The organism is Burkholderiales bacterium (genome assembly GCA_015075645.1).
Taxonomy (GTDB): Bacteria; Pseudomonadota; Gammaproteobacteria; order Burkholderiales; family Casimicrobiaceae; genus VBCG01.
Genome location: JABTUF010000001.1, coordinates 682,268 through 739,409 on the forward strand (window position 1 = coordinate 682,268; position 57,142 = coordinate 739,409).

Genomic DNA, 57,142 nt, shown 5'->3' on the forward strand with positions numbered 1-57,142 from the left:
GTCTCGATGCGCCAGCTCCTCGACCACGCGGCCGACCACGGCTACGGACTGCCCGCGTTCAACGTCAACAATCTCGAGCAGGTGCAGGCGATCATGGCCGCCGCCGCCGAGACCGACAGCCCGGTGATCATGCAGGCGTCCGCCGGCGCGCGGAAGTACGCGGGCGAGATCTTCCTGCGGCACCTGATCGAAGCCGCGGTCGAGAGCTATCCGCGGATCCCGGTCGTGATGCACCAGGACCACGGCCAGTCGCCGGAGGTCTGCGCCTCCGCGATCAAGCTGGGCTTCACCAGCGTGATGATGGACGGCTCGCTGCAGGCCGACGGCAAGACGATCGCGAGCTACGACTACAACCTCGACGTCACGCGCAAAGTCGTCGACATGGCGCACGCGATCGGCGTCACCGTCGAGGGCGAACTGGGCTGCCTCGGGTCGCTCGAGACGATGCGCGGCGACAAGGAAGACGGCCACGGCGCGGAAGGCACGATGACGCGCGAGATGCTCTTGACCGACCCGGACCAGGCCGCCGATTTCGTGAAGCGCACGCAACTCGACGCGCTCGCGATCGCGATCGGCACCTCGCACGGCGCCTACAAGTTCTCGCGCAAGCCGACCGGCGACATCCTCGCGATCGACCGCATCAAGGCGATCCACGCGCGCATCCCCAACACGCACCTCGTCATGCACGGCAGTTCCTCGGTGCCGCAGGATCTCCTCGCGATCATCCGCGAGAACGGCGGCGAGATGAAGGAGACCTACGGCGTGCCGGTCGAGGAGATCCAGGAAGGAATCAGGCACGGCGTGCGCAAGGTGAACATCGACACCGACATCCGGCTCGCGATGACCGCCGCGATCCGCAAGTTCCTCCGCGACAAGCCCTCGGCGTTCGACCCGCGCGACTACCTCAAGCCCGCGCGCGAGGCGGCGAAGGCGATCTGCAAGGCACGCTACGAGCAGTTCGGCTGCGCCGGCATGGGCTCGAAGATCGTGCCGGTGCCGCTCGAGAAGATCGCGAGCCGCTACAAGTCGGGCGAACTGCGCCAGATCGTGAACTGATCGTCCGCACCGGACGATTCAGGCGCGCCTGCAGCGGATCGCGACGTCCCGCCGGTCGCCGCCCGTCCGCGGCAGCACTCTTCGTCCGGGAACCCGACCCTCGACGCGCCGCATCGGCGGATTGCGGCCCCGCCGATGTCCGTCGTCCCGAGGCGCGGCGCGTTCACCGACCGGCACGGGAACGCCTATTGAACGGTGCCCCAGGCAGGCATAGAGTGCGCGAATGCCGCGCGGCGCGCGCCGCGAAGGAGGGGCGATGGATTTCAGGGTCGAACAGCGGGGCGATGGACTCCTGGTGCGGATCGTGACCGCCGAGCGGGACGAGCAGGCTATCTTCGACCGGATCTGCGCCTGCCGCCGCACGAGCTGGTGGTCGTGTCCCTCCGGCGAATGCGCGAAGATTGACGCGTGCGAGACGCGGCTCGACGGCGATGCAACGGTGCTTGCGCTGACGCCGCGACCGGGCGAAGCGCTGTCGGCGGTCGGCGTCAAGGAGTGCCTGCGCTACATGCTCGACGACGCGGCCGCCGCTGCGACCGGCGGGGCCGCGCCGCCCGAGCGGTAGCGCTCGCGGCGACGGAGCTTCGATCGCGCGCGTCCGCGCGGACGGTTGCGCACGAAGCGAGCAGGACCGCGCCGACCGATCGACCGGCGTCGATGGCGATCGATCGCAACCGCCGTGCCGCGCGAGCGCGCCCTGGTCGCCGCCGCGTGCTAGCATCGGCGAACAGCGCGGTGGTCGCCGCCGTCGCATTTCGAAACGTTCGGAGAGGCCGTCATGGGCATCATGAGCATCGTGTGGATGATCATCGTCGGATTCATCGTGGGCCTCATCGCCCGTTTCTTCTATCCGGGAGCGATCAACCTCGGCTTCTGGATGACCACGCTGCTCGGCATCGGCGGCTCGGTGGTCGGGGGCATCATCGGCGGCCTCTTCTCGAAGTCGCCCGACGGCAAGTTCCGCACGGCCGGATTCATCATGTCGGTGATCGGCTCGCTGCTCCTCCTGTGGGTCTACCTCACGTTCCTCGCGAAGTGACCCCAGTCGGGGGTCGGCGACCGCGCGCCCTCCTCGAGCGCATGACGTAATGCCTGGCGAATCGAGCCGGCCGCCGGCGGCGATCGCCACCCCTCGCCGTCGATCCCCGGCTCGCGGGGCCCCTCGCCGGCGAAGCGACGCTGCCTCGCCTTCCCTCGCGGAGATCGAGGCCGCCGCCCGCCGCGTCTACGCGGCGATGGCGCCCACGCCGCAGATCGCATGGCCGCTCGTCCGCCGGCGCGCGAACGCGGAGGTCTGGGTCAAGCACGAGAACCACACGCCGACCGGCGCGTTCAAGGTGCGCGGCGGGCTCAACCTGCTCGCGCAGCTCGCGTCGGCGTCCCCGCGCCCGGCGGGCGTGTGCAGCGCCACGCGCGGCAACCACGGCCAGAGCCTCGCCTACGCGGCCGCGAGGCACGGCTTCGCATGCACGATCGTCGTGCCGCACGGCAATTCGGCGTCGAAGAACGCCGCGATGCGCGCCTTCGGCGCCGAACTGGTCGAGCACGGGCGCGATTTCGACGAGGCCCGCGTGCATGCGCACGCGCTCGCGAAGGACCGCGGCTACGTGTTCGTCGGCCCCTTCGACCGGCCGCTCGTCGCCGGCGTCGCCACCTACGCGCTCGAACTCTTCCGCGCGGTCGAGCGGCTCGACCGCGTCTACGTGCCGATCGGCTGCGGCTCGGGCGCCTGCGGCCTGATCGCGGCGCGCGACGCGCTCGGACTCGCCACGAAGATCATCGGCGTCGTGTCGACACGGGCGAACGCCTACGCGCAGTCGTTTCGCGCGCGGCGCGCGATCGAGACGCCGAGCGCCGACACGATGGCCGACGGCATGGCGGTGCGCGTTCCGGTGGCCGCGGCGCTCGACATCCTGTGGCGCGGCGCGCACGACGTGGTCGAGGTCGACGACGAAGCGGTCGCCGGCGCGATGCGCGCGCTGTTCGACGACACGCACCAGGTCGCCGAAGGAGCGGGCGCGGCGGCGCTCGCGGCGCTACTCGCCGACCCGGAGCGCGAGGGCAGGCGCTGCGCGGTCGTGCTGTCCGGGGGCAACGTCGATCGCGCGGCCTACGCGCGGATCCTGGGCGGCTGAGGAGCCGCCGTCCGGCGCAGCGACGCGCGCGTCAGACGAGGTCGGCCGCCGGTCCGAGGACCTGTTCGCGCAGCTCCCGGTAACGCGGGAGCTGCGGCGGATAGATCGCGATGTACTTGACCTGCGCGGCCTGCAGGCAGCGCTGCTTGATAAACTCGAGCTTCTGGTCGCGCGGGTTGGTGACCTGCTCGGGTTCCTTCGCGTCGACGATCGCGACGATCGTCATGTCCTTGTCGCACACGACGAAGCCGACGTGCTGGTTCGCGATCTTGCGGAAGGCGCGCAGGCGTTCCATTCCCTGCGGCCCGATCTTCACCTGCAGCACGTCGGCGAGCCGGATCTTCGCGAAGATCTCGTGGCGCGGAAACGCCGCCCGGAGCAGCAGGAACACGACGTTCTCGGCCTTCGACAGGAAGCGCGGGCGCAGCAGGTAGAGACCCGGCAGTTCGGCCGAGGACAAAAGGCGCGTGGTCTCGCCTTCGGTCCACTGCGCGACCGTGTTCGGCGAGTCGAGCCCGCCGCGCGTGGCGGGGCCCTCGCCGCGGCTGCGCCGCACGAGCCCGACGATCACCGCCACCGACAGCGCGGCGATCGCGAGGGCGAACAGGATGCCCGAGGTCATGTTGTCGACGCGCGCTTGTGACAGCGATCGTGCCCTGCGCGAAGTCTCCCTTCTACGTCCTTGTTTTCCCGTCCTTTCGGGCCGGACGGCGAAGTCTAACCCAACCGGGGAGACGGCGGGGAAAGTAGCGAAATGCAGGGTCAGACTCGACTTTCCGCCGACGCCAGCGCCCCGTTCCCAGGGCACCCGGAACGTCGAGTCTGACCCTGCTTCCCCCAAGGGATGCGGACGGGGGTGCGGAGGACGCCTCCGCACCCCTTCCTGCCCCTCTACTCCTTGATGTCGACGCCGTAGAACGTGTGCCGGCCGAACGGCGAGAGCTTGAAGTCGATCACTTCCTTGCGGACCGGCTTCAACTGCACCGCGTGCGCGATCGTGAACCAGGGCGCCTGCTCCTTGAAGATCACCTGAGCCTTCTCGTAGAGCGGGGTGCGCTCCTTCTGGCTCGAGACCGTCTTCGCCTTCAGCACGAGTTCCTCGAACGGCTGGTAGCAGAACTTCGCCACGTTGCTGCCGTTGGTCTTCGCGGCGTCGCAGCCCAGGAGCGTGTGCAGGAAGTTGTCCGGATCGCCGTTGTCGCCGGTCCAGCCGAGCATCCCCATCTGGTGCTCGCCCGCCTGCATGCGCTTGCGGTACTCGCCCCACTCGAAGCTCTTGATCTCGGCCTTGATGCCGACCTTGGCGAGGTCCGCCTGCATCAGTTCGGCGATGCGGCGCGCGTTCGGGTTGTACGGACGCTGCACCGGCATCGCCCACAGATCGGTCGTGAAGCCGTTCGGGAATCCGGCTTCGGCGAGCAGCTTCTTCGCCGCGGCCGGATCGTACGGATCGTCCTTGATCGACTTGTTGTACGACCACATCGTCGGCGGAATCGGATTGGTCGCCGGGATGCCGGCCGACAGGTACACCGCGTCGATGATCGCCTTCTTGTTGATCGCCATGTTGACGGCCTTGCGCACGCGCACGTCGTCGAACGGCTTCTTCTGGGTGTTGTAGGCGAGGTAGCCGACGTTCAGCCCCGGCTGTTCGAGCACCTTGACGTTCGGATCCTTCCGCATCGCCTCGAGGTCGGCCGGATTCGGATAGGGCATCACGTGGCACTCGCCCTTCTGGAGCTTCGCCCAGCGGACCGACGCGTCGGGCGTGATCGCGAAGATCAGGTCGTCGATCTTCGCCTTGCCGCCCCAGAACTGCGGGAACGCCTTGTAGCGGATGATCGCGTCCTTGATGTAGCGCACCAGGTAGTACGGCCCGGTGCCGATCGGTTCCTGGTCGATCTTCTCGGGCGTGCCGGCCTTCAGCATCGCATCGGCGTACTCCTTCGACTGGATCCCGGCGTACTCCATCGCGAGATCGGAGAGGAACGGCGCCTCGGGGCGGTTGAGCGTGATGCGCACCGTGTAGTCGTCGACCTTCTCCACCGACTTCAGGAGCTTGGGCAGGCCCATGTCGTTGAAGTAGGAGTGGTTCGAACTCGTCACCTTGAAGTACGGGTTCGACTCCTTCCACTGGCGCTCGATGCTGAAGATGATGTCGTCGGCGTTCAGGTCGCGCGTGGGCTTCCAGTCGCGGTGGTTGTGCCACTTGACGCCCTTGCGCAGGTGGAACGTGTACACGGTGCCGTCGGGCGAGATCTCCCACTTCTGCGCGAGGCCCGGGACGACGCTCGTGCCGCCGCGCTCGAAATCGACGATGCGGCTGTAGATCTGGCTGTTCGCGTCGAACGACGTCCCGGTCGTGTTGACCGCCGGGTAGAAGTTCTCGGGGCTCCCTTCCGAGCAGTAGACGAGTGTCTTGGCCGCGAGGGGGCCCGCCGCGAAGAGCGCGGGGATCGCGAGGGTGGCGAGGACGGCGCCGGCGAGGCGGGCTCGGCGGGCCGGGCGGACTGGCTTCATTGCTACCTCCAGGGATGAGGCCCTCGGGACGCGCGGATCGGTCGGTTGCCGTCCGTCAGGTCCGGGCCAGGGTGAATCGTTCGGCGAAGTGGCAGGCCACCCGCCGATCGTCGATCGGCCGCGCGGCGGGGCGCTCGGCATGGCAGCGCGCCTCGGCGTGCGGGCAGCGCGTGGAGAATACACAACCTGCGGGCGGGTTCAATGGGGAGGGCAACTCGCCGGCCAGCGGCGCCCGCCGGGTCCGGGCGGCTCCGGCCATCGCCGGGACGGACGCGAGCAGCGCCTGCGTGTACGGGTGCAGCGAGCGCTCGAAGATCGCCGCGACCGGCCCCTGCTCCATCGCGAGCCCGAGGTACATCACCAGGACGTCGTCGGCGATGTGCCGCACGACGCCGAGATCGTGCGAGATGAACAGGTAGGCGAGTCCGAGTTCGTCCTGCAGGTCGGCCATCAGGTTCAGCACCTGCGCCTGCACCGACACGTCGAGCGCGGAGACAGGCTCGTCGGCGACGACGAGCGAAGGCGAGAGCATCAGCGCGCGGGCGATCGCGATGCGCTGCCGCTGGCCGCCGGAGAACATGTGCGGATAGCGGACGTAGTGCTCGGGGCGCAGCCCCACGCGCGCGAGCATCGCCTTCGCGCGTTCCGCGCGCTCGGCCGGGGCGAGCGTCGTGTTGATCTCGAGCGGCGCCTCGAGGATCGCGCCGATCTTCTTGCGCGGGTTGAGCGAGCCGTAGGGATTCTGGAACACCATCTGCACCGACGTGCGCAACGCCCGCCGCTCGTCCGGACCCGCCCGGACGGCATCGACGCCGTTCAGGACGAATTCGCCGGAGGTCGGCGACTCGATCAGCGAGATCACGCGCGCGAGGGTCGACTTGCCGCACCCCGATTCGCCGACGACCGCGAGCGTGCGGCCGGCCTCGACGGTGAACGTGACGCCGCCGACCGCCTGCAGGCGCGCGCGTTCGCGCAACGCGCCGCGTCGGATCTCGTAGACACGCGTGATGTCGCGCGCGGCCACGGCCGGCGCACGCGCCGCGGCTGCCGACGATGGCGCCGGCGCGCTCATGCGTCCGCCTCCTCGATCCCGACCACCCCGTCGCGTGCGATGGCGCCGTCGCGGCCGGCCTCGCCCATCGGGTAATGGCAGCGCACGCGGCCCGCGCGCCAATCGCGGAGCGACGGGCGCTCGCCGACGCAGCGCTTCGTCGCGAACGCGCAGCGCGGCGCGAACAGGCAGCCGGACGGCCGATCGTAGAGCCCCGGCACGACGCCGGGGATCGTCGCGAGCCGCGCGTGGCCGGTGCTGCGCTCCGGCATCGCGGCGAGCAGCGCCGCCGTGTACGGATGCTGCGGCTCCGTGAAGAGGTCGTCGGCGGTGCGCTCCTCGAGCACCTGTCCCGCGTACATCACGGCGACCCGTCGCGCCATGTCGGCGACCACGCCCATGTTGTGCGTGACGAGCACGAGCGACATGCCGCGCGAGCGCTGCAGTTCGCGCAGGAGGTCGAGGATCTGCGCCTGGATCGTGACGTCGAGCGCGGTCGTCGGCTCGTCGGCGATCAGGAGTCGCGGATTGCAGGCGATCGCCATCGCGATCATCACGCGCTGGTTCATGCCGCCGGACATCTGGTGCGGGAAGTCCTTCAGGCGCGAGCCCGCCGCCGGAATGCCGACCTGCTCCAGCAACTCGACCGCGCGATGGCGCGCCGCGCGGCCGTCCATGCCGAGGTGCAGGCGCAAGGTCTCGGTCAACTGGAAGCCGACGGTGAAGCAGGGATTGAGACTCGTCGTCGGCTCCTGGAAGATCATCGCGACCTCCTTGCCGACGATCGCGCGCCGCTCGCGCTCGCTGGCGCGGAGCAGGTCGCGCCCGGCGAAGGCGAGCCGCTTCGCGCGCACGCGGCCCGGCGCGGCGACGAGCCCCATCAGCGCGAGCATCGTCACGCTCTTGCCGGAGCCCGACTCGCCGACGATGCCCAGCACCTCGCCTTCGTCGAGCGAGAGGCTCACGCCCTCGACCGCACGCATCACCCCCGCGTGCGACGGGAACTCGACGTGCAGGTCCTCGATCTCGACCAGGGCCATGGGCTCAGCGCTTGAGCTTCGGGTCGAGCGCGTCGCGCAACCCGTCGCCCAGCAGGTTGAACGCGAGCACGGTCACGAGAATCATCACGCCCGGGAAGGTCACGACCCACCAGGCGCGCAGCACGAACTCGCGCGCGTCGGCGAGCATCGTGCCCCATTCGGGCGACGGCGGCTGCGCCCCCAGCCCGAGGAACCCGAGCGCCGCGGCGTCGAGGATCGCCGTCGACACGCCGAGCGTCGCCTGCACGATCAGCGGCGCCGCGCAGTTCGGCAGCACCTCGCTCATCATCAGGCGCACGCGTCCCGCGCCGGTCGCGCGGGCGGCGGTCACGTAGTCACGCGACATCTCGGCGATCACCGAGGCGCGCGTGATGCGCACGTAGTGCGGCAGCACGACGACCGCGACCGCGAGCATCGCGTTCATCAGCCCCGGGCCCAGGATCGCGACGATGACGATCGCGAGCAGCAGCGAGGGCAGCGTCAGGATGATGTCCATCAGCCGCATGATCGCGATCTCGGTGACGCCGCGCGCGTAGCCGGCGACGAGCCCGAGCACGATGCCGGTCACGATCGAGATCGCGACGACCGCCATGCCGATCAGGAGCGACAGGCGCGCGCCGTGGATGAGCCGCGAGAGCATGTCCCGCCCGATCGCGTCGGTGCCGAGCGGGTAGGCCCAGCTCCCGCCCTCCTGCCACGCCGGCGGTTTCAGGAACATCGCATTGTTCGTGAGGTCGGGCGGGTACGGCGCGAGCAGGTTCGCGAACGCCGCCATCAGCAGCACGGCGACGACGATCGCGAGCCCCGCGAGCGCGCCGCGGTTGGCGCTGAAGTAGCCCCAGAACTCGGAGAGCGGCCCGGGCGGCGCGCCGACCCCGGCGGAAGCCCGTCCTGCGCCGACCTCGTCGTGCGCGATGCTTGCGGGGGTCATTTCGCGTGCCGGATGCGCGGATTGATGACGCCGTAGGCGACATCGACCGCCAGATTGACGAGCATGACGACCACGCCCAGCAGCAGCAGTCCGCCCTGCAGCACCGGGTAGTCGCGGCGGTTGATCGCCTCGATCAGCCATTTGCCCACGCCCGGCCACGAGAAGATCGTCTCGGTGAGGATCGCGCCGGTGAACAGCACGCCGACCTGCAATCCGATCACCGTGATGACGGGGATCAGCGCATTGCGGAACGCGTGCAGCGCGATGACGCGACGCGCGGGCAGGCCCTTCGCGCGCGCGGTTCGGATGTAGTCCTCGCCCAGCACCTCGAGCATCGAGCTGCGCGTCATGCGCGCGATGACCGCGAGCGGATTGGTGCCGAGCACGATCGCCGGCAGGACGAGGTGCATGACGGTCGAGCGGAACGCGCCCTGCTCGTCGGACAGGAGCGAGTCGATCGTGAGGAATCCGGTGACCGGCTCGACGAAGTACCGGACGTCGATGCGGCCCGACACCGGGGTCCAGCCGAGCTGCACCGAGAACAGCAGGATCAGCAGGAGCCCCCACCAGAAGATCGGCATCGAGTAGCCCGTGAGGGAGGCGCCCATCACGCCGTGGTCGAAGATCGAGTTTCGCCGCACCGCGGCGACCATGCCTGCGGGAATGCCGATTGCGAGCGCGAACGCGATCGCGCAGAGCGCGAGTTCGATCGTCGCCGGGAAGAGCGCCACGAACTCCTTGACCACCGGCTCGTGCGTGATCATCGAACGCCCGAGGTCGCCGCGCAGCACTCGCCCGACGTAGATGCCGTACTGGACGAGCACCGGCCGGTCGAGTCCGTATTCCTCGAGCAGCGCCGCGTGTCGCGCCTCGTCGATGCCGCGCTCGCCGGCCATCGTCTCGATCGGATCGCCGGGCACGAGCCGGATCAGGAAGAACGCGAGCAGCGTCATCCCGATGAAGGTCGGGATGACGAGGGAGGCGCGGGTGAGGATGAAGCGCAGCACGTCGGGCAAAAGTAGGGTCAGACTCGATTTTCGGGACGCGTACCCAGCGGCGCATGCCGTTCGCGAAAAGTCGAGTCTGACCCTACTTTTGCACTGGGGGGCGCCGGAGGCGCATGGTGCCACAACAGGAGACAGGAGTCAGAGGACAGGGGACAGATGCGGCGGTGTTTCCGGTGGCGGCGCATTGAGCGCCGATGGAGGGGCGCGGTTGGGCCCCCTTGGGATCGACCCAGGTCCATCCGCGACCAAGGCACATTGAGCGCCGATGGAGGGGCACGGTTGGGCCACCGTCCGGATGGCGAGCGTCGATGGCCGGTGGCGAATGCCGTCCGGCGGAAGATCGTCCGCCGGGAAAGCGGGTGATCCGCGCCAGGGTCGCCAGCGGCAACAGGATCGTGCCGGTCGTGCCCGACGGCTTGCCCTGTCGACGGGTGCATACTTGCAGCCTGCCCCCGATCTTCACGGAGCAAGCAATGTTCGATGCCCTTTCGGTCCCGTTCGGGGCCAGGATGCTGTTCAACACCGTCAAGCTCAAGCCCGGCGTCGCGATGGAGGACGTGGAACTCGCGGTCGGCGAGATGTGCCACGTCGTCAAGGAAACCTACCGCGGCGACAAGGGCGGCTTCTGCGGCGGCCAGGTGTTCAGGTTCTCGGGCTTCGCCTCGCCGGAAGGCTCGCTCGGCGGCGTGAAGCCGGCCGAAGCGCACCTCGCGATCGTCACCTACTGGCGATCGTTCGAGGAGCACGAGCGCTCGCACGCCGACCGGATCTTCAAGGAGAAGTTCGCGGCGCTGGCGTCGATGTGCACCGAAAGCCGGGAGCTGGGCTACGAGATGCTCTGGCAGGGCGCGTAACGGGCGCAGGCCGCCGGTCGCGAGACCGATGGCCGCCCGCCAGATGGACGAAGCCCGGCTCATCGCCGGGCTTCGCATCCTACCTGGAGCTGCGGACAGGGAGTCTTTGCTGACTCCTGTCAACTGTCAACTGACAACTGAACTACATGTCCATGTCGCCCATGCCGCCCATGCCGCCCATGCCTCCGCCGCCCATCGGCTTCTCGTCCTTGGGCAGTTCGGCGACCATCGCGTCGGTCGTCAGCATCAGCGAGGCGACCGAGGCCGCGTTCTGCAGCGCGTAGCGGGTGACCTTGGTCGGATCGAGCACGCCCATCTCGACCAGGTCGCCGTACGCGCCGGTGGCTGCGTTGAAGCCGAAGTTGCCCTTGCCCTCGACGATCTTGTTCACGACGACCGACGGCTCCTCGCCGGCGTTCGCCACGATCATGCGCAACGGCTCCTCGACCGCGCGGAGCACGATCTTGATGCCGGCGTCCTGGTCCGGATTCGCGCCCTTCAGGCTCTTGAGGTGCTGCCGCGCGCGGATGTACGCCACGCCGCCGCCGGGGACGATGCCTTCCTCGACCGCCGCGCGGGTCGCGTGCAGCGCGTCCTCGACCCGGGCCTTCTTCTCCTTCATCTCGACTTCGGTGGCCGCGCCGACCTTGATGACCGCGACGCCGCCGGCGAGCTTCGCCACGCGCTCCTGCAGCTTCTCCTTGTCGTAGTCGGAGGTCGCTTCCTCGATCTGCTTGCGGATGTTCTTGACGCGGGCCTCGATCGACGCCTTCTCGCCGGCGCCGTCGATGATCGTGGTGTCTTCCTTCGCGACTTCGATGCGCTTCGCGCGGCCGAGATCCTTGATCGTCGCGTTCTCGAGCTTGAGGCCGAGTTCTTCCGCGATCACGGTCCCGTTGGTCAGGATCGCGATGTCTTCCAGCATCGCCTTGCGGCGGTCGCCGAAGCCCGGTGCCTTGACCGCGACGGTCTTGAGGATCCCGCGGATGTTGTTCACGACCAGCGTCGCGAGCGCCTCGCCGTCGACGTCCTCGGCGATGATGAGGAGCGGCTTGCCCGCCTTCGCGACCTGCTCGAGCACCGGCAGCAGTTCGCGGATGTTGCTGACCTTCTTGTCGTGCAGCAGGATGTACGGGTCTTCGAGGACCGCGGTCTGCTTGTCGGGATTGTTGATGAAGTAGGGCGAGATGTAGCCGCGGTCGAACTGCATCCCCTCGACCAGGTCCAGTTCGTTCTCGAGGCCCTTGCCGTCCTCGACGGTGATCACGCCTTCCTTGCCGACCTTGTCCATCGCCTCGGCGATCGTCTTGCCGATCGACTCGTCGGCGTTCGCCGAGATCGAGCCGACCTGCGCGATCTCCTTCGACGTCGAGCAGGGCTTGCTGATCTTCTTCAGCTCGTCGACGACCGAGACGACGGCCTTGTCGATGCCGCGCTTCAGGTCCATCGGGTTCATGCCGGCGGCGACGAACTTCATGCCTTCGGCGACGATCGACTGCGCGAGCACCGTCGCGGTCGTCGTGCCGTCACCGGCGACATCCGAGGTCTTGGACGCGACTTCCTTCACCATCTGCGCGCCCATGTTCTCGAACTTGTCCTTGAGTTCGATCTCCTTCGCGACCGAGACGCCGTCCTTCGTGATCGTCGGCGCGCCGAAGCTGCGCTCGAGCACGACGTTGCGGCCCTTCGGGCCGAGCGTCACCTTGACGGCGTTCGCGAGGACGTTGACGCCGTTGACCATCTTGTTCCGGACGTTTTCGCCGAAACGGACATCCTTGGCTGCCATGTTCTAGCTCTCCTGGGATTCGTGTGGGGGGCGATCAGGCGACGACGCCGATGACGTCGTCTTCGCGCATGTGGAGGTAGTCGTGGCCGTCCATCTTGAATTCCTGGCCCGAGTACTTGCCGAAGAGGATCTTCTCGCCGACCTTGACGCCCATCGGGACCAGCTTGCCGTGGTCGTCGAGCTTGCCGGGGCCCGCCGCGACGACTTCACCCATCGAGGGCTTCTCGGCCGCGGTGTCGGGAATCACGATGCCGCCGGCGGATTTCCTTTCCTCTTCCAGCCGCTTGACGATGATCCGGTCATGCAAGGGACGAAGCTTCATGGTAAGCGCTCACTCCTGATAGTTTCGATTGACAATCAGTAATTTGAGGCGCGCCCAGCGGGTTTCCCCGGGACGCTCGCCAGCGAAACGATCGATGTTGTTAGCACTCGACCGCAACGAGTGCCAATTATATGGGTGAGTGCGGGGAAATATCAACCGTTGGAGCAGCCGGTTCGTACGGCGCCGCCGGCGCCGCTCAACCGGCGATACGAAAATCCCCATGTGGGAACGGCGGCGAAACTCGCATGCCGATCCGGTCCTCCGGCGATGCCGCGCCAACCGTCCATCCGCCCCGGCTGGCATTCCGTAAGCCCGAAGCCCCGATTCCCCCGGGCGCACGTTAGCGTGCGTATCGCCCGACGGATGCCCGCATCATGCTTCGACCCGCCCACATCGGCCACCTCGCGATGCTGCGTTCGCTGATCCGCGACGCCGCCCGCGACGGCGCGTTCGACCCGGCGCTCGCCTGGGACTCCCCGGCCGCGACGCGCTTCTTCGCGGAACTCCGCCAGGCGCTGAAGACGGGCTATTTCGTCGTCGAGGACGCCTCGACACGCACGGTACGGACCGTCGCGGTTCCGGGCTACGTCTACTGGGCGGACGAGACCGCCGGAAGCGAACCGCCGGTGGGCTTCGGTCTCTTCCGCGCGATCGACGACGGCTACGAACTCTGGCTCACCGGCCTCGAGGCGCACCTGCGCGGCAAGGGCCACGGCCGAGCGATGCTGAAGGCGCTCTTCTCGACCTCCACCGGGCGCAAGACCCGTCAGATGCGCGTACGCCGGGCCGCCCGCTCGGCCGCTGCTCTCGCGCACCTGCTCGCCGAACACGGCTTCACCGCGACCGTCGAATCGGAGCGCGAGACGCGCTTCGTGCGCGTCGCGACGCCGCCGGATCCGCCTCGCCCGCCGGCCGCGCGCCGTCCGTTGCACTGATGTCGAAGGTCGAAGGGGTCAGACTCGATTGCTCGTCAAAGGGGTCAGACTCGATTGCTCGTCAAAGGGGTCAGACTCGATTGCTCGTCAAAGGGGTCAGACTCGATTGCTCACTTGAGCAATCGAGTCTGACCCCTTTGAATCCTGACCCCTTCGATTAGGCTGCGCGCTTCGGGCGTTCGACGACGATCGCCGCGGCGGGCTCCTCCACCTTTCGACCCGACGCGATCCACGCATCGAGTCCGCCCGCGAGCGGCCGTGCGCGCCTGAATCCGCGTGCATGAAGGATCTGCGCGGCGCGGCGCGCGGATTCCTCGTTCGGACAGGCGCAATACAGGACGATGTCGCGGTCGGATGGAAAGTCTCCCGCCGCGCGATCGATCTCGTCGAGGTCGAGCAGCACGGCTCCCGGAATGCGCGGCCGATGGTCATGCGCGAGCTTCGAACCGACGTCGACCAGATGCACCGGGCGCCGGGTGTCGAGGATGGTCGCGAGTTCGTCCACCGTGATGCGCGACGCGAGCACGAAACGCGCGAGTCGCCAGCGCTGCCAGGCCCGGTACAGGATGTAGAGCGCGAGGAGCGCGCCGACGAGCGCTGCCGCCAACGGAGCGTTGTCCGCCATCCACCGGAGCAGCGCATCGACCTGACGCGAGAACAGCCAGCCCGCCCCCATCGCCGCGCCCACCCACAGCGCGGCGCTCGCGACTGCCGCACCGATGAACGATCCGAACGGCATCCGCAATGCACCGGCCATCGGCGGTGCCACGGTCGAGAATCCCGGCACGAACTTCGAGACGACGACCGAGAAGAAGCCGTAGCGCTCGAAGATGCCCTCGGTCTGCCGCACGCACGCGTCGGGCGACAGCGAGACCCGGCACAGGAACTTGAGCACCTTGTAGCCATGGCGTCGCCCGGCCCAGAACCACACGAGGTCCGCGACGACCGACGCGACGACCGACAGCGCGAACACACCGGGCGTCGACAGTCGAGACGCGGCGGCCATCGCGCCGGCGACGATCATCGTCGGCACCGCCGGGATCGGCAATCCGAGTTGCTGGAGGAACACGTTCAGCCCGACGAGCGGGACGCCGTAGCGGTCGAGCGAGGCGGACAGGGCATCCATGCGGAACGCGAGCGAAGGCGGACCGGAGAGATTGGGGCCGGGGGGCGCGCAACACAACCCCTGCTGCGGCGCTGCCGCAGGCATCGCCGCGGCCGACGCCCGATGTTTCGATCCGCACACGGCGCGTGCTACCGTATCGTCCAGGAGGATCCACGATGGACGAGGTCACCCAACCCGGAGCGAAGCCGCTGCCCTCCGCACCTCAGCCGCCGCGCGCGGGGCCCGCACCCTCCGGACCCGGCAAGCGCGAGCCGCGCTCGCTCTCCGCGGGCCGGGGAGCGGCCTGGTGGAGCGAAGGCTGGCAGGTCTTCAAGGCCGCGCCGGGCGTGTGGCTGCTCATCACCGTCGTGCTGTTCCTGATCATGGCGGCGCTGACCCTCGTCCCGATCCTCGGCAACCTGGCGCAATCGGTGCTCGGGCCGGTGTTCGGCGGGGGCCTCGCGCTCGCCTGCCATGGGCTCGCGAAGGGCCGGCCGCTGACGCTCGCGAGCCTCTTCGAGGGCTTCTCCGGCGAGCGCTTCATGCCGCTCCTCATCATCGGCCTCGTCTACCTCGCCGCGATGTTCGTGATCTGGGTCGTCGCGATCGCGGCGATCGTGGGCGTCGCGGGCGGAGCGGGCCTCTTCTCCGCGTTGACCTCCGACTCGTCGCAGATGGCCATGGCGATGATGAAGTCCTTCGGTCTCTCGATGTTCATCGTGATGCCGATCGCGCTGATCGGCACGGCGCTGGTGTCGATGGCCTGCTGGTTCGCGCCGGCGCTCGTCGCGCTGAACGGCGAGGAGCCGATCGACGCGATGAAGAAGAGCTTTCGCGCCTGCTGGCAGAACCTCGGAGCGATGGCGGTCTACGGCCTCATCCTGATCGGCCTGTGCATCGTCGCCGCGATCCCGATCGCGCTCGGCTTCCTCGTGCTGATCCCGGTCATGACCGGAAGCTGGTACGCGAGCTGGCGCGAGACTTTCGACGCGTGATCCGGGCGGTCAGCCGCCGCCCTTGCCTTTCACGAAATCGACACCCTGCACCGACAGCGTGTTGCGCACGCCGGCCGCATGGTCGCGCTGCGCGGCCAGCGCGCGTTCCACTTCCGCCTTGAGTTCCGGTGTCACGGTCATCAGGCGTTCCAGGATCACGCCGCTCGCGCGAAACTGCGCGAGGATGAACGGGTGCTGCGCCTCGAGGAAGATGCCCGAGTAGACGGTGGGCTCGCCGGTCGATGCATGCGGCAGGCCCTTGATGGCGCGGAAGAAGCGGCGGTCCTCGCCGCGTCCCTGCGCGTCGGCCTCGGTCCAGGCGAGCAACGCGCCGTGGCAGGCGAGCTTGTCGACCAGGAGCGCGTCCGCCGCGACGAAGCCGCCTTCGCTCCTGCCGTAGATGCCCAGGTTCGGCCCGACGGACTCCCAGGCGTCGCGGCAGATCACCTGCCCCGACCGCGCATCGACGTACCAGCGCTCGGTGAATGCCCAGGCCTTGTCGCCGATCGCGCCGCGAAGCAGTTCGAGATGGTTGGGCGCGTAACGTCCGAACTCCGACAGGTACGCGACATGCCGCGCGTTCGCGAGGAGCGTGAGCGCCGCCCGCAGCGACCCGCCGGCTTCCGGCGCGTAGAGGCCGCCGCGCGAGCGCGCGGTCGAGTAGCCGGGATCGACGACGGTGAGCCGCATCGTGGGCGGGACCTCGCGCGCGAGCGCCGCGAGCGCCGCGCGGTCGCCCTGCGCGCCATCGACGCCGACGACGATCTGCACGCGCCCGGCGAACGCTTGCGCGAACACCGAGCGCACCGCGGTCGCGAGCACACCGGTGCGCTTGGTGAACATCACGACGGCGACGTCGAAGGGGCTGGCCGGTTCGAAGGGCATCGCTCGGACTCCCGGCGCGTCAGTGCGCGCGCTCCCAGTTGGGTCCCGCGCCCACGTCGACGACGAGCGGCACCGACAGCTTCGCGACGCCGGTCATGAGCTCCGGCAGTTCGCGCTTCACGCGCGCGAGTTCGAGCTCCGGCACCTCGAGCACGAGTTCGTCGTGGACCTGGAGGATCAGCGTGGTCGCGAGCTTCTCGCGCCGGATCCAGGCGTCGACCGCGATCATCGCGAGCTTCACGAGGTCGGCCGCCGTGCCCTGCATCGGCGCGTTGATCGCCGCGCGCTCCGCCGCCGCGCGGCGCGGCCCGCCACCGGCCTTGATGTCGGTGAGCCACAGACGGCGGCCGAAGACGGTCTCGACGTAACCCCGCTCGCGGGCCTCCTCGCGCGTCTTCTGCATGTACAGCGCGACACCAGGGTAGCGCTGGAAGTACTTGTCGATGAACTGCTGCGCGGCGTTGCGCTCGATGCCGAGCTGCTGAGCGAGGCCGAAGGCGCCCATACCGTAGATCAGGCCGAAATTCACCGCCTTGATGTAACGGCGCTGGTCCGCGCTCACCTCCTTCGGCGTCACGCCGAAGATCTCCGCGGCGGTCGCGCGGTGGATGTCCTCGCCCGCGAGGAACGCGCGCACCAGCGCCGGATCCTCCGACAGGTGCGCCATGATGCGCAGTTCGATCTGCGAATAGTCGGCCGACACCAGCACGTGGCCCCGCGGCGCGATGAACGCCTCGCGGATACGCCGCCCCTCCTCGGTGCGCACCGGGATGTTCTGCAGGTTCGGGTCCGACGACGCGAGCCGGCCGGTCACCGCGGTCGCCTGCGAGAACGTCGTGTGCACGCGCCCGGTCCGCGGGTCGACCATCTGCGGCAGCTTGTCGGCGTAGGTCGACTTGAGCTTCGCCAGCGCGCGGTGCTCGAGCAGCACCTTCGGCAGCGGATAGTCAGCCGCGAGTTCCTGGAGCACCTCCTCGTCGGTCGACGGCTGGCCGGTCGCGGTCTTCTTCGCCGCCGGCAGGCCCATCCGCTCGAACAGGATCTCGCCCAGTTGCTTCGGCGACGCGAGATTGAACGGGCCGCCGGCGAGTTCGAACGCCTTCTGCTCGAGGGCCATCACGCGCTCGCCGAGCGTGCGGCCATGAGCGCGCAGGAGATCGGCGTCGACCAGCACACCGGCGCGCTCCATGCGGAACAACACCTCGCGCACCGGCATTTCGATCTTCGCGTAGACGGCCTCGAGCTTCGGGTCGGCCGCGAGCGCGGGGAACATCGTCTCGTGGAGCCGCAACGTGACGTCCGCGTCCTCGGCCGAGTACTCGGTCGCGCGCTCGAGCGGCACCTGGTCGAAGCCGATCTGCGCGGCACCCTTGCCGGCGACTTCGGCGTACGCGATCGTCTTCCAGTCGAGGTGGCGCCACGCGAGGCTGTCCATGTCGTGCGGCCGGTGCGCCTCGAGCACGTAGGACTCGAGCAGCGTGTCGTGCGCGACGCCGTCGAGCGCGATGCCGTGGTTCGCGAGCGCGTGCTCGTCGTACTTGACGTTCTGCCCGAGCTTCGCGCGCTTGCGGTCGGCGAACCAGCCGCGCAGCGCGCCCAGCACCTCGTCGCGCGAGAGTTGGTCGGGCGCTCCCGCGTAACGATGGCCGACCGGCACGTAACAGGCGCGGCCCGGCGCGACCGCGAACGACAATCCGACGATCTCCGCGGCCATCGGGTCGAGGCTCGTCGTCTCGGTGTCGAACGCCACGAGCGGCGCCCTGCGGATTTCGGCGAGCCAGCGCTCGAACGCCATCGCGTCGAGCACGCACTCGTAGGCGAGGTCGGCGGGCTTGCCCTTCGGCGTGCCGGCCGCCGCTCCCGGATCGAATCGACGCGTGTCGTCCTTCGCCGCGCGCGCCGCGATCGCGCCGGCCGCATCCGCGGGCATGCCCGCGGAGGGACCGCCGGCGACTTCCCGCAACCAGCTCCGGAATCCGTAGCGCTCGTAGAGCTCCTCGAGTCGCGCGCCGTCCGGAGCCGTGGGCACGAGGTCCTTCGGCCCGACGTCGAGGTCGCAATCGGTGCGGACGGTGAGGAGCTCCCGTCCCTTCGGCAGCCAGCCGAGCGCCGCGCGCAGGTTCTCGCCCACCTTGCCGCCGACCTCGCCCGCGTGCTTCACCAGGTTGTCGAGCGTGCCGTACTCGCCGAGCCACCTGGCCGCCGTCTTCGGGCCCACCTTGTCGACGCCCGGCACGTTGTCGACCGCGTCGCCGGTCAGGGTCAGCAGGTCGAGGATCTGGTCGGCCCGCACGCCGAACTTCGCGAGCACACCGGCTTCGTCGAGCGTCTCGTTGCTCATCGTGTTGACGATCGTGATGCCCGGCTCGACGAGTTGCGCGAGGTCCTTGTCCGACGAACTGATCGTCGTGTCGATGCGCTGCCGCTTCGCCGCCTTGGCGAGCGTGCCGATCACGTCGTCGGCCTCGACCCCTTCGACCGCGAGGAGCGGCCAGCCGTGCGCGCGCACCAGCGAGTGCAACGGCTCGATCTGCGCGCGCAGGTCGTCGGGCATCGGCGGCCGGTTCGCCTTGTACTCCGGATAGAGGTCGTCGCGAAACGTCCTGCCGGGTGCGTCGAAGACGACGGCGAAGAAGTCCGGCTTGTCGTCGTCGACGATCCGGCGCAACATCGACAGCACGCCCCGCAGTGCGCCGGTCGGTTCACCCGAACGCGTGCGGAGGTCCGGCAGCGCGTGGAACGCGCGGTACAGGTACGACGAACCGTCGACGAGGACGAGCTTGGGCACGCGACAGACGACTCCGAAAATTCCGCCGGTCATCGACCCGCAGGCGAGGTATTCGTCGAACGGGCAGGAAGCGTGGCGGGTGCTGGGAATTATGGCAGAGTTCGTCTCGGCCACCGAGCGCCTGCAGGGCATACGCCCCGCGGTGTCGATGTTCGGCAGCGCGCGCATCCGCGAGGGCCATCCCTACTACGAGAAGACGCACGCGATCGCGCGCAAGCTCTCCGACGCGGGATTCGCCGTGATCTCGGGCGGCGGCCCCGGCCTCATGGAGGCGGCCAACCGCGGCGCGCACGCGGGCCGCGCGCCCTCGGTCGGGCTCAACATCAACCTGCCGCACGAGAAGGGCGACCGCAGCGCCCAGGACGTCTCGCTCGACTTCCTGTACTTCTTCTCGCGCAAGATGATGTTCGTCCGCTTCGCGTCGGCCTACGTCGTCCTGCCCGGCGGCTTCGGCACGCTCGACGAACTCTCCGAATGCCTCACGCTCGTGCAGACCGGCAAGACGCGGCGCATCCCGATCATCCTCGTCGGGTCGTCGTTCTGGACGGGACTCGTCGACTGGATGCGTGCGCACCTGGTCGGCGAAGGCATGGTCGGCGAGCACGACCTCGACCTCATGCAGACGATCGACGACCCGGATGCGATCGTCGAGGCGATCTTCCGCTTCTACGAGGGCCGCGGCTTCCAGCCGACGCAGGAGGAGCGGCAGCGGATGCTGAATCTGTAGTTCAGGAGTCAGGCAACAGGTAACAGGTGACAGGTGACAGGTGACAGAGGCGGTGGTGTTTCCGGTGGCGGCGCGTCGAGCGCCGTTGCGGGGTTCCCGCAAGGCGACGGAGGGTCGGGACGCCCGATGCTAGAATCGGGTTGGCCTCCTCGCCGCGAAGCGACCCGAACATGCACCCCCTCGTCCGCCTCGCCGCCGCACTCGTGCTCGTGCTGGGCGTCGCCGCGGGCGCGGCGTACGCCCAGGTATCGCCGCCACCGCCGCTGCCGCCCGCCACGGGCGACGCCGCGGCGCCGGTGCCGCCTCCGTCGTTCTCGAGCGATCCGGATCTCGAGCAGCAGGTCACGATCACGCACAAGGACCGCGAGAGCACCGAGGAAGTCCGCGTCGGCGGGGTGCTCCAGTACGTCCGGGTGACGCCGCGCGGCGGCCCGCCCTACTTCCTCGTTCCGAACCGCGACGGCACCGGTTTCCTCCGGCGCAACAGCCTCGACAACTCGTTGAGCGTGCCCCAGTGGCAACTGTTCTCGTGGTGAGCGCCCGCGAGGGCCGCCGCTGATCACGACGCGCACCGCGCGCGTTGCCGCATGTCCGTCTACACGACCGTCTCGGCCGAGGATCTCGACGCCTGGCTCGCCCGCTATCCGCTCGGGCGGCTGCTCGCCTGCGATCCCATCCGCTCGGGCATCGAGAACACCAACTACTTCGTGACCACCGAGCGCGGTCGCTACGTGCTCACGCTCTACGAGCGCCTGCCCGCCGACGAGCTGCCGTTCTATCTGAACCTGATGGCGCATCTCGCGCGCGCCGGCGTCGCCGTTCCCGCGCCGTCGGCCGACCGCAGCGGCGCGTACTTCTCGATGCTGTGCGGCAAGCCCGCGAGCCTCGTCGACCGCATCGACGGCGAGGCGCACCTCGTCCCCGGCGTGAACGACTGCATCGAGATCGGCGGCGCGCTCGCGCGATTGCATCTCGCGGCGCAGACCTACCGCGCGCGGCTCGCGAACCGGCGCGGTCCCGCGTGGTGGCGTCGCGCGGCGCGCTCCGTGCGCCCGTTCCTCGACGCGGCGCAGGCGAACCTGCTCGACGCCGAGCTCGCCTACCAGGCCGCCGCCGGCCGCATGACGCTGCCGAAGGCCGCGATCCACGGCGATCTCTTCCGCGACAACGTGCTGTTCGCTCAGGGCAAGGTCGCGGGCATCATCGACTTCGGTTTCGCGGCGACCGACTTCCTCGCCTACGACCTCGCGATCGCGGTGAACGACTGGTGCAGCGAACCGGACGGAGCGATCCATTCCGAACGCATGCGCGCGTTCGTCGGCGGCTACCAGGCGCTTCGTCCGCTCACGGGCGAGGAGCGCGCGCACTGGCCGACGCTCCTGCGTGCGGCTGCGCTGCGGTTCTGGCTGTCGCGCCTCTACGATCTCCACTTGCCGCGGCCGGGCGAGCTGGTGCATGCGCACGACCCCGCCGTCTTCGAGCGCATTCTCGCGCACCGCGTGACCGAGACGCCGTCGCTCCCGGTCGCGGACGCCGCATGAGCCGCGACGTGGACACGCCGCGCGACGTCGTCTTCACGGTGCACGAGGCGCGGCGCGGCGTCGCGTGGCTGCGCCAGGCCTGGACGCTGTTCTCGCGCGCCCGCGTACCCTGGCTCTTCATGCTCGCCACCTACTACATGGTGATGATGGCGATCGAACTCGTGCCGTTCGTCGGTCAGCTCGCGGTGCCGCTGGTCAAGCCGGTGTTCGCCGTGGGCTTCCTCGCCGCCGCCTGGACGCAGGAGCGCGGCGGTTCACCGCGCGTGCGCGATCTCTTCCTCGGCTTCCGCTCGAACCTCGCGGCGCTGCTCGTGCTGGGCGCCGTGTTCGTCGCCGGCATCACGCTCGCCGTGCTGTCGACGATGGTGGTCGACGGCGGCAAGCTGCTCGACGCGCTCACCTCGCCGGCGCCGGCGTCGGGCGAGGCGCGCGAGACCTGGGCCGCCACGCTCGCCGCGACGCTGCGCGATCCGCGCACGGTGCTCGCGATGCTCTTCGCGATCGTCGTCGCGCTGCCGACGCTGGCGGCGCTCTGGTTCGCCCCCGGTCTCGTCGTGTTCCAGGACCTGCCGGCGCCCGCCGCGCTCGGCTACTCGCTCAAGGCCGCGCTCGCGAACTGGCGGCCGCTCGTCTTCTACGGCTTCACGGTGTTCGCCGTGGGGGGGCTCCTGCCCGCGCTCGCCCTGGCGCTCATCTCGGCCGTGCTTCCGCCGTCGGCGATCGCGGTCCTCGCGATCGCGCTCCTGATGCCCTTCGCGTTCTTCTTCGCCGCGACACTGCACGTGTCCGACTACGTGAGCTACCGCGACGTGTTCCACGCCGGCGAGACGCTCGCACCGCTCACGCCGACGGCCGGGTCGCTGCGCGACTGACACCCTCCGCGATGGCGGCGACGGCATCCGCGCTCTGGCGTCGCGTGCTCCCCGGGCTCGCGCAGATCCTCGATCCGACGCCCGGCGCCTGGCGCGTCGATGCGCTCGCGGGCGCCGCGGTCGCGGTCGTGATGATCCCGTCGGTGCTGGCCTACGCCGAGCTGATGCGCCTGCCCGCCGCGGCGGGGCTCTACGCGGCGATCGGCTCGATGGCGGTCTACCTGCTCCTCACGCCGTCACGCCGGGTGATCGTCGGCCCGGACACGACGATCGCGCTCCTCGCGGCGAGCATCGTCGCCCCGCTGGCCATGGGCGATCCGCTGCGCACGGCGGCGCTCGCCTCGCTCGTCGCCATCATGACCGGCGTGGCGCTCGTGGCGGCCGCGCGCCTCGGACTGGGTCTCGCCGCCGACGCGCTCGCGCGGCCGGTGCTCGTCGGCTACGCGAACGGTGCCGCACTGGTGCTGATCGTCTCGCAGTTGGGCGCGCTCCTCGGCGTGAACCTCGAGAAGGAGACGTTCGGAGCGCGCACGATCGAGGCGATCGGCGCGCTGCCGTCCGCCCACATGCCGACGCTCGCGCTCGGCGCCACGCTGGTCGTCGTGCTGCTCATGTGCCGTCGCTGGGTCCCGCGCTTGCCGGGCGCGCTCGTCGCTTGCGCGATCGCGGTCGCGGCGGAGGTCGCCTTCTCGCTGCGCGAACACGGCGTCGCGATGCTTCCCGCCATCGCCCCGGGCGTGCCGGCGCCGGCGTTCCCCGACGTGTCGGTCGCCGACGTCCGCGACCTCGCCGGCGGCGCGCTCGCGCTCGCCTTCCTCACCTTCGCCGAAGGCGCGCTGCTCGCCCGCACGCTCGCCGAGCGGCGCGGCGAATCGGTGGATGCCGGCGCGGAGCTGCGCGCATTGGGCGCCGCCGACGTCGCCGCCGGACTCGCCGGAGGTTTCAACGTGGGCGCGAGCGGGTCGCGCTCGATCACCGCGGATGCCGCCGGGTCGATGTCGCAGCGGACCCAGCTCGTCGCGCTCGTCCTCCTCGCCGCGTTCGCCCTGTTTCTCGCGCCGTTCCTCGCATGGCTGCCGCGCGTCGCGCTCGCGGCGATCCTCGTCGCGGCGGGCATCCACCTCCTGGACCTTCGCGGCCTGCGCGTGCTGTGGCGGCTCGAGCGGCACGCGTTCGCCATCGCGATGGGCGTCACGATCGGCGTGCTCGTGCTGGGCGTGCTCCCCGGCATACTGATCGGCGTCGCGCTCGCGTTCCTCGAAGTGCTGGTCGAGGTCGCGCGTCCGCGCGACGCGGTGCTGCGCCGACGCCCCGGAGACACCCATTTCCACGACCTCGACGAGGACGAGCCGGGAGAGCCGACGCCCGGCGCCGTCGTCTACCGCCTCTACGCGCCGCTCGTGTTCGCGAACGCGAATCACGTCGCCGGCCGCATCCGCGAGGTGGTCTACGCGGCCGATCCGCAAACGCGCGTCGTCGTCCTCGACCTGCAGGCGGTGTGGGAGATCGACGTCACCGCCGCCGACGTGCTCACCGACTTGCACGACGAGTTCGAAGGTCGCGGAATCGACCTGCGGTTCGCGCGCGCGAACCGCCCGTTGCGCGAGCAGATCCACCGGATGCTCGCCGGGCACGACGCCGCCCACGAGCGGTTCTTCCCGTCGGCATCGGCGGCGGTCGACGACTATTTCGCGGCGAAAGGCGGTTCGCGCTGAACGGCCTCGCGGCGAGGCGCTGCCGTGGCGTCGGCGTTCGCGTTGTCGATCAAGTCGCCGACAGGATGCGCGGGCTGATCCGGGACCCATGCAGCCGGCTGGACATCAATCCGACCGGCGGTCGATAGGCCCCGAAGTTTCCTGTCGGGATCGCGTCTGCCCCCTGGGGGCGGCAAGGCGGGTGCGCAACCGACAGCGCGCTATGCGAAACCGCATCGCCTCCACGCACCGGTGGAGCGGTTCGTCCTACGCCGCCTCGAGCTTCGCGTACTCGAGCGCGAGCCACTTGACGCCGACCTCGCGGAAGTTGACCTGCACGCGTGCGTCGCTGCCGCGCCCTTCCGCGCCTACGATCACGCCCACGCCGAACTTGGCGTGGCGCACGTTCTGGCCGATCCGCCAGCCGGGCGCGTTCGTCTCCGGCACCGGAACATGGCGCGGCTTGCCCCACTCGGCCTCGTCGACGTCGATCGCGCCGTAGCGCGTGCGCGCGGGGGAGAGCCAGGCGACGAGTTCGCGCGGGAGTTCGTCGAGGAACCGGCTCGCGACGTGCCAGCGGGTCTGGCCGTGCAGCATGCGCGACTGCGCGTGCGTCAGGTAGAGCCGCCGCCGGGCGCGCGTGAGCGCGACGTACATGAGCCGGCGCTCCTCCTCGGGCCCGTCCATCTCGTTCAGGCTGTTCTCGTGCGGGAACAGGCCCTCCTCGAGCCCGGTGACGAACACCGTGTGGAACTCGAGGCCCTTCGCCGAGTGCACGGTCATCAACTGCAGCGCCGGCCTGCCCTCCGCCTCCTGCGTCTCGCCCGCCTCGAGCGCGGCGTGCGCGAGGAACGCGGTCAGCGGATCGGTCGCGCCTTCGGACGGCCCGTCGGAGGGCACCGGCGCGTCGGCGTCCACGCGCTCCCCGATCATCGGCGCATCGCTCGCGATCTCCGCCTCGCGCACGAAGCCCTGCGCGGCGTTGACGAGTTCCTCGAGGTTCCCGATCCGGTCCTCGCCGTCCTTCTCGGCACGGTAGTGCGCGACGAGGCCCGATGCCTCGTTCACCTGCGCGACCGCCTCGAAGAGCGGCAGCGCGGCGGTCTCCGCGCGAAGCTTCTCGATGAGGCGCACGAACGCAGCGAGGCTCGTGCCGGCCCTGCCGCCGACGGCACCGCTCGCCGCGGCCTGCCACAGGCTCGTGCCGCGCCCGCGCGCCTCGTCCTGCAACTGCTCGAGCGTGCGCGCGCCGATGCCGCGCGGCGGGAAGTTGACCACGCGCAGGAACGCGCCGTCGTCCTCCGGCGAGGCGACGAGCCGCAGGTAGCCCAGCGCGTGCTTGACCTCGGCGCGCTCGAAGAAACGCATCCCGCCCCAGACGCGGTAGGGCAGTCCCGCGTTGAACAGCGCGTGCTCGAGGACGCGCGACTGCGCGTTCGACCGGTAGAGGAGCGCGATCTCGGAGAGCGGCACGCCCTCGTCGGCGATGCCCTTGACCGCGTCGACGACGAACGCGGCCTCGTCGAGGTCGGTCGGCGCGGCGAACGCGCGGATCGGCTCGCCCTTGCCCTCGCTCGTCCACAGCTCCTTGCCGAGCCGCGAGCGGTTGTGGCGGATCAGCGCGTTCGCCGCGTCGAGGATGTTGCCGTGCGAGCGGTAGTTCTGCTCGAGCTTCACCAGGCGGACCGGGCGGTCCGGCCGCCCGAAGTCGCGCTCGAAGTGCTGCATGTTCGCGGCGTTGGCGCCGCGGAACGCGTAGATCGACTGGTCGTCGTCGCCCACCGCGAACACCGCCGCCTCGGGGCCGGCGAGAAGGCGCAGCCAGCGGTACTGCAGCGCGTTGGTGTCCTGGAACTCGTCGACCAGCAGATTCGAGAAGCGGCGCTGGTAGTGCTCGCGGATCGCGTCGTGGCCGGCGAGGAGCTCGTAGCTCCGAAGCAGGAGTTCGGCGAAGTCGACGACGCCCTCGCGCCGGCACATCGCCTCGTAGAGCGCGTAGTGCTCGACCCGCGCACGCGCGAACGCGTCGCCGGCCTCGACCGCCTGCGGGCGCAGGCCCGCCTCCTTGGCGCTCGCGATGAACCAGGCGAGCTCGCGCGGCGGATAGCGCTCGTCGTCGAGCCCGTGCGCCTTGTACAGGCGCTTGATCAGCGCGAGCTGGTCCGCCGTGTCCATGATCTGGAAGAGCTGCGGCAGGTCGGCGTCGCGGTGGTGCGCACGGAGCATCCGGTTGCACAGGCCGTGGAAGGTGCCGATCCACATGCCGCGCACCGACACCGGCGTCAGCGCGGAGAGCCGCAGCAGCATCTCGCGGGCGGCCTTGTTGGTGAACGTCACGGCGAGGATCGACAGCGGCGAGGCCTGGCCGGTGGCGATGAGCCACGCGATGCGCGTGGTCAGCACGCGCGTCTTGCCGCTGCCGGCGCCCGCGAGCACCAGCGCGGAAGCGTGCGGCAGCGTGACCGCTTCGTGCTGGCGGGGGTTGAGGTCGGCGAGGAGCGGGCTGGGCATCGGGCCGGCCCGCCGGGCGGCGGCGGGAGGCGCCGCGCGCGGGGGGAACGCGACGGCGCGGCAGCCCGATTATAGGCGAGCGCGAAGGCTATAATCGCGCGTCCTTCGATCCGCCGATGGCCCGCGACCCCTCCCGACCGCCCGACGCACGCTCCGCCGCCATGCGCGGCTTCGTGCAGTGGATGCGCGCCGCCGCGCCCTACGTCTACGCGTTCCGCGGCAAGACCTTCGTGATCGCGTTCGGCGGCGAGGTCGTCGCCGACGAGTCGTTCCTCGGCATCGTCCACGACCTGAACCTGCTGCACAGCCTCGGCATCCGGCTCGTCGTCGTGCACGGCATGCGCCCGCAGATCGAGGCGATCCTCGCGCAGCAGCACCTGCCGTCGCGCTACCACAAGGGCCTGCGGGTCACCGACACCGAGACGATGGACTGCGTGCTGGAGGCCGCGGGGCAGGTGCGCAGCCGCATCGAGGCGATGCTCTCGCTCGGCATGGCGAACTCGCCGATGGCCGGTGCCTACAACCGCGTGTCGTCGGGCAACTACATCACGGCGAAGCCGATGGGCGTCGTCGACGGCGTCGACATGCAGCTCACCGGCGAGGTGCGCCGGATCGACACCGAGGCGGTCCAGCAGCGGCTCGACGACGGCGACATCGTGCTCATCTCCCCGCTCGGCTACTCGCCGACCGGCGAACTCTTCAACCTCGCGCTCGAGGAAGTCGCGATGCAGGTCTCGGTCCGGCTCAACGCGCAGAAGCTCGTGTTCCTGATCGACAACGACGGCGTGCGCAACGGCCGCAAGCGCCTGCTCACCGACCTCTCGACCCGCGACGCCGAGACGCTGCTCGCGAAGGACAGGAACCTTCCCGAGGACGTCCGGCACTACCTGCCCTGCGCGGTCCGCGCCTGCGACAACGGCGTGGCGCGCGCGCACTTCCTGTCGCGCCACATGGACGGTGCGCTGCTGCTCGAGTTCTTCACGCGCGACGGCGTGGGCACGATGATCTCGTCGGCGCCGCTCGCGCACCTGCGCAACGCCACGATCGACGACGTGCAGGGACTCCTGCAGATCATCGGACCGCTCGAGGAACAGGGCGTCCTGGTGCGCCGCTCGCGCGAGCGCCTCGAGGCCGAAATCGAGCGCTTCGTGGTCGCCGAGTACGACAACCAGATCATCGGCTGCGCCGCGCTCTACGCGTTTCCCGAGGAGCGCGTGGGCGAACTCGCCGCGCTGGCGGTGCACCCGGACTTCCGGCGTGAAGGCTACGGCGAGGCGCTGATGCAGGAGATCGAGACGCGCGCCCGCAAGCACCGCCTGACCGCGCTGTACGTGCTCACCACACGGACCGCGGGCTGGTTCCTCGAGCGCGGCTTTCGTCCGGTGGCGGTCTCCGACCTGCCGAAGGAGAAGCGCGCGCTCTACAACTACCAGCGCAACTCGCAGGTCTACCGCAAGGCCCTGTGAGGCCCATGCCGGCCCGCGGGCCGGCAGCGGGTAGAATCGGGGGCATCGCCGTTCGCGCCGCGCCCGTCGATCGGGCCGCGCGGGCCGCATTCACTTCGCGAGGATCCGCCATGGCCCGTACCGTCCACTGCGTGAAGCTCGGCCGCGACGCCGAGGGACTCGACTTCCCCCCGTATCCCGGCGAACTCGGGAAGCGGCTCTACGAGAGCGTGTCGAAGGAGGCGTGGCAGCAATGGCTGCGCCACCAGACGATGCTCGTCAACGAGAACCGCCTCTCGCTCGCCGATCCGCGCGCGCGCAAGTGGCTCGCCGAGCAGATGGAGAAGCACTTCTTCGGCGGCGGCGCCGAGATGCCCGCGGGTTACGTGCCCCCGGCGGCGTAGCGATCGCGCGACCGCCGCCGCGAGTTTCCCGCGAATCATCTCCGTGTCGCGCACGATGCCATGAGCACCCCGCCGATCAGCCGCTTCCCCGTTCCGGCACTCGCGCACCTGCCCGAGGACCTGCGCGCGCGGATCCTCGCCGTGCAGGAGAAGGCCGGTTTCGTGCCGAACGTGTTCCTCACGCTCGCGCACCGCCCCGACGAGTTCCGCGCGTTCTTCGCCTACCACGACGCGCTGATGGAGAAGGAAGGCGGGCTCAGCAAGGCCGAGCGCGAGATGATCGTCGTGGCGACGTCCGGCGCGAACGACTGCCTGTACTGCGTCGTCGCGCACGGCGCGATCCTGCGGATCCACGCGAAGAACCCGCGCGTCGCCGACCAGGTCGCGGTCAACCACCGCAAGGCGGAGATCACGCCGCGCCAGAAGGCGATGCTCGATTTCGCGCTCAAGGTCGCCGTCGACAGCGCCTCGCTCGACGATGCGGATTTCGAGGCGCTCCGCGCACAGGGCTTCGGCGACGAGGACATCTGGGACATCGGCGCGATCGCCGCGTTCTTCGGCATGTCGAACCGCCTCGCGAACCTGACGTCGATGCGGCCGAACGACGAGTTCTACCTGCTCGGGCGCCTGCCCCGCGACAAATCCAGGAGTTGAACCTCCGCGGGCCGGCATCGGCGCGACATGCGCCGCCGCCGGAATCGCCGCAGCGTACGCCCGCGCTCGCCCGACTCCTGTCCGCTCGCGGTCACGCCTTGCACCGCGCGACCACGAAGTCGACGAGCATCCGCGTCGACGCCTCGATGTCGAGGTGCTCGGTGTCGATCACGAGGTCGGCCGAGTCGGGCGGCTCGTAGGGACTGTCGATGCCGGTGAAGTCCTTGAGCGCGCCCGCGCGCGCCTTCCGGTAGAGCCCCTTCGGATCGCGCCGCTCGCACTCTTCGAGCGGCGAACGCACCCACACCTCGACGAACGGACGCGCGCCGGCGGCCGTGCGCGCGCGCGCGCGTTCGTCGCGGTAGGGCGAGATGAAGGCGGTGACGCAGACGATGCCCGCGTCGGCGAACAGCGCCGCGACCTCGCCGACCCGGCGCAGGTTCTCCTGCCGATCCTCCGGCTTGAACCCCAGGTCCGCGTTGAGTCCGGTGCGCACGTTGTCGCCGTCGAGCGTGTAGACCTGCCAGCCGAGGTCGAACAGCCGGCGCTCGAGCGCGATCGCCAGCGTCGACTTGCCGGCGCCCGACAGGCCGGTCAGCCAGACGACCGCTCCGTGGTGTCCCGCCCTCGCGCCGCGCTCGCCCGCGGAGATCTGGTGGCGCACCGGCACGACCGCTCCGCTCGCGGGACGGGTGCGCCGCTGGTCCGGATAACCCGACGCGTCGATCACGCCGACGCCCACGATCTCATCCGCGTCTGCGAGCAGGAAACGCCCGGTCGCAGGCAGCGTCTTCGCGTCGTCGACGGCGATGGCGGTCTCGCAGCGGACCGTGATGCGCGCGATGTCGCCCTCGCGGAGCGCCGCCGCCGGACGATGCGCGCCCGACGCGTCGAGCGCATGGTGGATCGAGAGGACATGCGCACGCACGTCGCGCGCGCCGGCCTGCACGACGAGCGGGCTTCCGTTCGCGAGGTCGCCGGGGCCGAGCCAGCGGACTTCCGCGTCGAACACCGCCGTGAGCTTGGGCGGCGCTTCGGGCGAACACAGGAGATCGCCGCGCTCGACCGGCACGCCCGCCGCGAGCGCGACGCTGGCCTGCTCGCCGATCGTGGCGCTCGCACGCGCAGCTTCGCTGCCGGCGAAGGTCTCGACCTGCGTGGAGCGATTGCCCGGCAGGATCAGCACCTCCTGCCCCGCGGCGATCGTCCCCGAGGCGACGCGTCCGACGGCGATGCGGCGCTCCCCGCTCGCGAGGACGTCCTCGACCGGAAAGCGCAGCGGCCCGCCGGCGCGCGGAACGAAGGCCGGGAGCGTGTCGAGCGCGTCGACGAGCGTCGGACCGGTCCACCACGCGGCATCGGCGCGAGCACCCACGTTCGCCCCGGTCGCCGCGCAGACCGGCACGATCGCGCAGGCGCGCAACGCGAGCGGCGCGAGCGCGGCGACGAGCGCCCGGCTCGCCGCGGTGTAGTCGTCCTCGCGCCACTTCGCCGTGTCCAACCGGTTCACCGCGACGACGGCGTCGCGCAGGCCCAGGAGCTTCAACGCCGCGAGGGTCGAGGCGACCCACGCCGCGCACGGATCGAGCACGTCGACCACGACGAGCGCCGTCGGCGACTCGACGCCGCCGCGCACGAGTTCGCGCAGCAGTTCGCCCTCGCCCGCCGCGTCGACGACGAGCCACCGGCGCGACGCCGTATGCAACTGCGACGCCGCCGTCGCCCTGCGCCCCGCCAGCGCGTCGCCGGGCTGGTCGTGGAGCGCGCGAACCAGCGCGGTCCGGCCCCGCCCGGGCATGCCGACGACGCAGAGCAACGGCAGCACGGTCATCGGGTCACGGGTCATCGCAGTCATCGTGGGAACGGGGCGCGAAGGCGGGCGTCACGTTCCGCCGCGGCGGAACGGGACCGCATCTTACCTCGCGATTCCGCGGGTTGACGTCGAGCGCCCCGGATGGCGGAAGACGCAAGGCGACCGCGGCGCCTGCCGGCGTCAGGCCTCGTGGACGATGGCTCCATCGACCAGCGTGAACCGCACGACCCCGGGGAGTTCGTGCCCGAGGAACGGCGTGTTCTTGCCCTGACTCGCGAGCGCCTTGCGCTCGACGCGCCAGTACGCCGTCGGGTCGAACACGCACAGGTCCGCGACCGCGCCCGCCGCGATGCGGCCCGCCGCGACGCCGAGGATCGCCGCGGGCGCGCAGGTGACGCGCGCGAGCGCCTCCGGCAACGCGACATGCTCCTCCTCCGCCCACTTGAGCGTCAGCGACAGCAGCAGTTCGAGGCCGGTCGCGCCGGGCTCCGCCTCGCCGAACGGCACCTGCTTCGCATCGTCGTCGACCGGCGCGTGGTCGGAGGACACCACGTCGATCGTGCCGTCGGCGAGTCCCGCGCGCAGCGCCGCGCGGTCGCGCGTGCCGCGGAGCGGCGGATCGAAGCGCGCCTGCGCGTCGAACCATCCGATGTCCATGTCGCACAGGTGCAGGTGGTGCGCCGCGACCTCGGCGGTGAGCGCGAGTCCGGCGCGCTTCGCGTCGCGCACCATCGCCACGCCCTCGGCCGTCGACAGCCGCTGCAGGTGCACGTGCACGCCGGTCTCGCGCGCGAGCGCGAGGATCGTGGCGAGCGCGACGGTCTCGGCGCAGGACGGCACCGCGGGCAGTCCGAGGCGCGTCGACAGTTCGCCCTCGTGCGCGACGCCACCGCGCGCGAGGCTCGCCTCCTGCGGCCGCAGCCACACGCGATGGCGGAAGGTCGCCGCGTACTGCATCGCGCGGAGCATCACCAGCGCGTCGGGCAGCGGGGCGTCGCCCTGCGAGTACGCGACGCAGCCGGCGTCGGCGAGTTCGCCCATCTCGGTCAGCGCCGCCCCCGCGAGCCCCGCGGTGAGCGCGCCCACCGGATGCACGTGCGCGCGACTGGCGTGTCGCGCGCGCCGCGTCAGCATCTCGACCAGCCCCGGTTCGTCGAGCGGAGGATCGGTGTCGGGCGGGCAAGCGAGGCGCGTGACGCCGCCGGCGACCGCCGCGCGCAGTTCGGAATCGAGCGTCGCCTTGTGTTCCTGACCCGGCTCGCGCAGCCGCGCGTTGAGGTCGATCAAGCCCGGCGCGACGACGAGGCCCGACGCCTCGATCGTCCGGTCCGCGTGGAAACCCGCGGGCGCGGCGCCGACCGCGGCGACGAGGCCGTCGTCGAGATACACCGGCGCGACCCGGTCGGTGCGCATCACCGGATCGATCACGCGGCCGTGGAGGATCGCGATCCGCATTCGCTCAGCCTCCCGCGACCATGCTCATCACCGCCATCCGCACCGCGATGCCGAAGGTGACCTGCGGCAGGATCACGCTGCGCGCGCCGTCGGCGACCGGCGAATCGATCTCGATCCCGCGGTTCATCGGCCCGGGGTGCATCACGATCGCATCCGGCTTCGCGAGCGCGAGCTTGTCGTCGGTGAGTCCGTAGTGCTTGAAATACTCGCCCGACGAGGGCAGCAGCGCGCCCTTCATCCGCTCGTTCTGCAGCCGCAGCATCACCACGACGTCGCAGTCGGCGAGCCCGGCGCGCATGTCGTGGAACACGCGCACGCCCATGCCCTCGACCCGCGCGGGCAGGAGCGTCCGCGGGCCGATCACGCGCACCTCCGGCGTGCCGAGCGTCGTCAGGCCGTGGATGAGGCTCCGCGCGACGCGCGAGTGCAGGACGTCGCCGACGATCGCGACCGTCAGCGCGCGGAAGTCGCGCTTGTAGTGGCGGATCGTGTAGAGGTCGAGGAGTCCCTGCGTAGGATGCGCGTGCCGGCCGTCGCCGGCGTTGACGACGTGCACGTGGTGCTTCCCGGTCGAGAGCAGGTGGCTCGCGATGAGATGCGGCGCGCCCGACTGCGCGTGGCGGACGACGAACATGTCGGCGTTCATCGCGACCAGGTTGTCGATCGTGTCGAGCAGCGTCTCGCCCTTCGACGTCGACGACGCGCCGATGTTGAGGTTGATCACGTCGGCCGACAGCCGCTTGGCCGCGATCTCGAACGTGGTGCGGGTGCGCGTCGAGTTCTCGAAGAACAGGTTGAAGACCGCCTTGCCGCGCATCAGCGGCACCTTCTTCACCTCGCGCTCGCCGATGGAGGCGAACGGTTCGGCCGCGTCGAGGATCGACTGGATCGTCGCCGCCGGCAGCCCTTCGAGCGTCAGCAGGTGGACGAGCCTGCCGTCCGCTCCGAGTTGGGGATTGCGGCCCATCGTCACGGACGCGGCCTCATCGGCCGGCCAACGGCTCGACGCCGAGCGCGAGCCGGCCGTCGTCGCCGCGCGTGAGTTCGATCGACAGCGAACTCGCGCAGGCCACGCGCGCGCCGACGTAGGCGGGTTCGATCGGGAGCTCGCGCCCGCCGCGGTCGACGAGGACCGCGAGTTCGATCGACGCGGGCCGACCGTAGTCGAACAGCTCGTTGATCGCCGCGCGGGTCGAGCGCCCGGTGTAGAGCACATCGTCGATCAGCACGATCGACGCCCCCGCGACGTCGAACGGCAGCTCGCTGCGGCGCACGCCGGCCTTCAACCCCTTCGACGCGTAGTCGTCGCGGTAGTACGACACGTCGATGAACCCGACCGGATGCTCGCCCGGCACGAGCCGCGCGAGCCGCTCGGCGAGCCAGGCGCCGCCGGAATAGATGCCGACGAACGCCGCGTCGTGCGCGACACCGGCGCGCATGCTCGCCGCGAGCGCTTCGAGCGCGGCTTCCGCGTCGGGGAGGTGCACGCCGGGCGGATCAGCGGTCATCGAGCCACCCCTGCAGGATCGCCTGCGCGGCGACGCGGTCGCGCACCGCGCGCGCGCGCGGGCCGGACACGCCCGCCTCGTCCAGCAGCGCGGACGCCGCGAGCGTCGTGTGCCGCTCGTCCGCGTAGTCGATCGGAAGCCCGGTGCGTCCGGCGAGCCTGCGGCCGAAGCGGCGCGCCTGCTCGGTCATCGCGTGCGGTGTGCCGTCGGCGTGGACCGGCAGACCCACGACCAGGCGCGACGGTCGCCACTCCGCGATGAGCGCGGCGATCGCCGCGAAGCGCTCGGCGTCGCGTTCGCGCTCGATCGTCGCGAGCGGGTGCGCGAGGCGAGTCGCGAGGTCGCCCACCGCCACGCCGATGCGGCGGGTACCGAAATCGAATGCGAGCACGGTGCCGTCGGCGAGCGCCGCGGCGCCCGACGCGAGGTCAGGCGTGCCCGGCGCCATCGGAGAGGCGCGAGAAGTCGATGCCGAGCTTCGACATCGCGGCGGGCAGGCGCCGATCCGCCGGCACGCCGAACAGCACGTCGGCGTCGGCGTCGACGGTGAGCCACGCGTTCTGCGCGAGCTCCTGCTCGAGCTGGCCCGCCGACCATCCGGCGTAGCCCAGCGACACGAGGACGTCGCGCGGGCCTTCGCCTCGCGCGAGCGCCTCGAGGACGTCCTTCGAGGTCGTGAGGCCGAGATCGTCGGACACCGCGAGCGTCGACTGCCAGTTGCCGAGGGGACGGTGCAGCACGAAACCGCGGTCCATCTGCACCGGGCCGCCGTAGAGCACCGGCGAGCGCGACAGCGGCGTGTCGGGCAGCTCGACCTCGATCTGCTCGAACAGCGAGGAGAGCGTCATCTCGATCGGACGGTTGACGACGATGCCGAGCGCGCCGTCCTCGTTGTGCTCGCAGACGAACGTCAGGGTATGGGCGAAATGCGGATCGGCCATGGCGGGCATGGCGATCAGGAAGTGGTGGGTCAGGTTCATCGCGGTCGTACCCACGGTGACGCATTGTAATCGCCCCGACTCCGCCGGACAATGCGACGTCCGGCCGAGGGTACTGCCGACGGCTGGATCGTCGATTTCCGACGATGGCGCCCCGCCTTCCCGCGGAACGAGCATCCGGGCCTCCCGGTCGAGGCAAGACGAAGGATCAACACTGATACGCGCGCGCACGCCGGTCATCGCGATCCTCGCGTCGTGGCTCGCCGCATGGCCGCCGGCGGACGCCGCCGATGCGCTCGTGCAACTCGACCCGTTCGCGCAGGCGACGGGCGGCCATCCGCATTGCCCCGCGCCCGCACCGCCGCTGATGACGCGCGAGCAGGTGGAGCGCTCGGCGCACGCGCGCGCCGAGCGTGGCACCCGTTGCGCGATGGAAGGCGCCTGCGAGCCGGGCGGCGCGTACCGGCGCGACCCGGAGATCAACGAGGCGGCGCGCGCGGCGATCGCCGCCGACCCGCGCTTCGCCTCCGCCTCGGTGTGGCTCACCACCTCGCGCGGCCGGGTAACGCTGCAGGGCTGCGTGCGCGACGCCGCGCAGCGCTTCGCGCTCGAGGAATTCGTGCGCGGGCTGCCGCGCGTCGTGCGCGTCTTCAACGAGACGCGCAGCGTTCCGGTTCGTGTTCCGCCACCGCGGCGGCCGGTGCCCTGATCGCCCGCGCGCCGCCGCATCGGGCGTTGCCCGCGGAGCGGACGGCGCTAGCGCGAGCGGCCGTCGAACTTCGTAACCGGGATCGCGTCGAGGTCGATGCCCTCGAGGCAGCGGATATTGACGGCGGCCGTCGGCGTGTCGTCGCGGCCGGGCGCCTCGCCGTAGACGTGGATGCCGCACACCGGGCAGAACCGGTGCGCGATGACGTGCTTGTGGAACCTGTAGGTGCTCGCGTTCTCGTCGGGCGTCGACAAGGTCAGCGACGCGCGCGGCACGAACCACATCAGGATTCCCTTGCGGCGGCAGATCGAGCAGTTGCACTCGACCGCCCCGTCGAGCGTTCCTTCGACGCGGAACGCGACGCGCCCGCAGTGGCAGCTTCCTTCGTAGGTCATGCGTATGCTCCGTTGCGTTGCGCCGACGCTCGCGCGGCGATCGAGCAGCCACGGGAGCGATTCCCGCGCTCCGCACCCGTGGCCCGCCCCGAAGTCGTCAGGCGTTGCGCAGGGCGAATCGCGCGAGCCCCTCGAGGCACGCGGTCCAGCCTTCGCGGTGCTCGCCGACCGCGACCTCGGTCGGCAGCTTCTCGTGCGTGACGACGACCTCGGTACCACCGGTCCGCGCGAGGAAGTCTACCGTAACGAGCGAACCGTGGTCGCCCGCGTAGGGCGAGTTCCAGGTGAACACGAGGCGATGGGGGCGCTCGATCGTCGCGAAGACGCCGCGATGCGGCACCGACTGCCCCGGCATGTGCATGACGATCTCGAACGCGCCACCGACGCGCGCGTCGAGCGTGACATCGCTTGGCCGCGACGGGTCCGCGCGCATCCACGCGGAGAGCGCCTTCGGGTCGAGCCACGCGTCGAACAGGTCCTGCGCGCGCGCCGCGATCGTGCGGCGGACGACCAGCTTGTCTGCGACTGCGGTAGAACTCATCGTGTTCTCCTTCGTGGCGGGCGTTTCGCGCCCCGGGTGACGTAGGTGTCGAGCGCTTCGAGCCGCGCTTCCCAGAACGCGCGGTAGTGCTCGATCCAGGCAGCGGCCTCGGCGAGCGGAGCGGCGTCGAGCGACAGCAGGTGCTCGCGCCCGCGCACGGTGCGCCGGACGAGCCCCGCCCGCTCCAGCGCGCGGATGTGCTTCGAGGTCGAGTTGAGCGAAATCGGGAACGCCGCCGCGAGGTCGGTCACGCGCGCGTCGCACCGGGCGAGCCGCGCGAGGATCGCGCGGCGCGTCGGGTCGGCGAGTGCACCCAGAGTTGCGTCGAGGCGGCTCGATTGATATTCACCCATGTGGGTGAATATATTTCGATGCGAAGGCCTTGTCAAGCGGTGCGAACGGGAACGGGGTTCCGACGGCGAGGAGGTCGGGCAGGAGCACAGCTCAACCCGTAGGTCGGCCTTCAGGCCGACGCTGTTCCGTCGCATCGGCACACATCCCGTCGGGCTGAAGCCCGACCCACCAGGCGTCGCGCTTGTCGGGCTGAAGCCCGACCCACAACTCATCCCGTAGGTCGGCCTTCAGGCCGACGCTTCGTTGCCCGAGGGGTCAGATCCTCACGGCGATCCAGTCCGGGGTTGCGGCACGAATCCACCCCCGCATCACGCGGGCCGCAGCGAGCGCTCCGGCCTGCCGCGATCAATCCTCCTCGTGTTTCCGGTGCTTCGCGTACTCGGCGGCGAGCTGCTGCTGGACGTTGGGCGGCGCCTGCTCGTAGCGCGCGAGCGCCATCGTGTAGCTGCCATGGCCGCCGGTGAACGCCTTGAGACGCGACCCGTAGCCGTCGAGTTCGGCGAGCGGCGCGGTGCCGATCACCGCGAGCGCGCCCGCGGCGAGCGACTGCGTGCCGGTCACCTGCCCCCGCCGCGACGAGAGGTCGCCCGCGATGTCGCCCATCTTCTCGGCCGGGCAGTGCACCTCGAGGTTCACGATCGGCTCGAGCACGATCGGCCGCGCCTTCGAGATCGCGTCGAGGAACGCCTTCTTGCCCGCCGACACGAACGCGACCTCCTTGCTGTCGACCGCATGGCTCTTGCCGTCGTAGACGATCACGCGCACGTCCTGCAGCGGAAAGCCCGCCACGGGGCCGGCGGTGAGCACCTGCTCGACGCCCTTCTGCACCGCCGGGATGAACTGCGTCGGAATCGTGCCGCCCTTCACCTCGTCGACGAACTCGAAGCCCGAGCCGCGGGCGAGCGGCTCGATGCGCAGGTACACCTCGCCGAACTGGCCCGCGCCGCCGGTCTGCTTCTTGTGCCGGTGGTGGCCTTCCGCCTTGCCGGTGACCGTCTCGCGGTAGGGAATGCGCGGCGGGCGCGTCTCGACCTCGAGCTTGAACTGGCTCGCCATCCGGTCGAGCGTCGAGCGCAGGTGCAACTCGCCCAGGCCGCGCAGCACCGTCTCGTTCAGCGTCGTGTCGTGCTCGACCGCGAGCGTCGGGTCCTCGGCGCACATCTTGTGCAGCACGTCGGAGAGCCGCTGCTCGTCGCCGCGGCGCTTCGGCGCGATCGCGACGCCGTGCATCGGCTTCGGAAACGCGAGCGGCGCCATGTGGATGCGGTCCTCGTCGTGCGAGTCGTGCAGCACGCAGTCGAAGGTGATCTCGTCGACCTTCGCGATGGCCGCGATGTCGCCCGGCACCGCTCGGTCGACCTCGACGTGCTTGCCCCCCTGCAGCATCAGCAGGTGGCCGACCTTGAACGCCTTCTTGCTCTCGCCGACGTAGAGCTGCGTGTCCTTCGTCATCGTCCCCTGGTGGACGCGGAACACGCCGAGCTTGCCGACGAACGGATCGACGACGACCTTGAACACGTGCGCGAGCACGTGCTTCGTCGGATCGGGTTCGGAGCGGAACTCGACGGCCGCGGCGCCCTCGCCCTTGGTGAACATCGGCGGATTGCCCTCCGACGGATTCGGCCCGAGCTTCACCAGCACGTCCAGCAGTTCGGCGACGCCCGCGCCGGTGCGCGCCGACACGAAGCACACCGGCACGAGGTGGCCCTCGCGCAGCGCCTTCTCGAACGGCGCGTGCAGTTGCTCCGCCTCGATCGACTCGCCCTGCTCGAGGTACTTCGCCATCAGGTCCTCGTCGACCTCGATCACCTGGTCGACCAGCGCCTGGTGCGCCTCGGCGACCGAGGAGAAATCGGCCTCGCCGGAAGGGTTGAAGAAGCAGTCGACCACGCGCTTGCCGCCGTCGGCCGGAAGGTTGATCGGCAGGCACTCGCTGCCGTACGCGGCGCGGATCGACGCGAGCACCGCGGGGAGGTCGACGTTCTCCGCGTCGATCCGGTTGACGATCACGATCCGGCACAGGTGCCGCTCGGCCGCCCACTGCATCATGCGCGAGGTGATCATCTCGAGGCCGGTCGACGCATTGACGACCACCGCGGCGGTCTCGACCGCGTCGAGCGCGCCGATCGCCTGACCGATGAAGTCGGGGAATCCGGGCGTGTCGATCAGGTGAACGCGCGCCTCGGGCGTGTCGAGGTGGAGCATCGACGCGCGCAGCGAATGCAGGTACTGCTTTTCGAGCGGGTCGAAGTCGGACACGGTCGTGCCCTTCTCGACGCTGCCGGCCTGCTGAATGGCTCCGGCCTTGACGAGCAGCGCCTCGGCGAGCGTCGTCTTGCCGCAGCCGCCGTGGCCCACGAGAGCCACGGTGCGAATGCTGGGGGTGGCGTAGTCCGCCATGGTCTCCTCCGTTGCCTGGGATGGGGGTTCGCGGTGATGCCGGTACTCGGGGACGCAGGAGCCCGCGCGGGCTCGGGATGCCCGCCCAAGGGCTTCCGGGGCGTCGGGTCGCGTCCATGGTAGCGCGCATCGCGCCGCGCGTCGTGCGGCGGTGCACAGCCGCCCGGCGGACCCGGAGACCGCGGCGAGGTTCCCTTTCGGCCGACGCCGGGGCACCATGAGGGTCAGCCCCGTTCCGAGGAATCGACGTGCCTCTTCGAGACTCTCCCGGTTTCCCGTCACGCCCGCCGGTCGCGCGCCTGGCGGCGGCGCTGGCGGTTTGCGCCTGCGCGTGCTGGCCGCTCGTCGCCCGGTCGCAGGCCATCGTCCCCTCCACGCTCGTGCAGGTCGTGCCCGGCGCGAACGCCGTCGCGCTGGAAGGCACCCTCAAGGGGCCGAATCTCGGCGCACGCGACTACGTCGTGCGGCTGGAGGGCGGCCGCACGATGCGCGTGGCGCTGGAGACGAAGTCGCCCGACACCGGGTTCGCCGTCCTCGACCCGTACGGCGGCACGATCCATCGAAACCAGGCGAACCGGGGCAACTCGTGGAGCGGACGACTGCCCGAGCCCGGCGAGTACCGGGTGCGCGTGACCCTCTCCGACGAGGCCGCGCAAAGGGCCGCAGGCGCGGCCTACACGCTGCGCATTTCGGTTGAGCGTTGACCGTCGGACGTCGGACGTCGAACGTCGAACGTCGAACCTGCCTACACGAGTTCGAGCATTTCGCGCAGGCTCTTGAGGAGGTCCTCTTCCTGGTAGGGCTTGCCGAGGTAGAGGTCGACGCCGAGTTCGCGCGCGAGATTGCGGTGCTTCTCGGCGGTGCGCGACGTGATCATGATGATCGGCACGTGCTGGTGCTTCGCGTCGGCCTTGATCGTCCGGGTGAACTCGAAGCCGTCCATGCGCGGCATCTCGATGTCGAGCAGGATGACGTCGGGCGTCTGCTCGCCGAGCACCTGGAGGGCGTCGATCCCGTCCTTCGCCGTCACGACGTCGAAACCCTCGCGCTGCAGCAGGCGGCTCGTGATCTTGCGCACGGTGAGCGAGTCGTCGACGATCATGACGAGCGGACGGCTCGGCGCCACGGGCGCGACCGAGCGCACGACACGCGTTTCGGCGTTCGGTTCGAAGCGCTCGACGTCGGCCCGCTGGGCGAGCGCGACCGGGTTGATGATCAGCACGATCTCGCCGTTGCCGAGCACGGTCGCGCCCGCGATGCCCGACACGCGGGCGAGCTGCGGACCGATGTTCTTGACGACGACTTCCTGGTTTCCCGCCATCTCGTCGACGTGGATGGCGGCGCGCGTCTGGCCCGAGCGCAGGAGCAGCACCGGGTTGTGCCGCGCGGACTCGGGATTGTGCGCGGCGTCGCCGAGAAGCCGCGGCAGATAGTGGAAGGGGTACCGGCGGCCCTGCCACTCGATCTCGCGCGCGATGTAGAGTTGCAGCAGCGCCTCGGGCTTGACCTGCTGCACCTGCTCGACCATCGGCGAGGGCAGGGCCCAGAGCCGGCCACCCGCGCGCACGAGCACCGTCTGCGCGACCGCCAGCGTGAGCGGCAGGTAGAGCGTGAAGGTCGTGCCGCGGCCCGGGCGCGTCGCGACCTCGACGCGACCGCCGAGCGCGGCGATGTCCGCGCGGACGACGTCCATGCCGACGCCGCGGCCCGAGATCTGCGTCACCTTCGAGGTCGTCGTGAAGCCCGGACGGAAGATGCACTCGACGAGCTGCGCTTCGGTCGGCTGCGCGTCGGGCGCGACCATGCCGACCTCGACCGCCCGCTGGCGCACGCGCTCGAGGTCGATGCCCCGTCCGTCGTCGTCCAGTTCGATCATCACTTCGTTGCCGGCCTGGCGCACCGTCAGCGTGATCTCGCCGGTCTCGCGCTTGCCTGCGGCGACGCGCACGTCGCGCGGCTCGAGGCCGTGGTCGAGCGCATTGCGCAGCAGGTGCTCCAGCGGGCCGACGAGCTTCTCCAGCACCGAGCGGTCGAGCTCGGTCTGCGCTCCGACGATCTCGAGGTTCGCGCGCTTGTCGAGTTCGCGGGCCGTCGCGCGCAGGATCCGGTAGAGGCGCTCGGACAGGCTGCCGAACGGGACGGTGCGGATCGAGAACAGGCGCTGCTGCACGTCGCGCGACAGGCGCGCCTGGGCGAGCAGCGCGGCGTCCGCGTCGTCGAGGTTCTTCAACAGCGACTGCTGCACGGTCGACACGTCGTTGACGCCCTCGGCGAGCGAGCGGGTCAGCTCCTGGAACCGGGTGTAGCGGTCGAACTCGAGCGGGTCGAAGCCCTCCTGCACCGACTGCACCGCGCTCATGCGCGATTGGATCTGCGACTCGGCCTGGATCTCGATCTCGCGCACCTGGCCGCGCAGCCGGATCACGCTGCCGGTCAGCTCGAGCAGGTTCGACTTGAGCGCACGGAGCTCGCCTTCGACGCGCGCGCGGGCGATCGCGACCTCGCCCGCCTCGTTCGCGAGGCGATCGATCAGGTCGGCGCGCACGCGCAGCATCGCGCGCGCCGCGCTCTCCGTATCCGGCGTGTCGTGCGCGACCGCCGTCGTCGGCGCGGGTGTCGCGGGCGACGCCGGAGCGGTCGCCGCGGCGGGCACGAACGGCAATTCGGGCGCCACGATCGCGGCAGCCTCGATCGCCGGCGGTTCCACGACTTCGGCCGCCGACAGAGGCGCCGCGGACGAAGTCTCGGGTGCGGGCGGAATCTCGTCTTCGACCGGCGCGGGCGCGGCGGCCGCCTTCGCCTGCGCGACCCACGGGAGCTCGAGGTTCCGGCGTCCGACGCGCAGGCCGTCGAGCAGGAACGCGATGTCGTCCAGGTCGGCGTCGAGCGCCTCGAAGAGGGCGGGCGCGCCGGCGGGCGGCTCCTCGTGCGGCCCGAGCCGCGCTTCCATCCGGTGCGCGAGTTCTCCCAGCCGCATCGCGCCGGCCATGCGCGCGCTCCCCTTGAACGTGTGCAGCACGCGCCGCAGTTCGGCGGGGGCGGCGCGATCCGACGGGGCGCGCCGCCAGGCGCGCACCTGTTCGCCGGCCTGCGGGAACAGGACGTCGGCCTCCTCGATGAAGATCGGGAGCACGGTGTCGTCGACCACGTCGCGTACGCCTTCGAGCGGATCGACGTACGCCGCGGGAACCACGACGTCGGGCAGGGGCACGACCGCGACGGCCGCGGGCGGCTGCACAGGCGCGAACGGCACGACTTCGGCGAGCACGGTCTCGGTCGGCGCCGGACCGTCCGTGTCGTCCGCCGCGTCTTCCGCCCGCTCGGCGAGCGATTCGATGTCTTCGGGTTCCGCGCTCGCGAGTTCGCGCCGAAGCGCGTCGAGTTCGGCGTCGGCGAGCGCGCACTCCTCGCCGTCGAACCGGTCGAATCCCTCGCCTGCCTTCACGCGCGAGGCGAGCGCGCGGAGCGCGGCGACGCCGCGCGCGATCGCCGGCTGGGCTGCGCTCGGCAGCGGGGGGCCGGTCTGCTCGAGCGCCGCCAGCGACAGCTCGAGCGTCTTCGCGAGCCCCGCGATCAGCGGGAATCCACTGGTGCGATGGATGCCGCACAGCGTGTGCGCCGCCCGGATCATCGCGGACGAGGGCACCGCACCCGGGTCGAACTGCAGGAGCGACAGCTCGTGGTCGAGCCGCGCCAGGTGCTCCTCGGATTCGTCGACGAGGATCCGGTGGAGCGGCGCGGCGATGCGCACGCCGCCGACGTCGATCTCCTCGACCAACGGTTCGGCCGGCGGTTCGACGGCCGGCGCAGCGTGCGCCTCGTCCTCGACAGGTGAGGCGTGCGCCTCGTCCTCGACAGGCGCGACGTGCGTCTCGTCCTCGACAGGCGGGGCGTGCGTCTCGTCCTCGAAGGGAACAGCGTGCGTATTGTCGGCGACGAGTTTCAGCACCGGCGGTCCGGGCGCGCGATCCGGCGCCTGCGAGTCGTCGCCGTCGATCACGTCGATCCGGACCGGCGTCGCGGCCACTCCCAGCTCCGGCAGCTCGATCAGGTCGGCTTCGGGCGGGGAGTCGGCCGCGGCTTCAAGAGGGGGCGGGGGCTCCTCGAACGAGGGCACCGCGATGTCGATCACTTCGGCGACGGGCGGTGCGGGGGCGGCAGCCCCGCCCGACGGGAATCCCGCCTCGACCGCGGCGATCGCGGCCCGCAGCGCCGACGGATCGGCGGACACGCGGCCCTTCGACGAGAGCTCGCCCACCCAGACACGGAACGACGCCTGCGCGACGCGGATCAGCTCCCGCACCGGCAGGGTGACCGCTCGCTCCTCGTCGAGCAGGCGGTTGTGGACCCGTTCGACCTCCCACGCGAGTTCGCCGAGATCCTCGAGGCCCACCATGCGACCGGAGCCCTTCAGCGTGTGGAAGCCGCGACGCGCGGTCCGCAGGGCCTCGCGGTCGCCGGGGTTCTCGTCGAGCGCGCGCAACTGGTCGCCGATCGAATCGAGCACCTCCGTAGCTTCGGTCAGGTAGATGTCGAGGAGTTCGGCGTCGAGCCCCTTGGCGTCGGTGTCGAGCAGTCGCCGCGTTTCCTCCGAGATCTCCGGTGCCGGAGCGGCGCCGGTGTCCGCGATCGCCGCGGCGGTTTCCGCCAGTGCCGCGACCGAGCCGCCCTCGAGTTCGCGGAGTGCGTCGCCGGCCTGCGCGACCAGTTCGCGGTCGCCGATGAGCTCCGCGTCGTCGCGCAGCCCCGCGAGCTTCACCCGCAACGCCTCGCGTGTCGCCGGGTCGGACGGCGCGCGCCGCGCTTCCTCGACCAGCGCCGGGAGCATCCCGCGCAGCCGCGCCACCGCCACCTCGACCGATTCGCCGTCCTCGACCTTCGGCGCGCTCGCCTGGCCGAGCCGCTTCGCGATCAGCGGGGCGATCAGTCGATCCCGGTCGGGCCGCTGCTGCTCGACCGCCTCGACGTAGAACCCGAGGCCGGAGAGCGCCTCGGCGAGACTTTCGAGATCCTCGTTGCCGACCGGTGTCTCGGGATTCGCGTAGTGCTCGATCTGCTGCTGGCACGAGGCGAGGAGCCGTTCGGCCTCGTCGAGCCCGAGGATCGTGAGCGCGCCGCGGACCTGCTGGCAGTCCTTGGTGAGCAATGCGAGATCCGCGCGCTTGCCGTTGTCGCGGAAGAACGCATCGAGCACCTGCTCCATGTGCCTCAGGTTGGCCTGGATCTCGCGGCCGACCTGCGCGACCAGGACGCGTTCCTGCGCGCGCTTGCTCATCTCGTCGAGCGCGGGGGCGGCCACCGCGTGTCCGGTGCGTCCGGAGCGCGCCGTGTCGAGCCGCGCGACCATCGCGTCGACCTGCTTCGGGAAATCGGGCGCGAGCGTCGAGTAGTTCTCGAACGCGCTCTCGGCGAGGAGCAGCGCGGTCGCGTACTCCATCGCGAGCATCTCGGACACGCCTGCGGTCGGCATCCGGTCGAGCCGCTCGACGAGCGTCGAGGTGAGGCGCATCAGCGCGCCGTGCTTCACCTCGGCGGCCTTGGTGTGCACCGAGGCGAGCGTCGCCTTGAGCTTGGGCAGGTTCTCCGCGCGGCCGGAGGCGAACTTGAGCCAGGCGTCCTTGGCCGTGGCGAGTTGCTCGCGCGCCTCGCGCAGGATCGGCTGGATGCGAACGAGGTCGGCGTTGAGCGCTTCCGCCGTCGGAATCAGCCCCGAGAGCCTGAACGCGCGCTGCACGGCCTGGACCTGCGGACCCACCGGCGCGCTGATCGCGACGTAGTAGAGCACCTCGCGCCGCAGGCGATCGGCCGCCTTCGCGCTGCCCTCGACGACGCGGCGGATCTGCAGGTCGACCCGCGCCGCGAGCTGCTTCACGCCGAAACCGGGCTCGATCCCCTTGCCGGTGATCGACTCGAACAGGGCGCCGACGGTCCACCAGAACGTCCGCAGACTTCCATGCGTCGTCGCGTCCTCGATGGCGACGACCGCTTCGCGCATCGTCGTCGCGCCCGCCGCGTCTCCGCGCAGCCACGAGAGAAGGCCGCGCTGGTAGGCGCGCCGCTGCTTGACGAGGTAGGACGGCAACCGGTTCGCGGGAATCGTTTCGCGCGGCGGGATCTTCGGCGCGCGCGGCGCGAGATCCGGATAGAAGAGCTCGGTCGGCGACGCCGCCTTGATCCCGCGGGCGAGCTGCATCGCTTCGTACTCGGGATAAAGCTTGAGGGGAACCGGCGCGACGCCCTTGACGAGCTCGTCGAGGAAGATGCGAAGCTTGCGGCAGGCGCGATCGACCACGTCGACCGCCGCCGGCTGCCGGTCGCGCGGCATCGACTCGAGTTCGGCGAGCTGGCGTTCCAGTTCGTCGGTGTAGGCGACGACCGCGTCGAGCCCGACCATCTGGATCGCGCCGGCCGCCTGGTGGACCTGCGTGCGCGCCTGGCGGAGCGCGGACGCGTCGTCGGGATGCGCGCGGTAGGTCGAAAGCGCGTCGAGCCCCCGCGCGATCGCCTGGTCGATCTCGCCTTGCACCCAGGACAGCGGTCCCAGGTCGTAGTCGGGAGCGGATTCCGTCATCAGAAGACAGAAGTCAGAAGACAGAAGTCAGAAAGGCGCACATCCCACCTTCATCAGCATGAAGCGCGCCAGACGCAACCAACGGTCGCCCTCTCCTCCTCCTTTGTCCGTTGCCCCTTGCCGTTGCCCGGAAGGTCGAACCCGGCACTCGTTACACCTTGAATCCCGCGACCGACGACCGGAGTTCGGCGGCGAGCTTCGTCAACTGTCCGATCGACACGTTCGTCTGCTTGGTGCCCTCGGTCGTCTCCTCGGAGATCTTGAGGATGCCCTGCATGCCCCGCGTCACGTCCGACACCGACGTCGACTGCATCTGCGTCTGCGCGGAGATCCGGCCGATCAGGTCGGCGAGTTCGCGCGACACGCGCTGGATCTCGGCGAGCGCCTGGCCGGCGGCGTCGGAGAGCTTCGTACCCTCGACCACGCCGACCGTCGACTTCTCCATCGCCGCCACCGCGTCCTGCGTGTCGGCCTGAATCGTCTTCACGATCGCCTCGATCTGCTTCGTCGCCTCGCCGGAGCGTTCGGCCAGCCGCTGCACTTCCTCGGCGACCACCGTGAACCCGCGGCCCGCCTCGCCGGCGGAGGCCGCCTGGATCGCGGCGTTCAACGCGAGCACGTTGGTCTGCTCGGTGATGTCCGAAATCAGCTCGACGATCTCGCCGATCTCGAGCGAGCTCTCGCCCAGACGCTTGATCCGCTTCGAGGTGTCCTGGATCTGCGTGCGGATCTCGTTCATGCCCGAGATCTGGTTCTGCACCGCGTGCCCGCCCTTCTCCGCGGCGCCGAGCGCGAGCTGCGCGACCTTCGCCGACTGCGACGCGTTCTGCGCGACCTCGTTGATCGACTGCGCCATCTGGAGCACCGAGGCCGAGGCCTGCTGGATCTCGCGGTTCTGGCGCTGCGACGCCTCGAACAGCCGGTTCGAGATCGACTGCGTCTCCTGCGTCGCGCGCGTCACCTGGTCGGTCGCCGAGTTGATGCCGCGCACCAGCGTGCGCAGCTCCTCGATCGTGAAGTTGATCGAGTCCGCGATCGCGCCGGTCACGTCCTCGGTCACCGACGCCTGGACCGTCAGGTCGCCGTCGGCGAGGTTGCCCATCTCGTTCAGCAGCCGCAGGATGGCCTCCTGGTTCCGCTTGTTCTCGGTCTCGCTGTCGAACGCCCGCAGTCGGGCGTCGTCGAGGAACACCTTGCCGAGCAGCACGAGGCAGGCGAGCGCGAGGAGCGCGAAGATGATCGCCGCCCACAGCGTGAACGTGCGGGTCAAGCCGCCGCCGCCCTCGAAGATGCCCGCGAGCTTCATCGAGTCGTTCAGCAGCGGATCGGCCTCGGCGTTGATCGAGCGCGCGGCCTGCTTCGCGATCGTCAGCCGCTGCATGTTCTGCAGGATCGCAGCCACACCCGCGTCGTACGCCGCGAACCGCTTCGCGAGCTCGGCGAGCGTGGCGCGCGCATCGTCGTTGCGTATCGCCTGGAGCTTCAGCGCGTCGCTGCCGCGCTGCAGGCCGTTCAGGATGTCGCGGAACACGCCGGTGTCCTTGCCCATCAGGAAGGCGACCTCGGGGTCGATTTCCTCTCCTGACGCGAGGGCGTTGGCGTTCTTCGCGATCCGCTGCGACAGCACCGCGAGCTGGTTGGCGTAGTCGACCTCGCGAAGCGACCCGCCGGCGGCGCCGATCTGCAGGGCGGCCTGCTGCGCGAGTTCGAGGAGCCCGGCGTTGGTCTGGTTGATCGCGTCGAGGCCCTTCGCGAGCGAGGTCAGGCTCTCCTGGTTCGCGACCAGGCGCTCCGCGGAGGCGTCGACCTTGTCCCAGCGGGCCTTGAGCCCGTTCAGCACGTCGATCGCCTGCAGGTCGGAGGCCGCATCGAGCGACACGCCGCGAATCGTTCCGCCGTTGATCAGCGTGTTGAGGTTGGTGCGGAAGCGCTCGCGGCTGTCGGCCACCGCGGGGAAGCCTGCCGCCTGGCCCTGCGACGCGAGCGCCGAGCCGCGCGCGAGGCGCTGCGAGAGCATCTGCATTTCGGTCGCGACCGACGCCGCGGTCGACGCCTGGGTCGACTGGCGGTTCTCGAGGAACACCATGAACGCCGCGAACACGAGGAACAGCGCGAGCAGCGTTCCGAGCACCTGGAACTGCTTCACCACCGCCATCGAACCGATGATCGGCAGCCGTCCCGGCACCTTCGGCGCCGCGGGCGCCGCGCGCACCTGGTCCATCACCGACGCGGATGCGAGCGGGTCGTAGCCGGTCTCGCCCTGGGCCGCCATCTTCACCTGCGTGGTCGGCAGGTCGAGGTCGTCGGCGGGCACCGCCGGGGGCTTCGCTCCGAACAGGCTGGGCATCTTGAACGCCATGAATCCTCCCGAATCTTTCGTCGCTCGCGGCGCGTCGCCCAAGCGTCAGGCACCGATCTGCAGGAATGCGTCGTCACGGGCGAGCCGCGACAGGTCGATCTCCTGCCACGCGTGCCCGTCGGCATCCATCCAGCGCTGCGCATACCACGCGGGCGCGCCTGCGGGTGACACCGACGGTGCGAGTTCGGCCAGGTTGCGCAGGCCGAGCACCCGCTCGACGACGATCCCCGCGTTGAGGTCGCCGGCGCGCGGCCCGAACAGGATGAGCCGCGCCTGGCCGAGCGCCCCCTCGCTCTCGCGCCCGAGGAAGCGCGCGAAGTCGACCACGCTGTAGAGGTTGCCGCGGACGTTGGCCACGCCCATGTGCCAGCGCCGGGTGTGCGGCACCGGCGTCACCGGCGGCAGCGCGACCACCTCGCCCGCGTCGGCGAGGCGCACGAGCCACCGGTCGCCGCCGCAGGCGAGTCCGAGACGCGAACTCTCGACCTGGGCGGCCGTCTTGCTGGCGAGCCGGGTCGCGAGTTCCTGCTGGAACGAGCGCAGGTCGAGTTTCGCGGCGCGGGCCATGGCGTCGGGATCGGGTTCAGTCGATCGCGGCGATCTTCGCGAGCAGCTCGTCGCGGTTCACCGGCTTGACCACGTAGTCGCGGGCGCCCTGGCGCATGCCCCAGATCTTGTCCGTCTCCTGGCTCTTCGACGTGCACAGGATGACCGGGATGGCGCGCGTGTCCGGGTCGCGCGAGATCGCGCGCGTGGCCTGGAAGCCGTTCAGGCCCGGCATCACGACGTCCATCAGGATCAGGTCGGGCTTCACCGACTTCGCCTTCTGGATCGCGTCCTCGCCGTTGTCGCTCGCGACGACCTCGTAGCCGGCCTTGGTGAGAAGGTCGTTCAGCACATGACGCTCGGTGGGCGAGTCGTCGACGATCAGGATCTTGCGAATCGGCATGTTCGTGCGCTCGTGTCGCGAAGCCCGCACGCGTCCGGTCACGCGGTCGCGCGGTTCACGTGGGTGGCCACCGCTTTCAGCAGGCTCTCCTTCGTGAACGGCTTCGTCAGGTACTGGTCCGACCCGACCATCCGCCCGCGCGCCCGGTCGAAGAGTCCGTCCTTCGACGAGAGCATGACCACCGGCGTCGCCTGGAACCTCGCGTTCTTCTTGATGAGCGCGCAGGTCTGGTAGCCGTCCAGCCGCGGCATCATGATGTCGACGAACACGAGGTCGGGGTGGTGGTCGGCGATCTTCGCGAGCGCGTCGAACCCGTCCTCGGCCAGGATCACCGTGCATCCGGCCTGGAGCAGGAAGATCTCGGCGCTGCGGCGAATGGTGTTCGAATCGTCGATCACCATCACCTTGACGCCCGACAATGCGCTGGAATCGCTCAAACCCCCTCCCGAACGGCCCGGACCCCCGGCGCCAAGGGCGCGCCAACGGGGGCGTGGTCGAGTCTGCCACGCCGGACCGGACCTGACCAGAGCATAAAGCTTGCCGGAATCGGCTTGGTCCGCGGGTTTTGCGCGGAATGCAACATCCCGGCAAGTTTCATGCGGCGCCGCCTGACGCGTAGCGGCACAGGATGCCGAAATTGAGGCCGGGAACCGGGTCTCGGATTCGCGCCTATCGCCCGAGAAACATGCGATAAGCCGGGTTGGCCGTCTCGTCGGCGTGGTCGTAGCCCAGCCGGGCGAGGAACGACCGGAACTCCGCCTTGTCCCGTGGCGGCACCTGCATGCCGACCAGCACGCGGCCGTAGTCGGCGCCGTGGTTGCGGTAGTGGAAGAGGCTGATGTTCCAGCCGGCACTCATGCTGTCGAGGAAGCGCATCAGCGCCCCGGGGCGCTCGGGGAACTCGAACCGGTAGAGGATCTCGTCCCGCGCCTGCGGGGCGTGCCCGCCGACCAGGTAGCGCACGTGCAGCTTCGCCATCTCGTTGTCCGAGAGGTCGACCGCGTCGATCCGGCGGCGCTTCAAGTCGGCGAGCAGGCGGTCCTTCTCGCGGCGGCCCGCGACCTCGACACCGACGAAGAGATGGGCCACGGAGGCGTCGGCATAGCGGTAGTTGAACTCGGTGACCGACCGGTTGCCGAGGACCCGGCAGAACTCGCGGAAGCTTCCCGGACGTTCCGGAATGGTCACCGCGAGGACCGCTTCGCGGGCTTCACCCAGTTCGGCGCGTTCGGCGACGAAGCGGAGCCGATCGAAGTTCATGTTCGCACCGCAGGCGATCGCCACGTAAGTGCGGTCCTTCGTGCGGTGCTGCTCGACCCAGGCCTTGACGCCCGCGATCGCCAATGCGCCCGCCGGCTCGAGGATCGAGCGCGTGTCCTCGAAGACGTCCTTCAGCGCCGCGCAGGTGGCGTCGGTGTCGACGCGCACGATGTCGTCGACGACTTCGCGCGCGAGGCGGAAGGTCTCCTTGCCCACGCGCTTCACCGCCACGCCGTCGGCGAAGAGACCGACGTGGGGCAGACTCACGCGCCGGCCGGCCTCGAGCGAGCGCGCCATCGCGTCGGAGTCCTCCGGCTGCACGCCGACGATGCGGATGTCGGGCCGCACCCGCTTCACGTACGCGCCGATGCCGCCGATCAGCCCGCCCCCGCCGATCGCGACGAAGATCGCGTCGATCGGTCCCTGCTGCTGGCGCAGGATCTCCATTCCGATCGTGCCCTGGCCCGCGATCACGTCGGGGTCGTCGTAGGGGTGCACGAAGGTCGCGCCCGACCTGCGCTGCAACTCGAGCGCGTGCTCGTAGGCGTCGCTGTAGGAATCGCCGTGCAGCACGACCTTCGCGCCGCGGGCCTCGACCGCCGCGATCTTGATCTGCGGCGTCGTGACCGGCATCACGATCGTCGCCTCGCAGGAGAGGCGCTGAGCGGCGAGCGCGACGCCCTGCGCGTGGTTGCCCGCGGAGGCCGCGATCACGCCGCGCGCGCGGTCCGCGGCGGACAGGTGCGCCATCTTGTTGTAGGCGCCGCGCAGCTTGAACGAGAACACCGGCTGCTGGTCCTCGCGCTTCAGCAGCACGCGGTTGCCCAGGCGGTGCGACAACGTGGGAGCGAGGTCGAGCGGCGTCTCGACCGCCACGTCGTAGACCTTCGCGTTCAGGATCTTCTTCAGGTAATCGATCGCCATGGCCGTGCATCCCGCGGATCGCCGAGGTTAGCACGCCGCACCGGGCGCCTCGCCCGCGCCGGCGCATCTGCTAGGCTTCGGCGCCATGAGACGACGCCCCGCAGCCGCCGCCCCGACGATCCTCGCGGTCGTCGACATGGGCAGCAACAGCTTCCGCCTCGAGATCGGCCGCGTCGAGGGCGGGCAGATCTACCGGCTCGACACGGTCCGCGAGACGCTGCGGATGGGCGCCGGACTCGACGACCGCGACAACCTGACGCCGATCGCGCAACGCGAGGCCATCGCCTGCCTCGCGCGCTTCGGCGAGCGCCTGCGGGGCTTCGACCGGGGCGCGGTGCGCGCGGTGGCGACCAACACCTTCCGCGTGGCGAAGAACGTCGCGAAATTCCTGCCGCGCGCCGAGGCCGCGCTCGGCTTCCCGATCGACGTGATCGGCGGGCACGAGGAGGCGCGCCTCATCTACCTCGGCGTCGCCCATCTGCTGCCCGCCACCGATACCCCGAGGCTCGTCGTCGACATCGGCGGAGGCTCGACCGAGTTCATCATCGGCCGGGGGATGAATCCCGAGCGGCTCGAGTCGCTGAAGCTCGGCTGCGTCACGATGACGCGCCGTTTCTTCGCCGACGGCTCGCTCGACGCCGACACGCTCGAGGCCGCCGAGACGCACGCGCAGGTCGAGATCGAGGCGATCGCGCGCGAGTACTCGCGCCGCCACTGGCAAGACGCCTACGCGTCGTCGGGCACGGCGCTCGCGCTCGCCGACATTCTCGAGCAGAACGGATTCTCGGAAGGCGGCATCACGCCGGGCGGGCTCGCGCGGTTGCGCAAGCGCATGGTCGCCGCCCGCAATGCGAGGCACCTGAAGCTCGAAGGCCTGAAGCCGGAGCGCGCGCCGGTGCTGGCCGGCGGATTCGCGGTCATGGCGGCTGCGGTGGACGAACTCGGCATCGCGCGCATCAACCCGGTCGGCGGCGCGTTGCGCCTGGGCGTGCTCTACGACCTCCTCGGCAGGCGCGAGCACCGCGACAGCCGCGAGGTGACGGTCGCCTCGTTCGTCGAGCGCTACCACGTGGACCGGCCGCACGCCGAGCGCGTGGCCGCGCTCGCGAAGCGGCTCTACCTGCAGGCGATCACGCGGCCGGACCCCGACGTCGAGCGCCATGTCGCGTGGGCGGCGCTGCTCCACGAGGTCGGCTACACGGTGTCGCACCTGGGCTTCCACAAGCACGGCGCCTACATCCTCGGCAACGCGGACATGCCCGGTTTCTCGCGCCAGGAGCAGCACTGGCTCGCGATGCTGGTGCTGGGCTGCCGCGGCGGGCTCGACAAGGTCGCGCCGCTCCTCGACGACGCGAGCCTGCGCGCGCAGGTGCTTTCGTTGCGTCTCGCCGTGCTGTTTCACCACGCGCGCCAGCCGATCGACACGCCGCGCATCCGCATCGGAACCGGTCGCGCGTTCAGGGTCGGACTGCCCGAGCGCTGGCTGCGCGCGCACCCGCTGACCGCCCACCTGCTCGCGAAGGAGCGCCGCGAGTGGGCGGATGCCGGTTGGCCGTGGCGGCGATGAGCGGAGGCAGGTGTCGGCCTGAAGGCCGACCCACCATCGCTCCCGTGGGTCGGGCTTCAGCCCGACAAGTGCCGCGCCTGTGGGTCGGGCTTCAGCCCGACAAGTACCGCGCCCGTGGGTCGGGCTTCAGCCCGACAAGTGCCGCGCCTGTGGGTCGGGCTTCAGTAACCGACATGCACGCTCCCCGTCGGCCTGAAGGCCGACCCACGGCATCGGAACCCGTCGGCCTGAAGCCCGACCCACGGGCTCCGACCGATCAAACGAGATCCGGCCCGATCACGGCTTTGAGCACGACACCCTCGCTGCCCCCGCGCGTGCGGTTCGACAGCCACCACACCGCGGCCTTCTTCACCGACCACGCCGCCGCCTCGCCCGACAGGAGCGTCGCCGCCACCTGCCCGAGCGTCGGCTGATGCCCGACGACGAGCACCGGGACGGGCGCGTCGGGCCAGCCGGCGCACGCGAGCAGGGAAGCGACGCTCGCGCCCGGGGCGATTTCGGGCTGGGTCTGGAACCTGCGCCGGAGCGCGAGCGCGGTCTGCTGCGCGCGGTCGGCCGGCGAGGCGAGGATGCGCGTCGACTCGGGCAGGCGCGTGTCGAGCCATGCGGCCATGCGCTGGGCCTGCTTCTGGCCCTTCGCGGTCAGCCGCCTGCCGAGGTCCGGCTCGCCCGGCTCGGCCTCCGCATGACGCCACAAGACGAGGTCCATCACCGCTGCCCTTCCGCGAGTCGCGCGAGCAGTTCGTCCTGCGCCGCGCGCGCCTTCGCGCGTCCCGCGGGCTTCGCGCGCGTCCACTGGCCGCCCGCGTCGAGGAGCCACGCGTCGCGATTGTCGGCGAGATAGACGAGGAGGCCCTCGTCGATCACGCGCTGCTTCGCGACCGGGTCGAGCACCGGGAACGCGACCTCGATGCGCCGGAAGAGGTTGCGCCCCATCCAGTCGGCCGAGGAAAGCCACACGTCCTTCGCGCCGTCGTTCTCGAAATACCAGACCCGGTGGTGCTCGAGGAAGCGCCCGAGGATCGAGCGCACGCGGATGTTCTCCGACCAGCCCGGCACGCCCGGGCGCAGCGAGCACGCGCCGCGCACGACGAGGTCGATCTCGACGCCGGCCTGCGAGGCGGCGACCAGCGCCCGGATGACGCCCTCCTCGACCAGCGCGTTCATCTTGGCGATGATCCGCGCCGGCTTGCCGTCGCGCGCGTTGCGCGCCTCGCGGCGGATCATCTCGACCACGCGCCGGTGCATCGTGAACGGCGCGAGCAGCAGCCTGCGCATCCGACCCGCCTTCGCGAGGCTCGTGATGTGCAGGAACACTTCGTTCACGTCGTGGCACAGGTCCGCATCCGCGGTGAGGAGACCGAAATCCGAATACTGGCGCGCGGTCCTCGGGTGGTAGTTGCCGGTTCCGAGGTGCGCATAGGGCACGAGCCGTTGGCCACCCGCGGCGGGCTCACGGCGCAGGATCAGCGCGAGCTTCGCGTGCGTCTTCAGTCCGAACACGCCGTAGACGACCTGAGCGCCGGCGCGCTCGAGGCGGTCCGCCCAGTTGATGTTCGCCTCCTCGTCGAACCGCGCCATCAGCTCGACGACGACGGTGACCTCCTTGCCGCGCCGTGCCGCGTCGATCAGCGCCTCCATCAGCGTGGAGTTGACGCCGGTGCGGTAGACGGTCTGCTTGATCGCGACGACGTCGGGATCGGACGCCGCGCGCCGCAGGAACTCGACCACCGGATCGAACGACTCGTACGGGTGGTGCAGCAGCAGGTCGCGCTGCCGGATCGCCGCGAGGATGTCGCCGCCGTCCTCGAGCGCCTTCGGCAGCCCGGGCACGAAAGGCCGGTAGCGCAACGCGTCGTCGTCGGCCTGGTCGATGAGCGACGACAGCCGCATCAGGTTGACCGGCCCGTCGCAGCGGTAGAGTTCCTGTTCGGTGAGGTCGAACTGCCCGAGCAGGAAGCGCGCGAGATGCTCGGGACAGCCCTGCGCGACCTCGAGGCGCAGCGGCAGACCGAACTGGCGGTGCGGCAGTTCGCCTTGCAGTGCCTGCCTGAGGTTCTTGACCTCCTCCTCGTCGAACCACAGGTCGGCGTCGCGCGTGACGCGGAACTGCGAATACGCTGCGACGTCGCGGCCCGGGAAGAGTTCGCCCAGGTGTTCGTGGATGACCGCGGACAGCAGCAGGAACGCGTTGTCGCCCGCGCCGAGCGAGGCCGGCAGCTTCATCACGCGCGGCAGCACGCGCGGCGCCTTCACGATCGCGATCGAGGTCTCGCGCCCGAACGCGTCGCGTCCGGACAGTTCGATGACGAAGTTGAGGCTCTTGTTGCCGACCTGCGGGAACGGATGCGCCGGATCGAGCCCGATCGGCGTCAGGATCGGCCGCACCTGCTCGCGGAACGTGGCCGCGACCCACGCGCGCTGCGCGTCGGTGAGTTCGCTCCGCCGCATCAGCCGGACGCCGCGCGAGGCGAGCGAAGGCAACACCTGCGTATTGAGGCAGCGGTACTGGTCGTCGACGAGCGCGTGCACCATCGTCGCGATCGCGCCGTACTGCGCGCGGAGATCCGCGAGCGTCTGGCCAGGCGGCGGCGACTTCGTGCGCAATTGGTCCATGATCCGCGCGATCCGGATCTCGAAGAACTCGTCGAGATTGGACCCGAGGATCGTCAGGAAGCGGAGGCGCTCGAGCAGCGGGATCGTCGCGTCCTGCGCGAGCGCGAGCACGCGCCGGTTGAACGCGATCGCCGACAATTCGCGGTTGATGGGCGAGGTGTCGACGGCGATCGAATCGGACGGCGGCATCGGCGCCGGCGCGTCATCGCCGGCCACGGCCGGGGAGTCCGGCTCGTTCCCGGGCTGCGTCTGCTCGCCGCCCTTCTCCCCCCCTCGCGGCACGTCGTGCCGTCCGATCCCGGCCGCCTCGTCCCGGCTGCGCGAGAGCGTGTCGTCGGTCACGCGGGCTCTCCGGCCTCTCGCTCCAGCGCGAGCCACAGGCAGCGGCCCTTGCTCGACGTGTCGAGCGCGTCGAGGTACGCACGGTGCGCGGCGAGTTCCTCCGGCGTCGGCGCCAGCACGATCACCGCCGGCCTCGGGCCGGCGGGCGCCGCGCCGGGAGCGTCCGCGGCGCCGGAGGCGGCGCGCGGCAGGTCCATCGCGAGCGAGTCCTGGCCGCGCGTCATCGCGAGATAGACCTCGGAGAGGAGTTGCGCGTCGAGGAGCGCCCCGTGCAGCGTCCGCTGCGCGTGGTCGACGCCGAACCGCTCGCACAGAGCGTCGAGGTTGTTGCGCTTGCCCGGAAACGCCTCTCGCGCCATCGCGAGCGTGTCGACGATCCGGGTCGCGAGCGTGCCGCACGCCGGCGCGTCGATGCGCGCGAGCTCGACGTCCAGGAAGTCGACGTCGAACGGCGCGTTGTGGATGATCCACTCGGCGCCGCGCACGAACTCGATGATCTCGGCGGCTGCGTCGCGAAAGGTGGGCCTGCCGCGCAGGTCGTCCCAGGTCATGCCGTGCACCTCGGTCGCCCCGAGGTCGATTTCGCGCTCGGGGTCGAGCTTCAGGTGCAGCGTGCGTCCGGTCGGCCGGCGGTCGACGAGTTCGAGCGCGGCGAACTCGATCACGCGATGGTCCTGCCGCGGGTCGAGGCCCGTGGTCTCGGTGTCGATGATGAGCTGGCGCATCAGTTGCCAGTAGTCAGTTGACAGTTGACAGTATATGCGCCCGTCGATGACGGGGTGACTGCCCACTGGCAACGGTCAACTGATAACTGCCAACTGTCAACTGTCAACTGTCAACTGAACTACTTGCGGTACTTCTGGATCGTCGCCTGGATCTCGGTGATCGCGTGCTCGATCTCGTCGTCGGTCAGGTCGCGCTGCGTGCCCTTGCGATCGGTGAGGGTGATGGTCCGGTCGATCTGGGTCTGGAACTCGCCCAGGCCCATCGTCTCGGTGATCGTCGAGGGTTCGTCGGTGATCGTCTCCGGTCCCCAGCGCACGCAGATCAAGGACAGGTTGTCGCCGTCCGGTCCGCCGCGCTTCTCCGCCTCCCGCATCATCTGCGGCGCCGCCTTGAGGATCGGCTGCGAGGTGAGCCAGTTCGCCATCTCGTGCTGCGGCATCACGCTCCACAGTCCGTCGGT

At 70.3% G+C, this 57,142-nt stretch carries 50 protein-coding genes (2 of these 50 cut by a window edge); 18 read left to right on the forward strand and 32 right to left on the reverse strand.

Annotated features, from left to right (window positions below; genetic code table 11):
* The 4 genes from HS109_03165 to HS109_03180 all read left to right on the forward strand — a co-directional run.
* Window positions 1-1,056, forward strand: the 3' portion of a protein-coding gene (locus HS109_03165; GenBank protein ID MBE7521367.1) for a fructose-bisphosphate aldolase class II. 9 nt of this gene lie to the left of the window's left edge; 1,056 of the gene's 1,065 nt are visible here — the last part of the coding sequence; its start codon lies beyond the left edge, outside the window; it ends in the stop codon at window positions 1,054-1,056.
* A gap of 223 nt (window positions 1,057-1,279) precedes the next feature.
* Window positions 1,280-1,621 carry a hypothetical protein gene (locus tag HS109_03170; GenBank protein MBE7521368.1) on the forward strand — a complete coding sequence of 114 codons (342 nt, stop codon included), beginning with the start codon at window positions 1,280-1,282 and terminating at the stop codon, window positions 1,619-1,621.
* A 222-nt stretch (window positions 1,622-1,843) separates the two neighbouring features.
* On the forward strand, window positions 1,844-2,095 hold the full coding sequence (locus HS109_03175; GenBank protein ID MBE7521369.1) for a GlsB/YeaQ/YmgE family stress response membrane protein: 252 nt from the start codon (window positions 1,844-1,846) through the stop codon (window positions 2,093-2,095).
* A gap of 49 nt (window positions 2,096-2,144) precedes the next feature.
* The gene (locus HS109_03180) at window positions 2,145-3,191 is read left to right on the forward strand and encodes a threonine dehydratase (protein MBE7521370.1); all 1,047 of its coding nucleotides are present in this window, start codon (window positions 2,145-2,147) and stop codon (window positions 3,189-3,191) included.
* Between the two features lie 31 nt (window positions 3,192-3,222).
* Here the strand turns inward: HS109_03180 and HS109_03185 are convergent, their stop codons facing one another.
* The 6 genes from HS109_03185 to HS109_03210 form a co-directional block, all read right to left on the reverse strand.
* The gene (locus tag HS109_03185; protein MBE7521371.1) at window positions 3,223-3,813 is read right to left on the reverse strand and encodes a DUF2726 domain-containing protein; all 591 of its coding nucleotides are present in this window, start codon (window positions 3,811-3,813) and stop codon (window positions 3,223-3,225) included.
* A gap of 269 nt (window positions 3,814-4,082) precedes the next feature.
* Window positions 4,083-5,708, reverse strand: a complete 1,626-nt coding sequence (locus tag HS109_03190; GenBank protein MBE7521372.1) for an ABC transporter substrate-binding protein — start codon at window positions 5,706-5,708, stop codon at window positions 4,083-4,085.
* 55 nt (window positions 5,709-5,763) lie between these two features.
* A complete protein-coding gene (locus tag HS109_03195; GenBank protein MBE7521373.1) occupies window positions 5,764-6,780 on the reverse strand; it encodes a dipeptide ABC transporter ATP-binding protein in 1,017 nt (338 codons plus the stop codon).
* Window positions 6,777-7,799, reverse strand: coding sequence for an ABC transporter ATP-binding protein (locus HS109_03200; GenBank protein MBE7521374.1), 1,023 nt, complete (start codon window positions 7,797-7,799; stop codon window positions 6,777-6,779). The genes HS109_03195 and HS109_03200 overlap by 4 nt, the downstream gene beginning before the upstream one ends.
* A gap of 4 nt (window positions 7,800-7,803) precedes the next feature.
* Window positions 7,804-8,730, reverse strand: a complete 927-nt coding sequence (locus HS109_03205) for an ABC transporter permease subunit (GenBank protein ID MBE7521375.1) — start codon at window positions 8,728-8,730, stop codon at window positions 7,804-7,806.
* Window positions 8,727-9,737 carry an ABC transporter permease subunit gene (locus tag HS109_03210; protein ID MBE7521376.1) on the reverse strand — a complete coding sequence of 337 codons (1,011 nt, stop codon included), beginning with the start codon at window positions 9,735-9,737 and terminating at the stop codon, window positions 8,727-8,729. Before HS109_03210 ends, HS109_03205 begins: the two co-directional genes overlap by 4 nt.
* Window positions 9,738-10,210: 473 nt before the next feature.
* On the opposite strand from HS109_03210, the gene HS109_03215 reads away from it, so the two are divergent.
* Entirely contained in the window at window positions 10,211-10,591 is a 381-nt protein-coding gene (locus tag HS109_03215) for a hypothetical protein (protein MBE7521377.1), read from the forward strand.
* Between the two features lie 142 nt (window positions 10,592-10,733).
* Here HS109_03215 and groL read toward each other — a convergent pair whose 3' ends face one another.
* Together groL and HS109_03225 are read right to left on the reverse strand one after the other, a co-directional pair.
* Window positions 10,734-12,377, reverse strand: a complete 1,644-nt coding sequence (gene groL / locus HS109_03220; protein MBE7521378.1) for a chaperonin GroEL — start codon at window positions 12,375-12,377, stop codon at window positions 10,734-10,736.
* A gap of 34 nt (window positions 12,378-12,411) precedes the next feature.
* Window positions 12,412-12,699, reverse strand: coding sequence for a co-chaperone GroES (locus tag HS109_03225; protein MBE7521379.1), 288 nt, complete (start codon window positions 12,697-12,699; stop codon window positions 12,412-12,414).
* A 374-nt stretch (window positions 12,700-13,073) separates the two neighbouring features.
* Here HS109_03225 and HS109_03230 point away from each other — a divergent pair, with 374 nt between their 5' ends.
* Complete coding sequence (locus HS109_03230; protein MBE7521380.1) at window positions 13,074-13,634, forward strand: hypothetical protein; 561 nt, start codon at window positions 13,074-13,076, stop codon at window positions 13,632-13,634.
* Between the two features lie 157 nt (window positions 13,635-13,791).
* Here HS109_03230 and HS109_03235 read toward each other — a convergent pair whose 3' ends face one another.
* Window positions 13,792-14,760: a VTT domain-containing protein gene (locus HS109_03235; protein ID MBE7521381.1), complete on the reverse strand. Its 969-nt coding sequence runs from the start codon at window positions 14,758-14,760 to the stop codon at window positions 13,792-13,794.
* Window positions 14,761-14,915: 155 nt separating this feature from the next.
* Here HS109_03235 and HS109_03240 point away from each other — a divergent pair, with 155 nt between their 5' ends.
* The gene (locus tag HS109_03240) at window positions 14,916-15,734 is read left to right on the forward strand and encodes a hypothetical protein (GenBank protein MBE7521382.1); all 819 of its coding nucleotides are present in this window, start codon (window positions 14,916-14,918) and stop codon (window positions 15,732-15,734) included.
* A 9-nt stretch (window positions 15,735-15,743) separates the two neighbouring features.
* On the opposite strand, the gene HS109_03245 is transcribed toward HS109_03240, so the two are convergent.
* Together HS109_03245 and polA are read right to left on the reverse strand one after the other, a co-directional pair.
* Window positions 15,744-16,619, reverse strand: a complete 876-nt coding sequence (locus HS109_03245) for a hypothetical protein (GenBank protein ID MBE7521383.1) — start codon at window positions 16,617-16,619, stop codon at window positions 15,744-15,746.
* A 19-nt stretch (window positions 16,620-16,638) separates the two neighbouring features.
* Window positions 16,639-19,407 carry a DNA polymerase I gene (polA, locus tag HS109_03250; protein ID MBE7521384.1) on the reverse strand — a complete coding sequence of 923 codons (2,769 nt, stop codon included), beginning with the start codon at window positions 19,405-19,407 and terminating at the stop codon, window positions 16,639-16,641.
* A 91-nt stretch (window positions 19,408-19,498) separates the two neighbouring features.
* Between polA and HS109_03255 the strand changes: the two genes are divergently transcribed.
* From HS109_03255 to HS109_03275, 5 genes are all read left to right on the forward strand, one after another.
* Window positions 19,499-20,134, forward strand: a complete 636-nt coding sequence (locus HS109_03255; protein MBE7521385.1) for a TIGR00730 family Rossman fold protein — start codon at window positions 19,499-19,501, stop codon at window positions 20,132-20,134.
* Window positions 20,135-20,304: 170 nt separating this feature from the next.
* Entirely contained in the window at window positions 20,305-20,670 is a 366-nt protein-coding gene (locus HS109_03260) for a DUF2782 domain-containing protein (protein ID MBE7521386.1), read from the forward strand.
* 51 nt (window positions 20,671-20,721) lie between these two features.
* Window positions 20,722-21,675: a homoserine kinase gene (locus tag HS109_03265; protein MBE7521387.1), complete on the forward strand. Its 954-nt coding sequence runs from the start codon at window positions 20,722-20,724 to the stop codon at window positions 21,673-21,675.
* The gene (locus HS109_03270; protein MBE7521388.1) at window positions 21,672-22,547 is read left to right on the forward strand and encodes a hypothetical protein; all 876 of its coding nucleotides are present in this window, start codon (window positions 21,672-21,674) and stop codon (window positions 22,545-22,547) included. The genes HS109_03265 and HS109_03270 overlap by 4 nt, the downstream gene beginning before the upstream one ends.
* A gap of 11 nt (window positions 22,548-22,558) precedes the next feature.
* Window positions 22,559-24,262: a SulP family inorganic anion transporter gene (locus tag HS109_03275; GenBank protein ID MBE7521389.1), complete on the forward strand. Its 1,704-nt coding sequence runs from the start codon at window positions 22,559-22,561 to the stop codon at window positions 24,260-24,262.
* Window positions 24,263-24,508: 246 nt separating this feature from the next.
* Here the strand turns inward: HS109_03275 and HS109_03280 are convergent, their stop codons facing one another.
* Entirely contained in the window at window positions 24,509-26,752 is a 2,244-nt protein-coding gene (locus HS109_03280; protein ID MBE7521390.1) for a UvrD-helicase domain-containing protein, read from the reverse strand.
* A gap of 161 nt (window positions 26,753-26,913) precedes the next feature.
* Here HS109_03280 and argA point away from each other — a divergent pair, with 161 nt between their 5' ends.
* The 3 genes from argA to HS109_03295 all read left to right on the forward strand — a co-directional run bounded on the left by argA (window position 26,914) and on the right by HS109_03295 (window position 29,255).
* Window positions 26,914-28,218 (forward strand): amino-acid N-acetyltransferase, encoded by a 1,305-nt coding sequence (gene argA, locus HS109_03285; protein ID MBE7521391.1) that lies wholly within the window; start codon window positions 26,914-26,916, stop codon window positions 28,216-28,218.
* A gap of 110 nt (window positions 28,219-28,328) precedes the next feature.
* Window positions 28,329-28,601, forward strand: coding sequence for an oxidative damage protection protein (locus HS109_03290; protein ID MBE7521392.1), 273 nt, complete (start codon window positions 28,329-28,331; stop codon window positions 28,599-28,601).
* Between the two features lie 60 nt (window positions 28,602-28,661).
* Window positions 28,662-29,255, forward strand: a complete 594-nt coding sequence (locus HS109_03295) for a peroxidase-related enzyme (GenBank protein ID MBE7521393.1) — start codon at window positions 28,662-28,664, stop codon at window positions 29,253-29,255.
* A 91-nt stretch (window positions 29,256-29,346) separates the two neighbouring features.
* Here HS109_03295 and cysC read toward each other — a convergent pair whose 3' ends face one another.
* From cysC to HS109_03325, 6 genes are all read right to left on the reverse strand, one after another.
* Window positions 29,347-31,110, reverse strand: a complete 1,764-nt coding sequence (gene cysC, locus HS109_03300; GenBank protein ID MBE7521394.1) for an adenylyl-sulfate kinase — start codon at window positions 31,108-31,110, stop codon at window positions 29,347-29,349.
* A gap of 138 nt (window positions 31,111-31,248) precedes the next feature.
* Window positions 31,249-32,523, reverse strand: a complete 1,275-nt coding sequence (locus tag HS109_03305; GenBank protein MBE7521395.1) for a dihydroorotase — start codon at window positions 32,521-32,523, stop codon at window positions 31,249-31,251.
* Window positions 32,524-32,527: 4 nt separating this feature from the next.
* A complete protein-coding gene (locus HS109_03310; GenBank protein ID MBE7521396.1) occupies window positions 32,528-33,490 on the reverse strand; it encodes an aspartate carbamoyltransferase catalytic subunit in 963 nt (320 codons plus the stop codon).
* Between the two features lie 16 nt (window positions 33,491-33,506).
* Window positions 33,507-34,031, reverse strand: coding sequence for a bifunctional pyr operon transcriptional regulator/uracil phosphoribosyltransferase PyrR (pyrR, locus tag HS109_03315; protein MBE7521397.1), 525 nt, complete (start codon window positions 34,029-34,031; stop codon window positions 33,507-33,509).
* Complete coding sequence (ruvX, locus tag HS109_03320; protein ID MBE7521398.1) at window positions 34,021-34,479, reverse strand: Holliday junction resolvase RuvX; 459 nt, start codon at window positions 34,477-34,479, stop codon at window positions 34,021-34,023. Before ruvX ends, pyrR begins: the two co-directional genes overlap by 11 nt.
* Entirely contained in the window at window positions 34,460-35,011 is a 552-nt protein-coding gene (locus HS109_03325) for a YqgE/AlgH family protein (protein MBE7521399.1), read from the reverse strand. Before HS109_03325 ends, ruvX begins: the two co-directional genes overlap by 20 nt.
* 256 nt (window positions 35,012-35,267) lie before the next feature.
* Between HS109_03325 and HS109_03330 the strand changes: the two genes are divergently transcribed.
* Complete coding sequence (locus HS109_03330) at window positions 35,268-35,678, forward strand: BON domain-containing protein (protein ID MBE7521400.1); 411 nt, start codon at window positions 35,268-35,270, stop codon at window positions 35,676-35,678.
* 47 nt (window positions 35,679-35,725) lie between these two features.
* Here HS109_03330 and HS109_03335 read toward each other — a convergent pair whose 3' ends face one another.
* From HS109_03335 to HS109_03350, 4 genes are all read right to left on the reverse strand, one after another.
* Entirely contained in the window at window positions 35,726-36,073 is a 348-nt protein-coding gene (locus HS109_03335) for a GFA family protein (protein MBE7521401.1), read from the reverse strand.
* A gap of 97 nt (window positions 36,074-36,170) precedes the next feature.
* Complete coding sequence (locus HS109_03340; protein MBE7521402.1) at window positions 36,171-36,614, reverse strand: SRPBCC domain-containing protein; 444 nt, start codon at window positions 36,612-36,614, stop codon at window positions 36,171-36,173.
* The gene (locus tag HS109_03345) at window positions 36,611-36,967 is read right to left on the reverse strand and encodes a winged helix-turn-helix transcriptional regulator (protein MBE7521403.1); all 357 of its coding nucleotides are present in this window, start codon (window positions 36,965-36,967) and stop codon (window positions 36,611-36,613) included. The genes HS109_03340 and HS109_03345 overlap by 4 nt, the downstream gene beginning before the upstream one ends.
* A 346-nt stretch (window positions 36,968-37,313) precedes the next feature.
* Window positions 37,314-39,368, reverse strand: coding sequence for an elongation factor G (locus HS109_03350; protein MBE7521404.1), 2,055 nt, complete (start codon window positions 39,366-39,368; stop codon window positions 37,314-37,316).
* Between the two features lie 248 nt (window positions 39,369-39,616).
* Here HS109_03350 and HS109_03355 point away from each other — a divergent pair, with 248 nt between their 5' ends.
* A complete protein-coding gene (locus tag HS109_03355) occupies window positions 39,617-40,072 on the forward strand; it encodes a hypothetical protein (protein ID MBE7521405.1) in 456 nt (151 codons plus the stop codon).
* A gap of 41 nt (window positions 40,073-40,113) precedes the next feature.
* Here HS109_03355 and HS109_03360 read toward each other — a convergent pair whose 3' ends face one another.
* The 6 genes from HS109_03360 to ilvA form a co-directional block, all read right to left on the reverse strand.
* Complete coding sequence (locus tag HS109_03360; protein ID MBE7521406.1) at window positions 40,114-45,939, reverse strand: Hpt domain-containing protein; 5,826 nt, start codon at window positions 45,937-45,939, stop codon at window positions 40,114-40,116.
* A gap of 151 nt (window positions 45,940-46,090) precedes the next feature.
* On the reverse strand, window positions 46,091-48,298 hold the full coding sequence (locus HS109_03365; protein MBE7521407.1) for a type IV pili methyl-accepting chemotaxis transducer N-terminal domain-containing protein: 2,208 nt from the start codon (window positions 48,296-48,298) through the stop codon (window positions 46,091-46,093).
* A gap of 45 nt (window positions 48,299-48,343) precedes the next feature.
* Window positions 48,344-48,865: a chemotaxis protein CheW gene (locus HS109_03370; GenBank protein ID MBE7521408.1), complete on the reverse strand. Its 522-nt coding sequence runs from the start codon at window positions 48,863-48,865 to the stop codon at window positions 48,344-48,346.
* Window positions 48,866-48,881: 16 nt separating this feature from the next.
* Window positions 48,882-49,247, reverse strand: coding sequence for a response regulator (locus HS109_03375; protein ID MBE7521409.1), 366 nt, complete (start codon window positions 49,245-49,247; stop codon window positions 48,882-48,884).
* Between the two features lie 38 nt (window positions 49,248-49,285).
* Entirely contained in the window at window positions 49,286-49,648 is a 363-nt protein-coding gene (locus HS109_03380) for a response regulator (protein MBE7521410.1), read from the reverse strand.
* Between the two features lie 268 nt (window positions 49,649-49,916).
* On the reverse strand, window positions 49,917-51,431 hold the full coding sequence (ilvA, locus tag HS109_03385) for a threonine ammonia-lyase, biosynthetic (protein ID MBE7521411.1): 1,515 nt from the start codon (window positions 51,429-51,431) through the stop codon (window positions 49,917-49,919).
* A gap of 85 nt (window positions 51,432-51,516) precedes the next feature.
* On the opposite strand from ilvA, the gene HS109_03390 reads away from it, so the two are divergent.
* Window positions 51,517-52,998: a Ppx/GppA family phosphatase gene (locus tag HS109_03390; protein ID MBE7521412.1), complete on the forward strand. Its 1,482-nt coding sequence runs from the start codon at window positions 51,517-51,519 to the stop codon at window positions 52,996-52,998.
* A gap of 256 nt (window positions 52,999-53,254) precedes the next feature.
* Here the strand turns inward: HS109_03390 and sixA are convergent, their stop codons facing one another.
* The 4 genes from sixA to HS109_03410 form a co-directional block, all read right to left on the reverse strand.
* Window positions 53,255-53,707, reverse strand: a complete 453-nt coding sequence (sixA, locus tag HS109_03395; GenBank protein MBE7521413.1) for a phosphohistidine phosphatase SixA — start codon at window positions 53,705-53,707, stop codon at window positions 53,255-53,257.
* A complete protein-coding gene (gene ppk1 / locus HS109_03400; GenBank protein ID MBE7521414.1) occupies window positions 53,707-55,803 on the reverse strand; it encodes a polyphosphate kinase 1 in 2,097 nt (698 codons plus the stop codon). Before ppk1 ends, sixA begins: the two co-directional genes overlap by 1 nt.
* Before the next feature lie 149 nt (window positions 55,804-55,952).
* Complete coding sequence (gene dnaQ / locus HS109_03405) at window positions 55,953-56,681, reverse strand: DNA polymerase III subunit epsilon (GenBank protein ID MBE7521415.1); 729 nt, start codon at window positions 56,679-56,681, stop codon at window positions 55,953-55,955.
* A 119-nt stretch (window positions 56,682-56,800) separates the two neighbouring features.
* Window positions 56,801-57,142, reverse strand: partial view of a serine/threonine-protein phosphatase gene (locus HS109_03410; GenBank protein ID MBE7521416.1) — the 3' portion only. 576 nt of this gene lie beyond the right edge of the window; only the last 342 of its 918 coding nucleotides appear in the window; its start codon lies beyond the right edge, outside the window — the gene reads right to left on this strand; the stop codon is at window positions 56,801-56,803.

Coding starts and splice junctions, on each gene's coding strand:
- dnaQ (MBE7521415.1), bottom strand. CDS start 56,681: ATGCGCCAGCTCATCATCGACACCGAGACCACGGGCCTCGACCCGCGG.
- HS109_03390 (MBE7521412.1), top strand. CDS start 51,517: ATGAGACGACGCCCCGCAGCCGCCGCCCCGACGATCCTCGCGGTCGTC.
- HS109_03185 (MBE7521371.1), bottom strand. CDS start 3,813: ATGACCTCGGGCATCCTGTTCGCCCTCGCGATCGCCGCGCTGTCGGTG.
- HS109_03205 (MBE7521375.1), bottom strand. CDS start 8,730: ATGACCCCCGCAAGCATCGCGCACGACGAGGTCGGCGCAGGACGGGCT.
- HS109_03360 (MBE7521406.1), bottom strand. CDS start 45,939: ATGACGGAATCCGCTCCCGACTACGACCTGGGACCGCTGTCCTGGGTG.
- HS109_03235 (MBE7521381.1), bottom strand. CDS start 14,760: ATGGATGCCCTGTCCGCCTCGCTCGACCGCTACGGCGTCCCGCTCGTC.
- HS109_03215 (MBE7521377.1), top strand. CDS start 10,211: ATGTTCGATGCCCTTTCGGTCCCGTTCGGGGCCAGGATGCTGTTCAAC.
- HS109_03350 (MBE7521404.1), bottom strand. CDS start 39,368: ATGGCGGACTACGCCACCCCCAGCATTCGCACCGTGGCTCTCGTGGGC.
- HS109_03260 (MBE7521386.1), top strand. CDS start 20,305: ATGCACCCCCTCGTCCGCCTCGCCGCCGCACTCGTGCTCGTGCTGGGC.
- HS109_03335 (MBE7521401.1), bottom strand. CDS start 36,073: ATGACCTACGAAGGAAGCTGCCACTGCGGGCGCGTCGCGTTCCGCGTC.
- HS109_03280 (MBE7521390.1), bottom strand. CDS start 26,752: ATGCCCAGCCCGCTCCTCGCCGACCTCAACCCCCGCCAGCACGAAGCG.
- ruvX (MBE7521398.1), bottom strand. CDS start 34,479: ATGGCGCCGGGCACGCCTGACCTCGCGTCGGGCGCCGCGGCGCTCGCC.
- HS109_03175 (MBE7521369.1), top strand. CDS start 1,844: ATGAGCATCGTGTGGATGATCATCGTCGGATTCATCGTGGGCCTCATC.
- HS109_03345 (MBE7521403.1), bottom strand. CDS start 36,967: ATGGGTGAATATCAATCGAGCCGCCTCGACGCAACTCTGGGTGCACTC.
- HS109_03255 (MBE7521385.1), top strand. CDS start 19,499: ATGGCAGAGTTCGTCTCGGCCACCGAGCGCCTGCAGGGCATACGCCCC.
- argA (MBE7521391.1), top strand. CDS start 26,914: ATGCGCGGCTTCGTGCAGTGGATGCGCGCCGCCGCGCCCTACGTCTAC.
- cysC (MBE7521394.1), bottom strand. CDS start 31,110: ATGACTGCGATGACCCGTGACCCGATGACCGTGCTGCCGTTGCTCTGC.
- HS109_03370 (MBE7521408.1), bottom strand. CDS start 48,865: ATGGCCCGCGCCGCGAAACTCGACCTGCGCTCGTTCCAGCAGGAACTC.
- HS109_03170 (MBE7521368.1), top strand. CDS start 1,280: ATGCCGCGCGGCGCGCGCCGCGAAGGAGGGGCGATGGATTTCAGGGTC.
- HS109_03295 (MBE7521393.1), top strand. CDS start 28,662: ATGAGCACCCCGCCGATCAGCCGCTTCCCCGTTCCGGCACTCGCGCAC.
- HS109_03310 (MBE7521396.1), bottom strand. CDS start 33,490: ATGGGCCGCAATCCCCAACTCGGAGCGGACGGCAGGCTCGTCCACCTG.
- HS109_03265 (MBE7521387.1), top strand. CDS start 20,722: ATGTCCGTCTACACGACCGTCTCGGCCGAGGATCTCGACGCCTGGCTC.
- HS109_03190 (MBE7521372.1), bottom strand. CDS start 5,708: ATGAAGCCAGTCCGCCCGGCCCGCCGAGCCCGCCTCGCCGGCGCCGTC.
- HS109_03230 (MBE7521380.1), top strand. CDS start 13,074: ATGCTTCGACCCGCCCACATCGGCCACCTCGCGATGCTGCGTTCGCTG.
- HS109_03375 (MBE7521409.1), bottom strand. CDS start 49,247: ATGCCGATTCGCAAGATCCTGATCGTCGACGACTCGCCCACCGAGCGT.
- HS109_03245 (MBE7521383.1), bottom strand. CDS start 16,619: ATGCCCTTCGAACCGGCCAGCCCCTTCGACGTCGCCGTCGTGATGTTC.
- HS109_03305 (MBE7521395.1), bottom strand. CDS start 32,523: ATGCGGATCGCGATCCTCCACGGCCGCGTGATCGATCCGGTGATGCGC.
- HS109_03290 (MBE7521392.1), top strand. CDS start 28,329: ATGGCCCGTACCGTCCACTGCGTGAAGCTCGGCCGCGACGCCGAGGGA.
- ppk1 (MBE7521414.1), bottom strand. CDS start 55,803: ATGCCGCCGTCCGATTCGATCGCCGTCGACACCTCGCCCATCAACCGC.
- pyrR (MBE7521397.1), bottom strand. CDS start 34,031: ATGACCGCTGATCCGCCCGGCGTGCACCTCCCCGACGCGGAAGCCGCG.
- HS109_03200 (MBE7521374.1), bottom strand. CDS start 7,799: ATGGCCCTGGTCGAGATCGAGGACCTGCACGTCGAGTTCCCGTCGCAC.
- ilvA (MBE7521411.1), bottom strand. CDS start 51,431: ATGGCGATCGATTACCTGAAGAAGATCCTGAACGCGAAGGTCTACGAC.
- HS109_03365 (MBE7521407.1), bottom strand. CDS start 48,298: ATGGCGTTCAAGATGCCCAGCCTGTTCGGAGCGAAGCCCCCGGCGGTG.
- groL (MBE7521378.1), bottom strand. CDS start 12,377: ATGGCAGCCAAGGATGTCCGTTTCGGCGAAAACGTCCGGAACAAGATG.
- HS109_03270 (MBE7521388.1), top strand. CDS start 21,672: ATGAGCCGCGACGTGGACACGCCGCGCGACGTCGTCTTCACGGTGCAC.
- HS109_03380 (MBE7521410.1), bottom strand. CDS start 49,648: ATGGTGATCGACGATTCGAACACCATTCGCCGCAGCGCCGAGATCTTC.
- HS109_03180 (MBE7521370.1), top strand. CDS start 2,145: ATGCCTGGCGAATCGAGCCGGCCGCCGGCGGCGATCGCCACCCCTCGC.
- HS109_03240 (MBE7521382.1), top strand. CDS start 14,916: ATGGACGAGGTCACCCAACCCGGAGCGAAGCCGCTGCCCTCCGCACCT.
- HS109_03340 (MBE7521402.1), bottom strand. CDS start 36,614: ATGAGTTCTACCGCAGTCGCAGACAAGCTGGTCGTCCGCCGCACGATC.
- HS109_03275 (MBE7521389.1), top strand. CDS start 22,559: ATGGCGGCGACGGCATCCGCGCTCTGGCGTCGCGTGCTCCCCGGGCTC.
- HS109_03225 (MBE7521379.1), bottom strand. CDS start 12,699: ATGAAGCTTCGTCCCTTGCATGACCGGATCATCGTCAAGCGGCTGGAA.
- HS109_03325 (MBE7521399.1), bottom strand. CDS start 35,011: ATGAACCTGACCCACCACTTCCTGATCGCCATGCCCGCCATGGCCGAT.
- HS109_03195 (MBE7521373.1), bottom strand. CDS start 6,780: ATGAGCGCGCCGGCGCCATCGTCGGCAGCCGCGGCGCGTGCGCCGGCC.
- sixA (MBE7521413.1), bottom strand. CDS start 53,707: ATGGACCTCGTCTTGTGGCGTCATGCGGAGGCCGAGCCGGGCGAGCCG.